The organism is Rhodococcus sp. NPDC003382 (genome assembly GCF_053589135.1).
Window position 1 is genome coordinate 57,672 of the sequence record NZ_JBSFRH010000004.1, and the last position, 57,479, is coordinate 115,150.

Consider the following 57,479-nt stretch of genomic DNA (forward strand, 5'->3'; position numbering starts at 1 on the left):
GTAGCGCGCGTGCGCTGAAAGACGACGCGCTCCGTGTGCAGCGGATACAGCAAGCGAAAGAGGCGCCGTCCGTTGTAGAGCTGAATCGATTGGTGTGGCGCATCAGCCAACGCGAGCACCGCACCGATCGTCTTCCTTACCTCGATCCGACTTACGGCGGTGTGGATGCGGATGTCATCCTGTTGCTCAAGGCTCCACAGGCGGATGCAGATCCGAATCGAGGCCCTTCCCGATTGATCTCGCTGGACAACGACGACAGGGTGGCCGCCACGTTGTTCGATCTGTTCCGTGAACTGGAGATCGACCGGCGTCGGTGTGTGGCTTGGAACATCTGCCCGTTCCAGATCCGCCGATTCGATCCGGACGACGATGAGCTCGCTAGAGGACGAGAATACTTCCGGGCCTTCGTCGAGCTGATTCACCATCCGAAGTCCGTTCTTGTGCTGGGTGCGAAGGTTCAAGACGGCTGGAGAGCCCACTCGTTCGGTGCTGTCACGCCGGCGACACGGGTTGTCTTCGGACCCTCGCCGTCGCCGCCAGGCATCGACCGGCCCGGCCGCCGCGATGAACTCCGTGCCGCGTTGATAGACGCGTTCGAGTTGACCACTCGATGATTACTGCAGCCACGTCTCAGCTCTGAGTAGATCCGACGAATTGATTTCGCTCATTGGCTCTCTGTCATTCCGTCCGGGCATCACGCCAGCGCACGCGCCAGCAAACATCCGAGGTGAAGTTGCCTCGTCTTCCCGGACCACGAATGATCGACGGGTGCCCGACCACAACGCGACCGAACGGCTCGATTCGTGACCGACGACGCCTTCGCTCTCCTGCATCCGGGAGTTCAGTACCACCTCGCGAACACCCTGCGCTGGAACGGGCTCCGACCAACCCAGGCAGCCGCGGTCGCGCCGATCCTTGCGGGCGAGGACGCGCTCGTGCTCGCTCCGACCGCCGGCGGCAAAACCGAAGCCGCCGCATTCCCGCTGCTGTCGGCGATGGCCGAGCAGGACTGGCAGGGCGTGTCCGTCCTGTACGTGTGCCCACTGCGCGCGCTACTGAACAACCTGCAGCCACGCCTGCACGACTACGCCCAATGGCTCGGCCGCACCGCGGCGGTGTGGCACGGCGATGTCGGACAATCCGCGCGGCAGAAGATCCTGCGGGAGCGCCCTGACATTCTGCTCACCACCCCCGAATCGCTCGAAGCAATGCTGGTGTCCACCAAGGTGGATCCGCGGGTCTTGTTCTCCGGTCTGCGCGCCGTCGTCGTCGATGAGGTGCACGCGTTCGCCGGCGACGATCGTGGCTGGCACCTGCTCGCGGTCCTCGAACGGCTGGCGCGCGTCGCAGGGCGAGACATTCAGCGCATCGGGCTGTCCGCCACCGTCGGCAACCCGGACGAGTTGTTGTCCTGGCTGCAAGGTGGATTCAGCAGGCGCGCCAAGCGGGTTGTTGCACCCGTCGTCGACGGTCCCGCGGCCGCGCCGGACATCACCGTCGACTACGTCGGATCCGTCGCCAATGCTGCGACCGTCATCGCGTCCCTACACCAGGGGGAGAAACGCCTGGTATTCGTCGACTCCCGTCGCCGCGCCGAGGAACTCGGCGCAGCGCTCCGCGAACGCGGCGTGACGACCTTCCTCTCGCACTCGTCGCTGTCCGCAGCCGAACGCCGTCAGTCCGAAGCCGCATTCGCCGAAGCGCGTGACACCGTCATCGTCGCCACCTCCACCCTCGAACTCGGCATCGACGTCGGCGACCTCGACCGCGTCATCCAGATCGGGGCGCCCCGCGCCGTCGCGTCCTTCCTGCAACGACTCGGCCGCACCGGTCGCCGCGCGGGCACGACCCGCAACTGCCTTTTCCTGTGCCTCGACGACGAACAGGAACTGCTCGCGCTCGGCATGTTGGATCGCTGGGCGCGCGGCTGGGTCGAGCCGATCGTTCCGCCTCCTTCGCCGCGGCACATTGTCGCGCAACAGTTGATGGCGCTGTGTCTGCAGGAACACCGGATCGGTGTCGCGACGTGGCGCGACTGGTGGGGGAGTCTGCCGATCTTCGACGACACCGCCGACGATATCCTGCAGTTCCTCTGTGCCGAAGGCTATTTCGAACGCGACAGTGGATTTCTGCACATCGGGCCGGAAGCCGAGCGGCGATTCGGACGGCGCTACTTCTCCGACCTGACCGCTGTGTTCAGCGCGCCACCGGAATTCACGGTGCTCGCCGGGCGTAACGAGGTCGGCACCATCGGTACCGACCTGTTGGTGGAGGAGGTCGACGGTCCGCGTGTGCTCCTGCTCGGTGGTCGATCGTGGAAGGTCACGCACGTGGACTGGCCACGGCGGCGCTGCTTCGTCGAACCTGTCGACTCCGGTGGGAAAGCGAAGTGGTCGGGGCTCGGCGGTGGCGTGTCCTACGCGATCGCGCAGGGCATGCGGTGTGTGCTGCTCGGTGAGACGCCGCCGGGCGTCACCCTGACCCGCCGCGCGCAGGCCACTCTCGTGGAGCTGCGGGCCGGGTACACACCCGCGATCGATCCGGATGCGGCCGTGGTCGCGTTGCCGTCCGAAGGCACCGGACGGTGGTGGACCTGGGCCGGCACCGCCGCGAATCGAACGTTGCAGGCGTCCCTGCCGACGCTGGTCGATCCTCGGCAGCGCATCGACGAGAAGTCGCTGCGTCTGCTGCCGGGCATCGGTCCGCGTGACGTGGCTGCGGCGGTCGCGAACGTCGCCTGGCGGGCGCCCGAGGTTGCGGCGAGCGCGGTGTCGGGCCTGAAGTTCTCCGCGGCGCTGCCGCCGGGTCTGGCGCAGCACACCCTTGCCGAGCGACTCGGCGACGAAGCCGGTGCCCGCGCCGCCGCCGAGGAGCCGAGGCGGATCCACCGGTAGTGAGCGTCGATGCAGCAGCGAATTCGCTGATGGGGTTGTCGACTGTGCACATCTTGTCGCGGCACGGCAGCAGGGCGCGACGACACGATGTGCACACCCATCGGAGGGTGTCACCGCGTTCGTGACGTCGGCCGGGCTGCGTCCGCGAGCGCGGGCTGCGTCTGTAAGGGGGACACGCGGTCACGAGCGTCCGACGGGGACGACCCGGGCCGGTGTCCGAATCCGGAGAAGTGACGACAATGTCTACCATCCGAGTTCAGCTTGCGCTCAACGTCGAAGGACGTGGCAACGGCGATCGCGTTCTACTCGACTCTGTTCGGGGTGCCGCCGCACAAGCAGCCCGCCGGATACGCCAACTTCGTGGTCGACGACCCGCCATTGAAGACGGTGCTGGTCGGAAAACCGTGTACGAGAGTACTTGAACCATTTCGGGGTCGAGGTGCAGACATCCGGGGACGTCTCTGCAGCGTTCGCGCGGTTCCGGGGTGCCGGCCTGACTACGACGGCGGACGAGAAGGATCTGCGCAGCGGTGTGGGGCGCCGCGATGGACAGCGCGCTACACCGGCGTGGATCGGGTGACGACGGTACTGCCCCACAGCCACATCCGGGCCCGGTCAGCGCTACGGCAGCGGGACCACCGAGGTGGGAGCGGCGAGAGCCGCCAGGGCGAGCACACCGACCGGTTCGGTGGGCAGATGCGGCGCGGCCGGCCTCGGCCGATCGATACGCGAGACCTGGAGGTGTTCGACGCCGCCCTGCAGGACGAGCTACCCGGCGCCGTCCGCGAGTTTGGTCAGCGCGGAACCCTTGTGGGCGGCGACGTGATCGGTCTTGTCGCTGGCGATCTCGTATTGGGGCTCGTCCTCGGTGGCGTGACGGGTGTGCCCCTTGTACTCGAAGTCCTTCGTGTGAACCTTCGTGATCGTGCCGGAGACCCGGCCCGCCTCGGAATTCCAGCCGACGTGGTCGCCGACCGCGAACTTCTCGCTCATGCGGTGTCTCCTGTCGTCTGCGGGTAGGTCACGACGCCGTCGGGACTCACCGACGGTGCCGCACCCCACTGTCCCAGCTCGTGCCGCCTCGGAGCGGCGTCGGTCATCAGGTGTACGACCGTCCATCCCCGCGCCGTCAGGACGTTCGCGATCAGCAGGCGGTGACAGCGCCAGGGCATCGGCTCGCCGCACATGATCGCGACGTGCCGGTCCGAGGCGAGGCCGGTGAGCCGCGCGAGCCCGGCCTCGAAGGCGGGCGTGAGCGTGTAGTCCGCGTAGTTCTTGAAAGCGGCGTTCCGCCACCCGGCGTTGAGGGCAGGGTCGACGTCCCTCTGCTTCGGGCGCCGGCCGCCGAGCTCGGCCAGGTGCAGGTATCCGATGCCGGCGCCGTCGAGCCAGGCCGGCATCGCGTCGGCGTCGAACTGCGGGCTCCGGCGCGAGCCCGGCATCTTGCGCACGTCGACAAGTAATTCGATATCCGCCGAGGTGAGCGTGTCGAGCACGACGGCGGGCGGGCAGGTCCAATGGCCGATCGTCCACAACGTGCCGGGACCAGCGCTCATGCTGTGCGTCCTTCTCTCCGAACGGTCGCGTACCTCGACCGTATCCGGCGCCCTTGCGAAGCTTCAGCGAACGGGCGCACCCTCAACGGATGGCACTCGCACCGGGCATCGGGATCGCGGGAGCGGCAGCGGCCGCCATCTACGCCGGCGTGATACGTCCTCGACTCGTGCGATGGGGAGCCACCGAGGACGAGATCACCGGACCGTTCCCCGGCGCCGAGCTGGTTCCCGACGGCGAGCGATCGGGAGCCATGGCCATCACCATCGACGCCCCGCCCGAACAGGTGTGGCCGTGGCTGGTGCAGATGGGCTGGGACCGGGGCGGCTGGTACTCGTGGGATCACCTGGACAACGCGGGCCGTCCGAGCGCGAGCCGGGTTCATCCGGAGTGGCAGGACCTCCGGTGCGGAGACACCCTCCGATACTGGGCGCCCGGCGCGGGTCCCGGAGACGCATACACCGTCGCGACGATGGAGGAGAACCGGTTCCTCGGTCTCCACGGGCTGAGCGATCTACGCGGCCGAACTCTCGACCCTCGTCAACCCCGCCCCGCCACCTACATCGAAGGATCGTGGGGCTTTCTGCTGAAGGACCTTCCCGGTCGGCGCACACGCCTGCTGATCAGCGGATATCAGGCGGGCCGTCCGCGCTGGGTCGCCCGTTTCGTGTATTTCTGGGTCTTCCCGCCGATGGTGTGGATCATGCAGGCCCGCATGTTGCGCGTTCTGAAACGCAACATCGAACGTGCCGCCCGGACATCGGAGCCTCCGACGGACGCGGTTGCGCCCCGCGGAGATCTCCTTCGTCCACGCGGGTGGGCCGGGCTGCGCCGCGTTCGGCCCGGCCGTATCCTGATTCGGGACACCCACCTGTATGTCGACGTCGTCGGGCAGGGCCCTCCGCTGCTGATCATGCATGGTGGCCCGTCCGCGGATCTGTGGACGATGCAGTCGCTGCGGGCGTGCGCGGATCGGTTCACGCTCGTGTTCTACGACCATCGCTGCAACGGTCGCTCGGTCGGTGCGCCCGTCGAATCGATGACCTGGGAGAACCTGACCGCGGACGCCGACGGCCTGCGTGAGCACCTCGGATTCGAGCGGTGGGCGGTGCTCGGACACTCGTTCGGCGGGCAGGTCGCGCTCGAATACGCGCTGCGCTACCCCGACCGCGTCTCGCAGCTCGTCCTGCTCGACACCAGCGCCGACAGCCGGTGGGAACGGCAGAACGCCGCCGAGGTCGTGCTCGAACGCGGCTACAGTCGCGCGGACGCCGACTTGGTGCGGCGCTGGTTCACGGGCGAGTTCACCCCGCGTGAGTACTACCCGATCTTCGCGCGGATCGGGCGTGCGTACTTCCACCACTACAGTCTCGGCGTCCTGGCTCGCGAACTCGCCGCCGGAGCGTGGCGCTCGCGACCCCGGCCCGAGCCGCTCATCTTCGCCGGTCGCCACCTGCTGAAGGGGTGGTCGGTCCTCGACCGGCTCGGCGAGATCAGGGTCCCCACCTTGGTTCTCGGCGGCCGCGACGACTTCGTCTTCCCACCGGCATGCCAACACGAGCTCGCGACCGGCATCCCCGGCTCGACGCTGCGGATCATCGAGCACGCCGGGCACAATCCCCACGACGAACAGCCGGCGCAGGTTGTGCAGGCGATCGACGACTTCCTCGGTGCACATGCACCGACCTGACGGTCGTGCGCGCGGCGCACCGCACGGCGGGGTGGCTAGGCTCGGGGGATGGCGACGATCCCGGATTTCCCGACAGGCACGAGCACCGCGGTGTCCGGCCTCGAGAGCACGTTCGTCGACGAGATGGGCGGGTTGGCAGTGCCGTGGCAGGGCGCCGAGGTACCAGACCCGAAGCTGCTCGTGCTCAACGAGGACCTCGCGGCGTCGCTGGGGTTGGACGCGGCCTCCCTGCGAACCGACGACGGTGTCGCCGTGCTGGCCGGCTCCGCGGTGCCGGTCGGGGCGAAGCCGGTCGCGATGGCCTATGCCGGTCACCAGTTCGGTGGGTACGCCCCGCTCCTCGGGGACGGACGGGCGTTGCTGCTCGGCGAACTCGTCGACGCTGACGGTCGGCGCGCGGATCTGCATCTGAAGGGTTCGGGGCCCACGCCGTTCTCCCGCGGCGGCGACGGCTTCGCGGTGGTCGGGCCGATGCTGCGCGAGTACCTGGTGAGCGAGGCGATGTATGCGCTCGGGATCCCCACCACCCGGTCGCTGTCGGTGGTGGCGACCGGCCGGCCGGTCTACCGTGACGGCGTCGAACCCGGTGCCGTGCTCGCGCGCGTCGCGTCCAGTCACCTGAGGGTGGGTACCTTCGAGTTCGCGGTCCGTCAGCGCGAGGTCGTGCAGTCGCTCGCCGACTACGCGATCGCCCGCCACTATCCGGAGCTCACCTCCCTGCCGGAGCAGGGGGAGGACGGTCGGTACCTGGCCTTCTTCCAGGCGGTGGTCGAGGCGCAGGCGTCGCTGGTGGCGCGGTGGATGCTGGTGGGCTTCGTACACGGGGTGATGAACACCGACAACACGACCATCTCCGGCGAGACCATCGACTACGGTCCGTGCGCCTTCCTCGACGGGTTCGACCCGGCGGCGGTGTTCAGTTCCATCGACCACACCGGTCGCTACGCGTTCGGGAACCAGCCGCGCGTCCTGAAGTGGAATCTGGCGCGCCTCGCGGAAACCTTGCTGACACTGGTCGATTCCGAGCCGAACGACGCGATCGCCGCGATCACCGCCGTCCTCGACACCTTCGACGAACGGTACGAGAACCACTACACGGCGGGGATGGCCGCGAAACTCGGCTTCACGGGCGGGTCCGTGGATCGGGCGCTCATCGACGACCTGCTGACCCTGCTGGCCGGCCACGGCGCCGACTGGACGGGCACCTTCCGCGCTCTCGCGGACGAACTGCGTGGGGATCCGGCGCCGCTCGACCGACTCGTACCGCGCGAGCACATCGGGCCGTGGCTGGAACGCTGGCGAAATGCCTTGCAGCAGCAGGGCCGTGGACCGTCGGAGGCGGCGGACGCGATGGACCGCGTGAACCCGCTCTACATCCCGCGCAACCATCGGCTCGACGCAGCCCTGCGAGCCGCGACCGGCGGCGACCTCGCGCCCTTCGAGAAGCTGCTCGAGGTCGTGACGCATCCGTTCGACCGCCGTGACGAGTGGTCCGAGTACACCGAGCCTGCCCCGCAATCGTTCACCGAGAGCTTCCGGACATTCTGCGGCACGTGATCCGGGACGCGAGGCAGCGGCACAGGCTTTCGAGTGTGCACATCTTGTCGCGAAACGCCGCTTGGATTCAGGTAGCCAACGCAACACCCCTGGATGAAGGGGTGCAGACGTGGCAAGAAGGATTCCGTGGGAGACCCGAGCCGAAGCGTACCGAGGACTGGTCCGTGGAAGCTCCACCGTGACGTTGGGTGACACTCTGGGGGTGTCGAGGATGACGGTGGACAGGTGGGCGGCGAGCGCAGGTCTGGATCTGAACATGGGGGCGGTGGGCGGGGTGACCCCGCTTCCGGTCGACGCCGAACCCCCGCAGACGCCTGGTAGGTCATATCGACGATTGACCTTGGCGGATCGATCGTTCATCCAGGCCGCGTTGACGCTGCCGGAACCGTTGTCGATGCGCCGGATCGCTGCCGAACTCGGGGTGTCGGTATCGACCGTCTCGAGGGAGGTGCGGGCGCACAGTGTCACGGACTGGGGTGAACAACGCTACAGCGCCGATATCGCCCACTACCGGGCGTTGCGTGACCGACCGCGCTCCCGGACACGCAAGCTCGACGACCTGGAATTGCGCGGTCACGTAATCGATCTGTTGAACTTGAAGTACTCGCCCGAGCAGGTCGCGGCGGAGCTGAAGATCATGTTCCCGGATCGGAAGGAGATGCACATCTCGCACGAGTCGATCTACCAGGAACTCTATGTTCAGGGACGAGGTGCGCTGCGGCACGAGTTGACCGTGGTCAAGGCGCTGCGGACCGGGCGGAGCAAGCGGATGCCGCGATCGAAACTGCCGGCGCGCAACACCAGGCCGTGGCTGGACGGGGCTCGGCTCAGCGATCGTCCCGCGGAGGTGACCGACCGTGCGGTGCCGGGGCATTGGGAATCTCAATGCTGTTGTCAAGCAGCTTGAGCGAGGTTGACCGGGTCCGGCTCCTGGTAGTGGGTGCGGTCGCGCAGCATCGCCCACAAGGTAGCGATTCGTCGGCGTGCAAGCGCGATCAATGCCTGCTTGTGACTCTTACCCTCGGAACGTTTGCGGTCGTAGAACCTGCGTGAGGACGGACTGCTCTTCAGACTCGACAGCGCGGCGAGGTAGCAGGTGCGCATCAAACGCCGATTGAAGCGACGGGGCCGGTGGTGGTTGCCGCTGATCCTGCCCGAGTCGCGGGGAGCAGGAGCCACCCCGGCCACCGAGGCGAGCCGGTCGGCGGTTCCGAATGCGCTCAGATCACCGCCGGTGTTGGCCAGGAAGGTCGCCGCCAGCACGGTGCCGAAGCCGGGCATGCTGGTCAAGATCTCGGCGTCACGGTGCGCGGCGAACCGTTCGGTGATCGTTGCATCGATCTCGGCGATCTCCAGGTCGAGTGCCGTGATCTTGGCTGCCATGCGTGCTACGAGCGCTGCACCCGTCGGCTGGGTGCGCAACGTGGTGTCCTGGGCGTGCGCGGCGGCGACCGCCTTGGCCGCCATCTGAGAACTGTTGCGGCAGCCGCGTTTGCGCAGCCACGTCGCGAGCCGGCTTTCGCCCATGCGTCGGATGGCCTCTGCTGTCTGGAATCCACTCAACAGGACCAACGGCGCCTTCTTGGAGTAGTCGAAGGCCGCTTCGAGAGCGGGAAAGTACTCCAGCAGCAGTGCCCGCAGGCGATTGATCATCCGGACCCGGTCGTAGATCAAGTCCGTGCGATGCGAGGTGAGCAGTCGCAGATCGGTGCTGATCTGGTCGGCGGCTCGGACAGGCCCAAGATCCCTGCGCATGCGGGCCTGGTCGGCGATGATCCGTGCGTCCTTCGCGTCGGTCTTGCCGTCCCCGCGATAGGTCGCTGCGGCGTGGTGCACGATCCGCCCGGGAATGTAGAGCACCTGCTGGCCGTGTGCTTCGAGCAAGGCGAGCAACAGCGCCGGCCCACCGGTGTTCAGGTCGGTGGCCCAGACCACGGGATCGCCGTTCGCCGTGGCGAGCACTGCCGCGATCAGGTCGAGGAGGGCACTTTCGTCGTTGACGATCCTCTTGGACAACACCACGGATCCTGCTGCGTCGATCGCGACGCAGTGATGGGCGCGTTTCCCGGCGTCGATGCCTACCCATAGTTCGCTCACGAAGTCCCTCCCCATCGTCGTCCCTACTGGGCGTCTCCTTGCCTGACAGCCGCGCCGGCACGTCCTTACCCAACGATCGGTGCGCGAGTCTCAATGAGCGGTCGAGCTGGCAGTAGGACAGCGGGTGGCCATTCCCAGTGAGCCGTCGTTGCGGCAGGGCGATCTCAGCCATACCCGCTGTCCCAAGGAGAGCGATCAGGACCTTATGTCCGGACCCTGATGTCGCCCACCGCTACAACGTAAGGAAGGTGATCTCGTTGTGGGGCCAGATAATTCGGGCTTGGTTACGTTGGTGGAGCGGTCGAGTCGGTATGTGTTGATCGGGCATCTGCCCGGACGGCGGGACAGTGCCACGGTGATCGATGTGCTTGCCCGGATGATCGCGGGATTGCCGGAGGATCTGGTGCGCACGATCACCTGGGACCAGGGGCAGGAGATGGCGCAGCATGCGATGTTCACTGTGGCGACGGGCTGCCGGGTCTTCTTCTGCGATCCGCACTCTCCGTGGCGGCGGGGGACCAATGAGAACACTGTGAGTATTTGAGGTGGCCCAGTCGGGCTGATCGGTCAAGCTGGTATTAGCGATCTGGGGTGACTCCCGAGAATACTGGCCACGTCTGCGTGTGCCCTGCGTTTGACATGTCCCTTCGGATTGCCGACACCGGCTTGGCCCACTTGTCTTGGCTTGATCAGGAGCTTGTCCGCCGATGAGGCGTGACCCCTCACAGTGCTGCCGCGACACGTGACTTCTTCCCAGGCCGGTGCCGACCACGATCGCCGACGAAATGGAAGGCAACCGTAATGACCATGCTCGCAGAAGAATACGATTTCGTCATCGGAGGAGACCCCGACCGCGACACTATCGACCTCGCTGTACTCGACACCGCCACCGGCGGCGTCCACGCGCACCTTGTGGAATCTGCGGATGGCGCCGGCTACGCCCGCATACTGGACTGGGCACGCCAGCGCGCACCTGGTCGACGGATCTGGGCGCTCGAAGGGACCGGGAGCTTCGCCGCCGGACTGTCCGACGTATTGGCGCAGGCCGGTGAGGATGTCACCGAAGTCGGCAGCCTCAAAAGAGCTCGCGGCGCGAAGAATGATCGCCTCGACGCGATCCGCGCGGCACACAGTGCGCTGGCGCGTGAGCACCAGGGCAGTCCCCGAGCACGCGGACTTCGGGAAGCGATCCGCACCCTGACTGCCACCCGCGAAGGGGTTCTCGTCAGTCGAACCAAGGCCATCAACGAGCTCAAAAGTCTGATCGTCGCCGCCCCCGAACACCTACGCGCCACTCTGCGCGGACTTTCGCTGACCAAACAACTATCCCGCATCGAATCGTCGACCACGACGACAACGGCCACCGTCGAACACCGCGTCACGGTACTGACGTTGCAGTCGATCACAGCCCGTATCCGTTTTCTCACAGGTCAACTCGACGAACTCGATCCGGAGCTGGGCCGTCTGCTGCAGCAGCATCCTGCGGGGCCGGCGTTGCTTGCGCAACCGGGCGTCGGCCCCGTGGTAGCTGCTCGACTGTTGCTCAGTTGGTCCCATCCGGGGCGGGTCCGCAACGAGGCAGCGTTCGCCTCGCTCGCCGGTGTCGCCCCACTCGAGGCCAGTAGTGGGCAGCGAAGTCGGCACCGACTCAACCGAGGCGGCGACCGTGCTCTGAACCGGGCACTGCACACCGTCGCGATCACCCGGTTGCGATGTCACCCGCAGAGTCGTGCCTACGAAGCTCGCCGAACCCTGGAAGGTAAGACACACCGCGACATTCGACGCTGCCTCAAACGAACCCTCGCAAGAAAGCTCTACCGCGTGATGGAGTCCGCTACCAGAGATGCCAACAACCACATCTCTGGTTGACAAACATAGGAGCGTCGAACGGGTTGATTCGTGACTTCTATCCCAAGGGCACGAACTTCGGTGAGATCGCCGAGGAGGATCTCACCGAAGTTCAGCGGCTGCTCAATATCCGTCCGCGGAAGACACTCGGGTGGAAGAAGCCCTGTAATGTGCTTTCGGATTTGATCGCGGGTGTTGCGTTGGCCTCCTGAATCCGCCCCGAGGCGGAGCGACAAGATGTGCACACCCACCTCGGGTCAGAGTAGGGAACGGACCGAGCCCGGCAGTGGCACAGCGGAATCGGTGAGCGGCGACCGCTCCGGCGCACCCGCGACCGTGTGCAGCGGGACGACCCCGGCCCACACGCTGTGGTCCTCACCGTCGTCGGCGGACTCGCCGGGCCCGGCGGCGCGGACCTTCACGCTCACCTCGTCCAACGGAAGTTCGAGCACCGTCGTCGCCGCGAGTTCCTTCGCGGTCGGGGGACGGACCTCGTCCCACCTGCCCGGCATGAGATGTTCGGTGACCGCCCGCAACGCGACTTCCTTCTCGTCGCCGGGGACCGGGGTCGCGACCCCGAAGACGACGGCGCTGCGGTAGTTCATGCTGCTGTCGAACGTCGAGCGCGCGAACACCAGACCGTCGAGGTGGGTGACGGCGACCGAGACCTCGAGGCCGCTGCGCGCGGCGAGGAACGCGCCGGCACCGGTCGACCCGTGCAGGAACAGACGGTTGCCGTCCCGGCCGAACGCCATCGGCAGCACCACCGGATATCCGTGACGGACGAACCCGACGTGCGCGACCCGCGCGTCGTCGAGCAGCCTGTGCAGGACCGCCCGATCGTCGGTGCCGCGGTCCGGTTTGCGGGTGATCCGGGTGCGTTCGCTCATGACCCGATCCAAGCAGCGCCACTGCCGCCGGACAATCGAATATCGGCCCGGACGACCCGGTTCCGGGAAAGACACACGACCACACCGGCGGCGATGCTAGCTTAGCCTCACTTGTTTCGAGCCCGTCCGGTCCGGCACTTCCGAGGAGGAACCGATGGGACGGATACCTCGAATTCTCGCGGCCGCAGGTGCCGCCGGCGCTCTGGCCCTGGCGGGCTGCAGCGACAGCGACAGCAGCGCCGCCGACTCCACCACCACCGCCACCACGACGGAAGCGGCCGACGCCGCGGCCCCGGCCGGTGTCGTCGAGCAGTACACCACCGTGGAAGAGGAAATCTCCGCCGAGGGTGGGGAGACCACCTCGGGTCCGTGGCGAGTGGGCTACATCGTCGAGGCCGCCGAACCGTGGTACGAACCGGCCGGCGCCGAGCAGCAGTTCCGGGAACCCGCGCCGGGGGAGAACTACCACATCGAGATCATCCCGTTCGAGGCATCCACCGGGCGGATCGTGCCCGACGTGCCGATCACCCTCGAGGTCGTCGGCGGCGACGGTCAGGTGGTCGATTCGAAGCAGCTGAACTTCTACTACTCCACGTTCTTCCACTACGCCAACAACTTCGTGGTGCCCGATCCCGGCACCTACACGCTGCGGGCCACGCTCGGCGCGCCCACGTTCTTCCGGCACGGCGAGGCCGGTGAGACCCCGCCGCTGACCGAGGGCGCGACCGTCGAGTTCACCGACGTCGAACTCGCGCCGCCGAACTGAACCACGCTCACGGCGCCGCACCCCACCGGATCGCCGCGGCGGCGGCGTAGTCGCCGGCGTGCGCGAATCCGGCGAGCAGCACCAGCGATCCGTTCGGGATCCGGCCGGCCCGGTTTTCGGCGTCGAGGGTGACCGGGATGGCCGCGCCGAACAGGTTGCCGCACTCGTCGAAGGTGTCGGGATGCCGCTCGGGGGCCAGTTCGAGGGCCTCGCGCCAGTTGCGCAGGAACAACCGGTTGGGTTGGTTGGTGACGAAAGTATCGACCTGGGTGGACTTCACGCCGATCCGATCGCACACCGCCAGCGCCGTCTCCGGGACCAGCCGGTTGCCGCGCGCGAAGACGGCGGTGATCTTCGCGTCGGTGAAGGCGATGTGCAGTTGCCCGGTGCCGGGGGCCCAGTACTTGCGGGGCGGGTCGATCTCGGCGGTCATGTCCCCGGCGTACTCGGGATGATGCCGGCTCTCGATGCCGAGGATCGGCGCGCGCTCCGAGACCCCCAGCAGCGCGGCGCCGCAACCGTCCCCGGGGACCGCGGCCTGCGCGAGCGACCGCACCTCGGGCTGGGTGAAGATCTGACCGGCGCTGTTCTGCACCGCGACGATCAGCGCCGTGCCGGCCCCGGTGCCGGTCAGCAGGGTCCGGGCGAGTTCGATCATGTGCACGAACGCCGCGCAGCCCCCGTTGTGCACGTCGAGGATGCACCGCGGCGTCATGCCCAGCCGGCGTGCCAGCTCCGCACCGCACCCGAGTACGGGCAGGTCCGGCAGCTGGGTGTGCGTGAGCAGCACATCGACGCCGGTGACCGCCGCGCGGCCGTGGCGTTCGATCAGCGGGGCGACGGCGCGTTCGGCCATGTCGACGGCGGATTCCCCGTCGGCCACGTGATGGCGGTGGGTGGGGGCGCGGAACATGACGTTGCGGGCCATCCGGTCCGACCGCGCGAACCGGGTGAAGAACTCCGTGCCGATCGGCGGGCCGGGCAGGTAGCTCGCGACGTCGAGCAGGCTGACCGTGACCATGCCGGGCTCACCTCATCCAGGCGGGGGTGATCGGCAGGCCGCGGCGGGCCCGGTATTCGCACAGGGCGGTGAGATTGTCCAGTTCCAGGCGGTGCCCGGCGGCGAACATGTCCCAGAAGTCCCCGACCCAGACCTTGCGGCCCGCCGGCGCGGTCTCCGGATACGGGTTGCGGTCGTAGAACGGGTGGTGGCAGTTCGTCCACAGCACCACCGATCCGGGCTTGTCGAACACCGTCTGCGCGTCGACCACCCGCAGCAGGTAGATCATCCACAGGTGCCGGGCCTGGTCCCAGGCGCAGTGGTAGTCGACGGTCATCGCGTCCGGGTTCGCCACGGTGCGGGTGTAGATGGTGGTGTCGGTGCCGAGCCGGTCGTGCGCCGACCACAGCCCGGGCGTTTCGGTGGGTGTGAAGTCGCGCAGACTGTACGTCCATTCCTCGAGGCTGCGGGTGTCCGACAGGTACCGGTACACCTCCCGCGGGGGTGCCGCGATGTAGCCGTGGACGGTGCAGTAGTCGCCGAAGATCCGGTCGTGCGGATACACCGACCGCAGCATGTCCAGGATGATCGGGGTCGTCGACTCGCGGTCGGAGGTTTCGATCCGCAGCACCCCGGGAAGCAAGCCGCCGGGGATGTCCGCGAGAGCGGGAAGCGGGACGGTCACGGTGGTCCTCCTCGCTGGGTTCATTGCAGGAAGGGCAGGAACGGGGGGATCTCGTCGGGGTCGCAGTCCACGGCGATGAACGACGGACCGCTCGCCGAGGTCGCGAGTTCGAGGGCGTCGAAGAGCTGGTCGACGGTCCCGGCCGGGTACGCGGGCATCGACGGGAACATCGCCGCGACCCCCTCGGCGATCCGGGACGGCCGGAACCGGTTGAAGCTGTACCGATTCCCGTAGAACAGCTGCTCGCGCGTCACGCACATGGCGTGGGCGTTATTGTTGAACACCACGAAGGTGACCGGCAGCCGATATTCGAGCGCCGTGTGGATTTCCATCCCGTGCATGAAGAAGGCGCCGTCGCCGGCGATGACGAAGGTCCGCCGCTGCCGGGCGAACGCGGAGCCGATCGCCGCGCCGAAGCTGTAGCCCATCCCGCCCATCCCGAGCGCGACGACGAACCGGCCACCCCGCGACACCGGAAGATGGTGCACCACCGACGCTCCCGTGTTGCCGGCGTCGGCGAACACATCGGCGCCGGCCGGCATCATCACCGCGAGCGCCTCGACGGCCTCCCGGTACCGCAGCCCCGGTCCGTCGCGCAGCGGGACCGGCAACGGCGCCGACATCCAGGGCGCGACGGCCCCGGCCGGCCGCGCCGGCGACAGCTCCTCGGCGAGGGCACCCAACCCGGCACGCAGGTCGAGGACGGTGGCGTGCTCGGCGGGCAGATAGGGGGGCTCGGCACCGATGCCGGCGACCGGGACCGTGTCGAGGGCCGCCTCCAGACCGGTGCGGGCCAGGGCCGGCATCCGGGTCCCGATCAGCAGGCACAACGCGCAGTGCCGCACCGCCTCGACCAGTTCGGCGTGCCCCATGCAGCCGGCCACCCCGCTGAAGCCCGGCTCGTCGGCGGGATAGACGTCCTTGGCGTCCGGGACGACCCCGACCGCGGCATCCGTCGCGGCGGCGAGGGCGCGCAGCTGCTCGCGGGCGTCGTCCCGCGCCACCTGATCCCCGGCGACGAACACGATCTTCCCGGTCCGGCGGGCCGCGGCGAGCAGGTCCCGGATCCGGGCGAGACCACGCGGATCGTGGCCGGAGCGGCGGGCCGGCGGTGCGAACGCGAATCCGCGGTCGACGGCGGCCTGCTGCACGTCCTTCGGCAGCAACAGCACCGCGGGCCCACCGGACCACGCCGCGGCGACCGCCCGGTCGAGGTGCCGGGGCAACTCGTCCGGACCCTCGACCCGCGCGCAGTACCGGGAGATCTCGGTGAACAGCCGGACCGCGTGGATCGTGCCGGCCTTACCGCTCGAGTCCTGGAACGCGCCGGCGCCCTCGAGCCTGGTCGGTGGCTGCCCGACCAGCGCCAGCACCGGGACCCGGGACGCGAAGGACTCGGCGAGCCCGGCCACCAGATTCATCGCCCCGCCGCCGGAGGTCGCGGCCACCACCCCGAGCCCGCCGGTGGTGCGGGCATAGCCGTCGGCCATCGTGGCGGCGGCGAACTCGTGCTTGGCCACCACCCCCTGGACGGGCCGGTCGGTGGCGAACAACGCGTCGTAGACATCTTCGATGTTGGCGCCGTCCACCCCGAAGACGTGACTCACCCCCAGGTCGGCGACCGCGTCGACCACGGCGTCGACGACACGCCGGACGGGCGGATCGGGGTGCGGGGCTTCGGTATCCATGGGGTGCTCCTGAACCGGGGATCGAACACGTCGGATCAGGCGGAGCGGGCTGCGTGCCCGAGCCGGCCGCGGACGCACCGCGCGTACAGCCCGGCGGCGGGGGAGCCGGATTCCTCCGACCCCGGCCGCACCGCGGTGCGCCCACGACGCAGGACCCTGTCCCGCCCGAGCCCGCGCACATTGGTCATGCACAGCAGCACGTCGCCCGGACCCCGGAACACCTGGACCGGGCGATCGCCGGCATGCTCTCCGACGGTGGTCATGACGAACCTCCTGCACCGACACGGCAGCCCGGATTCCACGACCGGCGCACACATCGAAATACGTTCTGCCGGAAAGGCTTTCCGCTACGTTTCGCGTGACCGGGCGGTACTGCCGATACCGTCAGTGTGAGCCCGCGGCCGCGCCGGTGACCATCCCCCGCACGGGGGATATCGGGCGACGGCGGGGAGCAGGCACCCCGCCGGCCGGGTCGCTAGGCGAACTCGAGCGCCCCCTCGACCGGCGCGAGCACCCGCCGCGTTCCCGGCGAACCCAGCGCCGCGGTCAGCTCCGACCCGTCGTGCTCGGCGAGCAGATCCCCGCTCGACCACACCAGCAGCGTCGCCGCGACCGTGTGCTCGGCCACCGAATGCGCCAGGTCGTAGTGCGCACACGCCGGCACGCCGGCGTAGGTGATCCACAGGTCGAACCCGGTCATGAACAGATCCAGGTCGAACTGCACACACAGGCTCAGCAGCTCGCTGCGGCCGGTGTCGTCGACACCGGCGAACGCCTCGTCCAGCGCCAGCAGCCGCGGCGCGTGCGGATCCGCCGAATCGAGCATCACGTGCGCCGCCGCGAACAACGGCAGATGCAGCGACACCGACTGCTCACCACCGGACAGCGCCGAATGCCGCGCCACCGTCAACCGGTCCTCGGTGCCGTCCGCGGAGATCAGGCTGAACGAGAACACCCGCCACCGCCGGTAGTCCAGCGTCGAGGCCAGGATCTCCGGGTACGACCGCTCCGGGTGCGTCGCCCGCTCGGCGCGGATCTGCGCCGCGAAATGCGCGCGCACCTCGGACAATTCGTCCGCGCCCAACGCCGACGCGTCGCGGTCCAGCAGTCGGCACACGGCCCGCGACCGGTCGTCGAGATGATCGGCCAACGCCCAGTGCACGCCGATCGTGTTGCCCGAGGACATGTGCCGCTTGCGCATCTCGGCGCCCATCCGGGCGATCAGCGCGCGGGCGTCGACGGTGCGCTCGTGGATCTGCTGCGCCAGCCCGGTCAGCAACGCGTCCTCGAGGATGCGGCGCTCGGCGTCGGTGAGCAGCAGTTCCTGATCGCGGCGCGCGGCGGCGATCCGCGTCGCGAACTGCCCGACGGACGAGAACCCCTGCTCGTCCTGCACCCGCACCACGGTCACCCCGTCCGGGGCGTCCCAGTGCAGCCGATAGTCCTGACCCGCCGCCGCCAGCTGCGCATCGAACTCCTGCAACGCGGACGTCAGCGCCGTGCGCGTCGACTTGCGGGCCGACTCCGACACCGTCACCGACTCGGTCGCCGCCAGCAGCGACGCGAACAGCGCCGACACCTCCGCCGGCAGCACCGGAACCTCCTCGCCGGTGTCACGCTGGATCCGATACACCAGCTGATCGGCGTCGAGCCATGCCGCCGGACCCGCCGGCCACGCGTGCGGCTGCTCGATCCCCAACAGCCCCAACAACTCCGGGCGCGCATAGGGGGCCAGGTGCTCGGCGTCGGCGAGCGCCTCCACCAGCGCCGACCGCAGTGTCTGCTCGGCCGCGGTGTGCGCCGCCTCGGCCTTGCCGATCCGTTCGATCGCCGCGTCGTAGGCCTTGCGGGCGGTGCGCTGCGCCGCCTTCGCCGCCTCGATCCGCGCACGGGCCTGCTCGAGTTGCTCGTCGATCTGTTCCGCGGAGGCACCGAGCGCGTCCCGCAGCGTCTCGAGCCGCTGCTGCTGCGCCGTCAACGACTCCTCGGCGACCGCCGCCTGCTCCGCCGACTCCTCGGCGGCCCGCCGCGCCTCGTCGAGCCGCGCCGCCGCATCCCGCGACCGCTCGAGCTCGGCGGTGTGCTCGCGCCGGGCCCGCAGCAGTGCCTGACCCTGCGTCTGGAAGTGCCGGATCGCCGCCGCGACCGCGTCGAGCTCGCGCGCGGTGTGCGGGGCGCGATGCGCGGCCGCCGCGGCCCGCACCTGCTGCTCCCGCGCCGCATGCTCGGCCAGGGCCTGATCGAAGTCGCGGTCCGCCGCCGCGGCCGATTCCGTCGCGGTCCGCAGCGCGCCGGCGCACTCGGTGACCTTCCGCAACGCCGCCGACACGGTGCCGGTGCGCGGCAACGCCGACGCGGCCCGCTCGAGCCGGGTCAGCTGCTCCCCGAGCCGGCGCCGGTCCGCGCCCAGCGCCTCCACCGCGGCCCGCGCCTCGGCGATCATCGTGTCCAGATCCGCGATCCGGCTTTGCCGGCGCCGCGCCCGCGCGGTCGCCCCGATGAACTCCGCGTGGTCCTTGCCGTGGCGCCCGACCTGCACGCCCTGCCGGAACCGGCCGCTCTCGTCGACGGCCACGGCGACCGACTCGTCCGCCGGGGTCAACGCGATCGACGCGAGCAGATCCCGCACCCGCTGCTCCGGAACACCGGCATCGGGCTCGGCGACCAGCACGTCGGCCAGGGTGCGCCCGGCCGGACGCTGCGCCGCCGGCAGCGGCTCCAGGAACTGCTCGGATTCGGTGTCGGCGCCCGGCACCGACTCGTCGGACACCCAGCCGTCCAGCAGATTCGCCGCCTCCAACGCGGCCTCGATCCCGGCCGCTGCCTCCGGCGTGACCTCGTCGGCGAAGCGCACCAGCCGCCACAACGGCGCACCCGGCAAACCCTCCCGGTCGCCGCGCCGGGCCGGGAACGGCGGGGGAGCGTCGTCGTGTTCGGCCGCGATCGCCGCCCGCTCGGACTCGAGTTCCCCGATCCGCGCCTCGAGCGCCTCCGCGTCCGCCGCGCACGACCGCCGCCGGAACTTCAGTTCCTCTACCGCGGACGCGGTGTGCGCCGCCAGCACCGCCGCCGGGGCGGGCGCGTCGTCGTCGCCGGCGCGGGCGATCGCGTCGTCGAGGGCGTCGAGCAGGCCGGTCGCGACCCCTGCCGCCGCGAACTCGTCGCCGTGCTCACCCCACCAGGTGCGCAGCTGATTCGCCGTCTCGGCGCGGGCGAGCTCGACCATCGTCTCCGCCGCCTCGACCGCGGCCCGCGCGGTGTCCAGTTGCGCGCGGCCCCGCTGCGCCGACGCCTCCGCGCGCGTCCGCGCCGAGGCGGCCCCCTCGACGCGCGAGAGCGCCGACCGCACCGCCTGCACATCGGCTTCGCGTTCGGCCACGTGCCCGTCGATCGCGGCCGCCAGCTGTTCGGCGCGTACCTCGGGTTGCGGTGCGGCCCAGACGATTCCCGCGTCTTCCGCCGCCGCGGCCAGCGCCGCCTCGCCCCGCGCGAGCGCCGTCACCGCCGCCGTCACCGCGGCGGCCGCGCGTTCGGTCTCCTCGGTGCGCTGCGCGAGCGTGGCCTGCGCCCGCCGGGCCTGCTCGCCCTGCGCGATGGTGGTGCGTTCCAGATTCGCGACGGCCTGCGCCAGGTCGTCGAGCTGCTGTTTGCCCTCGTACGCGCTCGAGCGTTGCAGTGCCTCGAGATTCGCGCGGGCCTGCTCGAGTTCCCGCTCGGTCTCGGCGAGCTGCTGCTCGACGGTCGCACGTTCGGTCCCGGACCGCAGCCGGTCCGCCGCCGCGCCGTGCAGCGTCTCGATCCCGGCGTCGACCGCCGCCAGCCGAGCCGCGACCTGCTCGACGTCCGCCCGCGCCTGCTGCCGCAGATACCTCCCGTACACCGTGACGAACCGCTGCGCCGCCTCGTCCGCCGCCGACAGCGACTCGAGCACCCGCGCGACCTCCTCCATGTCGGAGAACGAGCGGGCCGCCTCGAGCACCAGCCGGTCGTCCAGCGGCCGCAGACCGTCGGTCAACGCCTGCGACAACCCCTTCGGGTCGAGATTCTTCGCCAGCTGCGGCCGCCGCAGCGTGAGGATCAGATTGATCAGCTGCTCGTAGCGCTGTGCGCCGAGCCCGAACAGCCGCGCGTCGATCGCCGCCCGGTAGTCCACCGGCCGATCCGACACCGCGTCCGCGCCGACCTCGTCGATCAGCTGCTTGCGGGTCAGCGGCCGATCCTCGGCGTCGAGCAGCGAGAAGTCCACCCCGACCCGGCCGTCGACGACGAAATACCAGCGGGTGACCTTGTCGTTGCCGCGGGTGGCGCGCATCCCGATGCCGACCGTCACGGCCTCCGGATCGTCGCGGTCGCCGCGGCAGAACTCCATCCACACATACGAATACGCGCTGTCCTGCCCGCGGTAGAGCAGGTTCGACCGCATCGTGCGTTCCTCACCGGCGAACGGGTTCAAACGGCGCGGTTCGATCCGGCCGTCGAACACGAACGGGAACAGCACCTCGAGGGCCTTGGTCTTGCCCGACCCGTTCGGGCCGCGCAGCACCAGGCGCCCGTCGGCGAACGAGAACTCCTGGTCCCGGTAGTCCCACAGGTTGATGATCCCGGCCCGTGTCGGCCGGAAACGGGCACTGCTCATGACAACTCCGCCTCGCTCGAGTCTCCCGGATACAGATCGATCTGCGGGTCCCGCTCCCGGACGGTGACCGTGACCCCGCGGTAGCGCGCCAGCGCCGGCAACGCCAGCACCCCACCGGGCACCCGCACCACCAGCCGCAGCTTCTCCAGCAGATCCAGCGCCGCCGCGGCCAACCCGGCCGGATCGGCCTGCCACTGCGCCGCGAACGTGCGCCCGTAGGCGTCGACGAGCTGCCCGACCGTCGAAGCCAGCCACCCGTCCTCGATGAGCGGATGCAGCGCGGCCGGCCGCTCCTCGGCCGGCTCCGGCTCCGGCTCCGGCGCCGGGTCGGACCCAGACTCTGCGCCGTCCTCCACGGCGAGCGCCGCGAACACCCCCGCCGCGGGGATTGCCGCATCCACCGCCGCCACCAGCGCCTCGTGACCGTCCGCGGGCAACGGCATGCGCAGCAGCCCGGCGTCCTCGTCCTCGGGCACCCCCGCGTCGAGCACCCGGGCGCTGATTTCCCCGGCCAGCAGCAACGCCAGCTGCGCCACCGACCCGGTCCCGGGAAACCGCAGATCCGACAGCCGGCCCGACGAATCCACCAGCGCCACGCCCTCGGCGCGGCGCTCGGCGACCAGACCGGTCAGCAACTCCACGTCCGCCGCGGTCCGCGGCAACGCCAACTGCAACGCCTCCGCATCGTCGAGCTCCTCCGCGTACAACACCGGCCGCTGCACCAGCGCCCGCCGCACCCGCCGCGCGACCTCCGCCGCCGCGACCGGACGCTCCGGATCGGCCGGGATGCCCCCGTCGGCCAGCAGCCCGCGCACCGACCGCAGATGCTGCAACACCCGCGGCGGCCGGAACAACGCCGTCACCACCGCCCGGTCGATGTCGTACAAGGCCTCACCGACCTCCGGATCCGACGCCCACCGGCCGGCATCCCCGTCGGCCAGGGTGATCGCACCCCGCGTGCACAACCACGCCACCGCATCGACGAACGCATCCCGGTCCGCGGCCCGATCCGCCGCCAGCTCCACCCCGTCGACCTGCGACGCCTCCGCCGCCACGTGCTCGGCCAGCTCGGACAGGCTGATCTGATTGCCGGCCCGCCCCAACGCCGCCAACGCCAACGCCAGATACGCGTAGCGCCGCCGATCGAACGGCCGATCCGACACCGTCGAGGTGCCCGCTCCCGGATCGAGCCGATCCGCGACCGTGAACAACCGGGCCGTCGTCTCGGTCACCTCGAGCCGATACCCGAACGCCTCGAGCAGATCCGCGCGCAACTCCGTCGCCCACCGCCGCACCAGCGGCAGCGCATTCGGATCCGGATACGACACCGTCACCAGATGGTGAGTGAGAATCAACCGCACCGCCCGCTGGAACGAATCCAGCTCGAGCGACGGAATGCTCCGCGCCTTCACCGCACGTCCACCGACAGGCCGTCCAGATGCAACCGGCCCCGCGCCGTGTGCACCACCATCGACTCCGCGCTCGGCGTCAACGTCAACGTCACCCCGTTCCCCGAACCCGTCGCCGCATCCCCCACGCGGGCACTGATCGGCACCCGCGCCGACAACGCCGCATCCAGCAGACCCAACAGCACCTCGGTCTCGGCCTCCGACAACTCCCGCTCCCGCACACCCCCGGTGGCCAGCGACGCCGCGGCCGCCGCGCGGCGACGCTGCGCCGCGAGCTGCACCTCCCGCAGCCGCCGGATCCCGGACTCGTTCCGCACCACCTTGCCCGGCGCCCCCGCCGACGGGGTGCGGCCCGTCTCGGCGAGTGTCCGGGAGATCTCCACCGGCGGCGCCTCCCACCACGACATCCCGATCGGCACCGCCTCCGCATCCGCGTGCGGCATCGCGAAATGCCGCGGCCGGCCCAGATCGAACACCACCCCGAACAGGGCGTGCGCCGCCTCCTCGCTCGGCGCGGCCGCGAACCAGCCCGCCAGGTGCCGCAACTGCGACTCCCGGCTCACCCCGCCCTTGCGGGTCTCGGTGACACGCCGCAGCAACGCCAGCACCGCGGCGATCGCGCTCATCGTGCCCTCCCGCAGCCGATCGGCCTCGCTCGGCGCCGACCCCACCCCGGCGAACCAGTGCTCGATGCCGCGCCACCGCGACCGCCAGTCCGCCTCCCGCTCCTCGACCGGCAACAACACCCGTTCGTCGTGGGCCGCAGCCCGCGCCAACAACTGCTCGACGCCGGTCGCCTGCACCCGCTCGAGCGCGGCGGTCAGCTTCGGCGCGAACCGCGCCAGATCCGAACTGAACTCGCGCATGTGCATCAGCAACGCGTCCTTGTGCGCGAGGAACACCTCCGGTGTGATCTCCGTGGTCCGCACCATGTCACCGAGCACGAGATAGAACCGGGCCGCCCGTTCGGCCATGTCCGACAACGTCGCATCGAGCCGCATCAGCTTGCGGATGACCAGCTCCCCGTCACCCGCCTCGTTCGCCGCCGCGAGATCGGTCAGATCCGCCAGCAGATCCGCCAGCGCCAGCCGCGACAGCGACGCATCCTCCCCGCGGCCGCTCAGCACGTCCTCCACCGCCCGGAACGCGTGATAACCGGGCCGGGTGAACTGATACACGAAATGCCGATTGCGGTACTCGGCGAGTGTCGCCGCCCGCGTCCCGTCGTAGCTGCGCTCGAGCAGACCCCACGCGTGCAGCTGCTCGAGCAGCGGCGTGACGTCCTGCGCCGACAACGCCGCCGCCGGATCGTCCCCGCCGATCCGCCCGAGGATCGACGCGACCTCCCCGGCATGCAGCAACACCACATAGTTGGCGCGGGCATGGTCGAACGCCCGCAACACCCACAGATATTCGGTGCGCTTCTCCGCTGTCGCGAACGAGAACAGCCGCAGCCGCTCACCCCGCGCGATCGGGTCCTCGACCCCGCCGGGATGGGACTGCACTGTTTCACTCACCGTGACAGGGTAGGCGGACCGGGCCGCCGCACCCGCATCACCCGCCGACCGTGTCGGACTACGGCACGACGAACCACTTCCCGAACGGCACGATCTGCCAGGGCACCGGTTCGGCAGAGTCGCCACCGCACGGTGCTCCGACCCGGAACATCACGACGACAGGCAAGCACGCCCGCATCCCGATCCGGCGGTCGCTCCGATCGACGACCGTCCGTTCCGTGGATCAGTCCCGGCGTTCGAACGTGATCAACAGGCCCTCCACGCCACCCGGTCCGACGCGTCCCTTGATGTCGGCGGAAGTGATCGCCTTGAGCTGCCAGCCGTCTCGCGCGTGCTCGTTGAGAACCTTCTCGAGCTTCTCACCGGAGAGTTTTCCGCCGAGCATCTTCTCCCGGAGCTCGACCACCTTGTAGGAATACACGTTCCGAGTCCTTCCGTCCGGGACACCGCTGACGGCGAGCGTACCCCGCAGCACTCAGCGTCGAACTGCCTTCGCGATGGTCACGAACCGCGTCACGCGATCGCGTTGCTCCCCGGTGAGAGGACCCCGAGCCCCGTCGAGCGTCCACCGCGCGTTGATCACCGACCGCACCACCACCCAACCGCGCGCCCGTTCCTCGTCGAGCTCCCCGGCATCGACCACCGCCTCGAACCGGCGCAACAACCCGCCGCGGACATCGCCGGCCAGCTCGTCCCACCGGTTCCACAACAGCGGCGCCGGCTCGAAGTTCCGGTCGCCGGCCAACGGTTTCGGGTCGATCGCGAGCCACGGCCGACGCTCCCCGGCGAGAACATTCCCGTAGTGCAGATCGCCGTGCAGCATCACCGACGACGCGCCCTCGTCGGCCGTCAGCTCCCGCACCAGCGCCACGGCCTGCTCGACCAGCCGGTGGGGGATCGGACTGTCGCGGGGCAGCCGCGCCAGAATGTCGGCCTCCCGGCTCACATACCCCGACAACCGGCGCAGCCGCGGAACCGCCGGGCGATGCAACCGCAGCATCAGCTCCCCGGCGATCCCGCATGCCTCCACGTCCCACAACCCGGTCAGATCCTCGGAACCGAGCCGTTCGAGCAGCAGCGCGCGGCGCGCGGGATCGGCCCGGACGAGCTGCGCCGCGCCGTCACCGTGCCAGTGCCGCAGCGCCAGGTGCTCGTGTGCGGACTCCTCGTCGGGGAAGCCGACCTTCAGTACGGCCGGATCACCGGAGGCGTCGCGCACCGGCAGGACCAGCGACCGGTGCCCGTGGATCGCGGCGCCGTCCGGTCTCAGCCGCCACTCGTCGACGACCTGGGACAGCAGACGCGGCGATCCGTCGATCCAGGCGGCCCACTCGGTGCCACCGTCCACGGCTTCGCGCGGGTCCGGCCTCAACCCGCGTGCGCGGGCACCGGTTCGGCCACCACCTGCACGGTCCGGTGCTCGGGGTTCGGCGCACGGAAGGGGACGGCGGGGTCGACGGTGAACGCGGCCGGCCGGGGCTCGAGACCGTGGGCGCGTTCGAGGGCGACGAGGGCATCGTCGAGGCGGTCGAGCAGCGGTTGCAGATGCGGCAGGCTCCGGCTGCACGAGGTCAGACCGAAGGCGATGGAGTCGTCGGTGCTCGTGCAGGTGATGTTCAGGGCCTGGCCGTCGACCGGAACCGAGAGCGGATACACCGCGTCCACGCGCGCGCCGTTCCAGTACAGCGGGTGCGCCGGGCCGGGCACGTTGGAGACGATCACGTTGAAGGGCGGTCGCGGCAGCGCCCGGTTCCTGGTGAGCATGCCGACCGCCAGCGGAGCGACGCCGAGTGCGCTGGTGGCGAGCCGGGACAGCGGGGACATCCCGTGCATCGCGTCCTTGCCCTGTCCCATCGACGCGGACACCGCCGCGAGCCGCTCGGCGGGATCCGCGACGTCGGTGGCCAGATTGCACATCAGGACGCCGACTTCGTTGCCCGAGCAACCCTTGTCGGGCCGAAGGCACACCGGCACCATCGCCACGAGCGGCTTGTCGGGCAGCTCGCCGTGATCGCCGAGGAACGCGCGCAGGGCCCCCGACGACATGGCGAGCACGACATCGTTGACGGTCGCGTCGGCGGCTTTCGCCACCGCGCGCAGCCGCTCGAGCGGCCACGACCGGGCCGCGAACCGGCGGGTTCCGGAGATGGGCACGTTGATCATGGTGTTCGGTGCGGCGAGCGAGAGGGAGCCACCGCGGCCGTGCAGCGCCCGATCGACCGTGCCGACGAGTGCCGGGACGAGACCGATCGCCTCCCCGGCGGCGGCCCGGATCGTCTGCATCGCGGCCTCGGGCAGACCGAGTGCGGTCCCGCCGGTGTGGGTGCGGCTCGGCGGCTCGATCGGTTCCCACGGCGCGGGCATACCGGTGCGGTCCGGATCCGGGCTCAGGGCCCGGCGCAGCAGCTTCATCGCGCCGACCCCGTCGGCGAGCGCGTGATGGATCTTGGTGTAGACCGCGAGGCGGCCGTCGGCGAGGCCCTCGATGAGGTGTACCTCCCACAGGGGCCGGTGCCGATCGAGCAGCGTGCTGTGGAGCCGCGAGACGAGATCCCACAGCTCGTCGAGGCCGCCGGGCCGCGGCAGCGCGTTGCGCCGGACGTGGTACGACAGCGAGAACTCGCGGTCTTCCTCCCAGGCCCACTGACCGAGCGTGCCGAGCGACCGCACCGCGCGTTTGCGCCACAGCGGATCGACGTGGTCGTCGCGGACCGAGTCGGTGAACCGGGCGCTCAGGTCGGCGGCGGTCGTGCCGTCGCGAGGCTGCAACAGGATCAGGCCGCCCACGTGCATGGGGCGATCCCGGGTCTCGCCGAGAAGGAACATCGAATCGGTCGGCGACATCGGTAAACGCATATGGATGTGTTTCCTCCGCTCGGGTTGCGAGCAGGTCGTGGCGGGTTCCCCTGCGACCCCGCCGGAATGTGCCTCGAGCCATGATTCACATCACAGCTGTGTGACACGACACAATTTGTACGGCATCCGAGCGGGTTCCGCCAAACCGTAGGGTCCGATTTCGGAGCAGTGGGGGTTTTCGTCCGAATTCGAATGCGTGAAGGTCGGCTCAGTGGGTCGTGGAGGCGTGCCGAGTGGCGGGCTGGAACAGCTCGATGAGGTTGCCCGCGGGATCGGCGAGCAGGATCTGGCGGCCACCCGGCCCGGTCACTACCTCGCTGCGGAACTCGACGCCGTCCCCGCGCAGGCGGGCGATCTCGGCGTCGAGGTCGCCGACGACGAGATGGATCCGGTTGCGGCCCGGACCCGCGAACTCCGTCGGCGTGGCGCGAGCCCCCGAACTGGCCGGGCCGGACAGCAGCAGGCGCAACGAACCCCGGATCACGTCGGCGAAGGCGGGGGCGGGGTTGGTGAGCACGGTGAAGCCGAGACGGCGGGTGTAGAAGTCGATCGCCGCGGGCACGTCGTCGACGAGGTAACGGACACTGACGTAGTCGTCGGAGGTGGTCATCGGATACTCCCTGTCATGGTGGGGTGGTGAGAGTCGGTCATGGTGGGGTGGTGAGAGTCGCGATCAGGTACCCGATGCGGGTGTCGATCTCGGTGGCGGTGGCCCGGAAGGCCGGATAGGTGTCCTCGTCGGCACCGCCGGCCGCTGCCGGATCGGGGATGCTCCAGTGGATCCGGCGGGTGTCGTCGTCGCCGAACTCGGGACAGACCTCGCGGGCCTTGTCGCACAAGGTCACGACCGTGCCGAACCGACGGCCGGCGAGGGTGTCGAGATGACGGGGGCGTCGATCGCCGAGGTCGATCCCGAACTCCTCGCGCAGCACCCGCACCGTGTCGGGGTGCATGTCCGGTTTGGGTCGGGTCCCGGCGCTGATCGCCTCGACGACGCCGTCGGTGCGCCACCGCAGCAGCGCCTCCGCGATCGCCGAGCGGGCACTGTTGCCGGTGCACACGAACAACACCGGTGCGGGTGCTGGGCCGGGCGCAGGGGGTGCGAGGGTGCGGCCGAGCGCCGGATGCAGGGCGGCGCCGGCGCCGGCCAGCATCTCGGTGCACCGGTCCAGGTCCAGGTGGTAGTAGCTGTCGCGGCCGTCGAAGCTGCTGCGGGTGGCCCGCACCAGGCCGCCGTCGCGGAGCAGCCGCAGGTGGTAGGAGATCAGGTTCTGCGGCTCCCCGATCAGGGACACCATCTCCCGGACCCGGTGGTCGCTGCCGGACAGCGTCGTGAGCAGCTGCCACCGGACCGGATGCGCGGCCAGCTGCACGAAGGACGGAACGGATCGACGTGCCGACGCCATAACCCCAGGATATCACCGATACATCAAATCGATTTGATGTACTTTCCCGTGCGTCAGGACGGGGCCGCGCCCGTGGACCCGCGCACGACCAGCTGGGTCGGCAGCACGCTCGCGGCCGGTTCCACCACCCCCTCGTAGGTCTGCCGCCCGAGCATCTCGATCGCGCGGGACCCCGCATCCTCGGTGCGCTCGGCGAGCGTGGTCAGGGTCGGGGTGCACAGGTCGGAGCCGAAGATGTTGTCGAATCCGACGACGCTGATGTCCTCCGGGACCACGACCCTGCGTTCGTGCAGTCGGCGCAGCACGCCGAGCGCGAGCATGTCGTTGTGGCACACGACCGCCGTGGCGCCGGCGGCCACCGCCGCGTCCGCCGCCGCGGCGCCACCGCCCAGCGTGGGGGAGTAGGGGCCGAACCGGCGCACCTCCATGTCGCGTTCCTGCGCCGCCGCGCGGAGACCGAGCCAGCGCCGGGCGCCCGACCACGATTCGGGAGGGCCGCCCAGAAAGATCAGGGACCGGTGTCCGAACGACGCGAGATGATCGACGATCTGGCGGGTACCGGAATCGTAATCGGCCACGACGCAGGAGAATCCGCGCACCGCCCGATTGACCAGCGTGATGGTGTTCAGTTCGGCGGCGCGCCGGAGGTCGTCGTCGGGCATGCGGGAGGCGCTGAGAACGAAACCGTCCACGGCCGGCCCGAGACGTTGGAGCAGCCGCGCCTCGGTCGCCGCGCTCTCCTGCGTGTCCCCGAGCACCAGGGTGCGCCCCGCCGCGGCCGCCGCGCGTTCGGCGCCCTTGATCACCCCGGCGAAATAGGGATTCGTGATGTCCGGCACGAGCAGGGCGAGGGTGTTGGTGCGCCCCGACTCGAGCGCGCGGGCCATCGGATTCGGGGAGTAGCCGAGCTCGGCGGCGACCTCGAGCACGTGCTCGCGCGTGCTCGAGTTGACCCGGTCCGGGTTCGTGAACGAGCGGGAAACGGTCGATGCGGCGACCCCGGCGGCCCGGGCGACATCGGTGATGGTGGCGCGCTTGCGCGGGGGCCGAGCGGCCGGTTCGGAAGCCATGGCGCAAGTATGGCAAAGAATGGCAAACGATTGCCGTGTGACCTCGGCCACCCCTAGCGTCGGAATCGACCGACAATGACCATGCGACCGACGGAAGCAGTCTCATGACCCAAACAACGACCGTGCAGCGGACGCCGCGCAAAGCGGCGCTCGCCGCCTGGAGCGGCAGCGCCCTCGAGTACTACGACCTCGCGATCTACGGCACCGCCGCCGCGCTCGTGTTCCCCACGATCTTCTTCCCCGAGGGAAACCGCGCCGCCGCCACCGTCGCCTCCCTCGCGACCTTCGGCGTCGCCTACATCGCCCGGCCGTTCGGCTCCTTCCTGATGGGACACGTCGGAGACCGCTACGGCCGCAAGAAGATCCTCATCGGCACCCTCCTGCTGATGGGCATCTCCACCTTCCTCGTCGGATGCCTGCCCACCTACGGTCAGGTCGGCCTGCTCGCCCCGGCGATGCTCGTCGTCCTCCGGCTCCTCCAGGGAATCTCGGCCGCCGGCGAACAGGCCGGCGCCAACTCGATGTCCTTCGAGCACGCCCCCGACCACCGGCGGGGCTTCTTCACCAGCTGGACGCTCAGCGGCACCCAGGGCGGCCAGGTGCTCGCACCGGCGGTGTTCCTCCCGCTCGCCGCGCTGCTGTCGGACGAACAGCTGCACGCCTGGGGCTGGCGGATCCCGTTCTGGCTCAGCGCCGTCGTCGTCCTCGTCGGATTCCTCATCCGGCGCACCCTCGACGAGACACCCGAATTCCACGCCGAACAGGAACACGCCGAGGTCCCGCGCGCACCGCTGTCCCTCCTGCTACGCGACCACTGGCGCGGCGTCCTGCGCGTCTTCTTCGCGTCCTTCATCGCGATGGTCAACACCGCCTTCCAGGTCTTCGCCCTCAACTTCGCGACCGACGACGAATACAGCATCGGCATCGACTCCAGCACGATGCTGTGGCTCGCGATCATCGCCAACGTCATCGCCGTCGGCACGATCCCGCTGTGGGCCATGCTCTCGGACCGGATCGGCCGCAAACCGGTGTTCCTGACGGGCCTGATCGGCAGCGCCGTCCTCGTCGCGGCATTCCTGTGGTCGATCTCCCGCGGCGACGTCCCCCTCGTCCTGATCACCGGAATCCTGCTCGCCGGCGTCGTCTACAGCATGCCCAACGCCTGCTGGCCCGCGACCTACGCCGAATACTTCCCGACGAGCGTCCGCCTGTCCGGAATGGCGATCGGCACCCAGTTCGGTTTCGCCCTCGCCGGTTTCACCCCGGCCATCGCCGGCTCGCTCATGAACGGTGACGCGGGCAACTGGTATCGCGTGGCCCTGTTCGCCGCCGGAGCCGTCGTCATCGCCGCCGTCGCGGTCGCCACCGGACCGAACGGAACCCACAAGATCGCGACCCCCGACCTCGGCTCGACACCCGAGACGCACACCTCGCCGGTCCCGGTCGGAGCGCCGCGATGACCACCCGCCCCACCATCGCGGTTCTCAACGGACCCAACCTCAACCTGCTCGGCCGGCGCGAACCCGCCCTCTACGGCACCGCGACCCTGGACGACATCGAGAAACTCTGCGAACGGGCCGCGGCCGACCTCGGCTACGACCTCGACTTCCGCCAGACCAACCACGAGGGCACCCTCGTCGACCACATCCACGACGTCCGCGAACGGGTCCGCGGCCTCGTGATCAACGCGGCGGCCTACACCCACACCTCGGTCGCCGTGCGCGACGCGCTCGCGACCGTCGCCGCACCCGTGATCGAGGTGCACCTGACCAACGTCCACACGCGAGAGCCGTTCCGGCACCTGTCCTACATCGCGCCCGTCGCGACCGGCGTCATCGCCGGGTTCGGACCCGCCGGCTACGAATACGCCGTCCGGCACGTCGCGGCACTGAACAGCCCGGCCGCCCTGGACAACCACATCGAGGAACGACACGATGCCCACCACTGACCACCCCACCTTCGTCCTCGGCCTTGTCGGCGCCGGCATCGGCGGCTCCCTGACCCCCGCCATGCAGGAACGAGAAGGACACGAATCCGGCCTCGGCCTCGCCTACCGGCTGATCGACGCCGAACGGCTCGGCTTCGGCCCGGACGAACTGCCGCAGGTCCTCGACTGGGCCCGTCGCCTCGGCTTCGACGGACTCAACATCACGCACCCGTTCAAGCAGCGCGTGATCGACCTGCTCGACGAACTCACCGAGGACGCCGAGGACCTGGGCGCGGTCAACACCGTGGTCTTCCGGGACGGTCGCGCACTCGGCCGCAACACCGACTGGTCCGGCTGGGGCCGCGCGTTCCGGCGCGTGCTGCCCGACGCGGTGTCGGACCGGGCCGTGCTCGTCGGCGCCGGCGGCGCCGGATCCGCCGTCGCCTACGCGCTGCTCGACCAGGGCGCGGCACACGTGTCGATCGTCGACGTCGACACCGAGAAGGCCCAGCACTGCGCGACCCGCCTCGCCAAACGATTCGGCGACGACCGCATCACCGCCACCACCGATCTCGCCGGCGCGCTGGCCGGCGCGCAGGGACTGATCAACGCGACCCCGACCGGCATGACCGGCCATCCCGGGCTGCCCGTGCCCGCCGACCTCGTCCGCGGCGACCTGTGGGTCTCCGACGTCGTCTACTTCCCGCTGGAAACCGAATTCGTCCGGCTCGCCCGCTCCCGCGGGTGCCGCGTCGTGCCCGGAGGCGGCATGGCGGTCTTCCAGGCGGTCGGCGCGTTCGAATATTTCACCGGCCGCAAACCCGACGCGGACCGGATGCTGCGCCATTTCGAGGAGCTGACCAGCTGATGCACCGTGGAATCGCGACCGTGTCCCTGTCCGGGATTCTCGAGGAGAAACTCGAGGCGATCGCCGCCGCCGGGTTCGACGGCGTCGAGATCTTCGACAACGATCTCGTCGCGTCCCCGCTCCCGCCGCAGGAGATCGCCCGCCGGTGCGCCGACCTGGGCCTGACGGTCGACCTGTTCCAGCCGATCCGCGACGTCGAAGGCGTCGACCCCGCACGATTCCCCGCCGTCCTGCACCGCGTGCGCCGCAAGCTCGAGGTCGCGTCCGCGCTCGGCGCCGGCACGGTACTCGCGTGTTCCAACACGCTGCCGGACGCCGTCGACGACCCGGACCTGTCGGCCGAGCAACTGCACGCGGTCGGGGAACTCGCCGCGTCCTTCGGAATCACCGTCGCGTACGAAGCCCTGGCCTGGGGACGGCACGTCGATCGCGTCGGCCGGGCGTGGGCCGCGGTGCTCCGCGCCGACCACCCCGCGATCACCCTCGCGGTGGACACCTTCCACATGCTCGCGCGCGGCGACGACGGCTCGGCCCTCGCCGGGATCCCCGGTGACCGCATCGGGTTCCTCCAGGTGGCCGACGCACCCCTGCTCGACATGAACGTGCTCGAGTGGAGCCGGCACTTCCGGTGCTTCCCCGGCCAGGGCACGCTCGACGTCGCCGGGGTCGTCGCGGCCGTGCTCGAGGCGGGCTACCGCGGACCGCTGTCCCTCGAGATCTTCAGCGACGTCGTGCGCGAGGCCGATCCGTTCGTCACCGCCCGCGACGGAATGCGATCGCTGGTGTTCCTCGAGGATCAGCTCGGCACCCGCTTGTCCGGACCCGCCCGGGAACAGATCTCCGTCGCACCCCCGGCCCCGCGCCGCACCGACGTCGCGTTCGTCGAGCTGTCCGACCCCACCGGATCGGTATATCCCGGCCTGTTGTCCGGACTGGGCTTTCACGTCGCGGGTCGGCATCGCACCAAACCCGTCGTGTGGTGGCGCAACGGCGGCGCGCACGTGGTGGTCAACGAAGCAGCACCGGGCCCCGCCGCGACCGCGTTCGGGCTGGTCGCACCGCCGGTCGCGGACGTCGCCGAGCGCGCCACGGCACTGTTGTGGCCCGCCGTCGACAAGACGCGAGGTGAGGGCGAGGCCGACCTGCCGGGGATCACGTCGCCGTCCGGTCTGCACGTGTTCGTCAGCGCCGAACCCGGCGAGACCGACGACTGGCGCACCGACTTCGTCGCCGACGACGAGCGCGCACCGGACGACGGGTGGCTCGGGCTCGACCACCTCGACGTCGCCGTCTCCGCCGATCAGCTCAACGAAGAGCTCTCGTTCTTCCGCACCTTGTTCGGCCTGCACCCGGTGAGTTCCGAGGAATACATCCAGCCGGAGGGACGGCTGCGCATTCGCGCGCTGCGCGCGGAGAAGGGCGATCTGCGTGTCGCTCTCACCGTTTCCGACAGCGGCGCCGGAGCACAGCAGCACGGCATCACCCAGATGGCGTTCGCGACACCCGATGTCGTCGACGCAGTGCGGCGCATCCGTTCCCGCGGCGTCGAACTGCTCAGCCCACCCGACAACTACTACGCCGATCTCGACGCTCGCTTCGCCCTCGATCCCGATCTGCTCGTCCTGCTCCGTAAGCACGATCTGCTCTACGACCGGAACGCCACGGGAGAGTTGCTGCACGCCTACACCGTCCCGGGGGAGGGCGGTTTCCAGGTCGAGATTCTGGAACGTCGCGGCGGGTACGACGGATACGGATCGGCCAACACCCACGTCCGGCTCGCGGCCGCTCGACGTAGCTGACGTACCGGGTGGCGTCCGCGCATCGGCCGCCGGATCCCCCGCCGACGCAGTACGCTCGTTCATCGGAAGTTCTCCGGAAACGAGGAAGATGACCGGTCGCGAAGTACATGCCCAGGCTCGTGGCGGTGCCGACTCCGGTGCTGTTGCCCGCGCCTTGGTGGCCGAGGTCGCCGAACTCTCGGTCACGCGGCAAGGCGAGATCGCGCAAGCCATGATCGACCGGCTCACCTCGGAAATCGGCGCGATGTCCGCGGATCGTCCGACCCGGGGCGCACTCGACCGGGCCGCGTGGGACGGCGTCGCCGTCATCACCCGGTTCCTGCGCGACGACCTCGACGAGATCGAGATCCCCGACGCGTCGTACGGTCTCGTCCGGACGCTCGCCCGGCAGGGACTACCGGTCACGGTCGTGGATCGGAGCAATCGCCTCGCACAGGACTGCATCCTCCGGTGGTGCCTCGAGGTGCTCGCGGGCCTCGGCAACGACACGGAGGCGGTCATGCAGGCGGGCGTGATGATCCTGACGAAACTGTCCGCCGGCATCGACGGGGTGTCCCAGCGCCTGCTCGGGGTGTACGAGGCCGAGCGCGACATGTGGCTGTTCAACCGCAACGCGTCCCGTTCCGCGCGGATTCACGACATCCTCGCGGGCCGCCCGATCGAGGTCACGGACGCCGAAGCCACCCTCGGCTACCGTCTCGGCCAGCACCACCTGGGCGTGATGGTCTGGACCGACGACACCGAGACCGCCGACAACGAGCTGACCGAACTCGAACAGGCGGTGACCACGCTCGCGGACTATTTCGGGGCGGGAAGCCGGGCGCTGTTCGAACCGTTCGACGAACACACGGGCTGGGCGTGGATTCCGCTCGGTGGGGTCTCGCAGGTCGAATTCACGGAGCTGACCCCGATCGTCGCAGGCTGGGAGCGCCCGTTCATCGTTTCCTTCGGAGACCCGCAGGACGGAGTCGACGGGTTCGTCCGCACCCATCGGCAGGCCGCTCAGGCCAGATCGGTGGCGCAGGCCTCGCAGCTGCCGGGACCGCGATTCGTTCCGATCAGCGCGGTCGGGGCGGTGGCGTTGATGTGCCACGACCTCGACGCGGCCCGGTCGTGGGTCGGTGAGGTCCTGGGGCCGCTCGCCGCAGACGATCTCGGCGCCGAGCAGCTGCGTCGTACCCTGTTCGAGTTCCTCTCCAGCGGAGGCAGTTACATCGCCGCGGCGACCCAGTTGCACATGCACCGCAACTCCGTCGCGTATCGGATCAACAAGGCCGAAGAACTGCTCGGCCGGAGCGTGCGGGAGTCCCGGCTCGACCTCGAGAACGCCCTGGCTCTGTGCCATTGGCTCGGCTCGGCCGTGCTCACCGCGCCGACCGCGACTCCCGCATCGGCCAGGTGAACGAAGATCCCCCGGCCGCCGACACCCCGCCTAACCGGCGGCCGCCATGCGGCTCGGAACGGTGGCCCGGATGAACTCTCCGATCTCGCCGATCGCCTGCAGCGATTCGGGCAGCAGGTCGGCCGCGGCCTGGAAGACGTGCACCTGCCGGTCCCAGACCTGCAGTTCGCATCGGGTGCCGGACCAGGCGAGGCGATCGGCGATCAGCTCGGCGTCGACCAGGAGCAACTCGTGTGAGCCGACCTGGATGAGGACGGGCGGCATGCCCGACAGATCCGCGTCCACCGGGCACACCCGGCCGGGCCTGTCGGACCCGGCACGCACGCGGGCGTCGCGACGGTAGGACAGACCGGCCAGCCCCTCGAACGCATTCCCCGGCAACAGCGCACAGCGTTCCGCGTTCGAATGTCCCAGCTTGCGGCTGGGATCCAGCTCCGTCAGCGGCGAGAGCGCCACGATGGCCCCGGGCGCCGGCAAGCCCCGGTCCCGCAGAGCCAGCGGGATCATGAATGCCAGGTAACCGCCGGCGGAGTCTCCCGCCACGACGATCTGATCGGGCCGGTAACCCCGGGACAGCAACCACTCGTAGGCATCCACCCCGTCGTCGACCGCATCTCCGATGGAGTGGGCGGGCAGCATCCGGTAGTCGACCGCCAGCACCGCTGCCTCGGCCTCCGCGGAGATCCGGGAGACGAGGCGCTGGTGGCTCTTCAGGCCACCGCACAGGAAGGCGCCACCGTGCATGTACAGAACGACGCGCTCGTCCCCGGCCCCGGGCGCCTCGACCCAGGACCCGCCACAGTTCGTCAGGACGACCGGACGACACCGGGTTCCCTCGATGGGCGGTAGCAGGGTTCCGGCGAGGTCGAGCAACCCGGTGGGCCACGGCAGTCCGGGGGCGCGGCCCCACAGTCCGAGCAGTGGTCGCAGCGTCATCCGCATCGACCGTGCCAGAAGCCGCGCCTGCAGGCTGGCACCGCGGAACTCCCGGCGCAGAACGGCGGTGGGTTCGTGAAGGCCATGGTGCATGCGGTACGTTCGGGGCCCCTCGAGCAGGTGCGACGGCGCGTGCAGGTGAGGTCCGGTGGTCATGTGAATGAACTCCTTACGGGGGAACTCGTGCCCACTCGATCGATCCGCAGGAGAAGCGACAGGGGCCGAGTGCGACCCGTCCACCGGGTTGCACCTTCCTGTTCGACGGTAGGAGTGTCCTAGGGAGGATTCACCGGTCTGCGTGCACACTGAATGTTGCGACGCTTGGGCGGAGCGCACAGTGTCGTCGTCGGTCCGAACGCGGTCGACGGCGTGACGGTCCTCACCCGAGACCTCGTGCGGGACGAACCTCACATCGCAGCGCTGGACGGGGCCGATGTTCTTGTGCGGACAGCCCAGCGCGCCACCGGCTCTGTGTGCCGGCAGCCCGAAGGAATCCGGACGGAAGCGACCTACCGTCGAATGAGGATGACGACGGGAGTCCCGCCGTCACCCTCGATGGGGACAAAACACAGCCGACGCGGTGCTCCGGCTGTGTCTTGCAGACGATCCCTATCGCGGAAAGGACCTCGATGGCCGCCGACCTCGACCCCGTTCGCCCGGGCTCCACGACGCGCAACGCCCTGACCATCCTGCGGTGCGACGACTGCGACACCCACTTCGCACCCCAGACGCCGAAGTGCTCCTCGTGCGGAAGCGCGGAACTTCAGTCGGTGTGTTGTTCCGGTGCCGGCTCGATCGTGTCGTGGAAAGTGCTGCACCACGCGTCGCACGGACGGCACCGCGACCAGAAGCCGTTCACGATCGCGATCGTCGAACTCGACGACGGACCATGGGTCTACTCGAAGATCGAAGGTTCGTTCCCCGATGGCGCCGACGCGCCGGTGCGGGTGGAATTGCGGTCCGCCCGCCCCGCCGACCGGTTCCCCGTGTTCGGGGTCTGCGCGGCCTGATTCCCTGCGTCGGCCGCTCGCAGGCGGTACCGGTCGCTACGCCGGGGGACGCTTCTCCTTCGCGGTGTCTTGGATCTTGGTGTCTTCGGCGACGTTCTCGGTGCTTTCGGTAGCGCGGCGAGCACGGGCGGCCGTGAGTTCGGTTCGCAGTTCGGCGATTTCGGCACGTAGTTCGTCCCCGCGCTCGCGCGCGGCGGCCTCGGTCGCCGCCGACGACGCGGCCGTGACGCGTGCCTGCTCGAGGTGATCGCGCAGGTCCGCGCTGCGTGTGCGCTCGGCGCCCAGCTCCGATTCGACGCGTTCGAGCGCGGCGGACTCCCGTTCGAGCGAAGCGCGGGCGCGCGTGAGTTCGGCGCGCGTGTCCTGCAGGTCGGCGGCCAGGCGATCGCGCTCTTCGGCGGCCCGCTCGAGGAGGTCCCGGGTTTCGGTGATCTTCGCTGTCAGCTCGGAGACGGTGCTCCGCAGTTCCGCGGTGATCTGCTCGTGCTCCTCCTGCGTATCGGCGAGCTGTTCCTGCCAGCGGTGCAACGTCGCGGCGTGCTCGTCGGCCATCCGCGCGAGTTCGGCGTGATGCGTTTCCCGAAGCTCCCGGAGCTGCTCGGCGTGGGCGGCGCGGGCGTCGGCGAGTTCGGCGTCGACGGCACTCACCGCAGCATCGGCGTTCTCGCGATCCTCGGTCGCCTGCGCCAGCTGCTCGCGCAGGCGGACGATCTTCGCGTCCGCATCGGCCTTCACCTTGGCAAGTTCGGTCGAGGCCCGGTTCAGCTGCGCTTCGAGCGCCGCGGGATCGGTGAGCTTGTCGACGGCGGCCGTGATCTGCGCCGCGACGGCGTTGTACTGCTCGAGGCTCGCCGCGGTCAACGCGCGCAGTGACGACACCGCCGCCGCGAGGTTGCTCGCGCCTTCGGCCGGATCCGCAGGGGAGGTGAGTTCTGCGAGCTGGGCCGCTTCCTTCCGCTGTCGTTCCCGTTCGCGGTGTGCGCGCACCCGATCGGCGGGGGAGGCGTACTTGCGCGGCCTGCCGACGCGCGGCTTCGACTCCTCGACAGCTTCGTTCTCGCCCATTTTCGGCCCCTTCAGCGCCTTGAACAGCATTTATAACATAACAATACACGAAACGTTACTTGAAACGAAACGAAAGAGAATGCCAAGTGTCGCCAAAACTGCAGGTAGCGACGGGTGTGCTTTGCAGGATGGGTGGTTGTTTTGTCTTGGGTTTCGGAAATCATGTTCTAAGAATGCGTACATGCATATGTCAGCATGTATTCCTTTTGATCGTCATAATCCCCACTTATGACGATCAAGGTCGCGCGGGGATCGAAAAACTGGGTAGGGGTGGGGCACGCCCGGCACCGCAGTGCCGGGCGCCCCTGGAGTGCCGGCGAAAATGCCCCTCGAACAGGGGAAATGGGCTACGAGCGTCAGTCGATGCGCACATCCGGCCACGGCGGCCGGCGGAGAATGGCGAGGGTGGCGATCGTGGCGGCGACCAACCCGATCAGCTCACCCATCAGCGCGATCCGCGTCCCGTCGACCGCCGCTTCCCAGCGGACCTCACCGTCGTGAACGACGAAGACACCCAATGGCTTCGGAACCGGCGTCGCATCGGTGCGCCGGAACCAGGGGCGCCGGAGGTCCGTCACGGTGATGATGGTGGTGCCGTCCGCCGTCTCGTGCGGTTCTCCGTAGACGCGGGCGCCGGCGGTTGGCAGAGGATCGGCGATGGCGTGGATGTTCATGGCCCTCCCTCGAGAGGTGGTGGGTTGTCCGGTCGACACGCCGATCCATCGTCGCATCGGGCGGTGCTCCACCGCGGTGGATACGGTGCGTTGAGTCGGATGGGGCCGGGACGAAGGGGAGTGTCACAGTGACGAAAGATGTCGGTGGCGCGGAACTGGTGTCCTCCGGCGCGTTCGCGCCTCCCGAACCGGCCGGGGCGCCACCGAATCTCCCGGCCGGCGCCGAGGATGCGATGCGCCGGCTGCGCGAGAAGGCGTCCTCCGACAACACCCGTGCCGCGCACACCGCCGACTGGGACAAGTTCGTCCGCTGGTGTGAGGGATCCGGGAACACCCCGCTGCCCGCGTCGCCGGAACTGCTCGGCTGGTATCTCACCGAGAAGTCCGGCGAACTCCGGCCCGACGGCCGGTGGGCATATGCGCCGTCCACGCTGGCGCGGTGGGTCGCGACGATCAACAAGGTGCACGCTCTCGCCGGCCTGCCGGTCCCGGGGCGGAGCGAGACCGTGCGCGACCTGCTGCGGGGAATCCGGCGCAGTCGCGCGACCCCAGCCGCTCGGCGCACGCCGCTGCTCACCGAGGACGTGCGTGCCATCGTGGGGACCATGCGTGCGGCCGCGACCGGGTTCGCGGACCGGGTCGCCGAACGTCGCGATTCGGCGTTGCTGCTCATGGGGCTCGCCGGTGCGCTGCGACGCTCGGAACTGTGCGGCATCGCGGTATCCGACGTGGTCGCGCACCGCTCGGACGGCCTCTACGTCACCATCCGTCGTTCCAAGACCGACCGCGACGCCCACGGCCGCGTCGTCACGCTGCCGTACGGCCGCGATGCGCAGACCTGCCCGGTGTGCGCGTACCGGCGGTGGCGCGAGGTGCTCGACGTGTGGGACGACGGTGGTCGTGCGGCCGCGGTGTCATTGCTCGAGGATGCGGTGGACGAGCTCGGCGACCACCACTGCCGCGGCCTGGCGTCGAAGACGGCCGGCCCGGACCGTGCACTGTTCCGGCCCGTCCATCGCACCGGTTCGATCGGTTCGGGAGTGCTCACCGGCCAGTCGGTGCACTCGATGATCCAGCGACGGGCCCGCCAGGCCGGGTTCAGCCCGGAACTCGTGGCCACGCTCGGCGGGCACAGCCTGCGTGCCGGATTCGTCACCCAGGCGGTGCGCAACGGCGCCACGACGCAGACGATCATGACGCAGACCGGGCACGCCGACGAACGGATGGTCGCGCTCTACAGCCGCCACCACGCGGGCCTCGTCGGCAATGCCGTCACCGAACTCGGGCTCTGAGCGGAACCGTCACAGACCCCGTCCGACCGGCCGCCGCCACCACGACTCGTCCGCCTCCATACGGGACCTCAGATGGTCGGCCGCGTCCGGATTGCGGAACGGTCCGGCCAGCAGATCCGCGTAGACGTGCGCGGGTGCGACGAACCGCAACCCCTCCCGCCGCTCCATCCGGTCGAAGACCACCGGCGTCCACGGGATCGCCACCACGACGTCCGCGGCGCGGTCCACCGGGCGCAGCCCGAGGGCGGCGGCGAACTCGTCCGGATCGTCGGCGTACACCTCGAGCAGATCCGTGGATGCGTAGTCCGTCGCACCCACGCCGGTCAGGGCATACCCGAGGTCGATACGCTCGGCGAGCTGGGTCCGCACCGCATCCAGCCCGTCGGGTGCGGCGAAACTGCGAGTGGCACAGGGCTTCCGATCCGCCGCCCACGCACGCAGCATCGGTTCCCACCGCACGGAGGTGACAGGGCCGCGGGGGATCCGGCGGATCAGCTCACGTTCAGTGAGGACCTCGACCACCCGGTACGCGGCGCCGGTGGATGCACCGGACAGCTTGATCAGCTCGGGAACCGACATGTCGCCGACGTGGTCGGCGAGCGCCCGCACGACCCGCTCGGACGGTTCGCCGGTCAGCACGCCCGAGGGCCGGCCGGGCCCGCGCCACGGATCCGCGTCGGCACCGCGGTTGCGCACCCAGATCGCGGGCCGGGCGGCGACGAGTGTGAGATTGCCGGTGGCGTCGGCGTAGGAGATGCCGTGCTGGTCCAGCTGGCGGCGCACCGGATCGGACAGGTAGTGCGCGCACACGAATCCGCGGTCGGATTCGGTGAGTTCAGCCGAGATGCGCGCGATGTCGCCGCTGAGGACGCCACGCGACGTGATGACGGAATAGGAGACGGAGTCTCCGTCGGGTGCGGTGACGAGAATGCGTTTGGGTGCTTCGGGGGAGCGGGCGCGGTCGGCGGTCACAGACCAGCCGAGGGGCAGGCAGGCCTCGACGCTCGCCACCGCGCGGCGGTAGATGTCGATGTGGCGTTCGGGACGAGGACCGACGACCTCGACCGACCCGCTGGAATCATCCGCAACAGTCACACCCACCACACTACTCACTCTGTCTGCAACGGAAAAGCACAAATTTCGGAATGGGTGTCCGTTGCGGGCCGTTGGTCACAACGTCGGTCCCCGGGAAGCCGCTGCGCCTGTCGGCACGGGGAGGGGAGCGTGATGCGATAGTTTCAACGCATGAGTGACAGTCTCGGCCGCTACGCCTTCATCCAGGCCACATGGCATCGCAGCATCGTCGACCAGGCCCGTGAGGGCTTCACCGACGAGATGGTGGCCCTGGGGCATTCCAAGGACACCCTGGAGTTCTACGAGGTGCCGGGAGCTTTCGAGATCCCCCTGCACGCCCGCCGGCTCGCGCAGACCGGGCGGTACGACGGCATCGTCGCTGCGGGACTGGTCGTGGACGGCGGTATCTACCGGCACGATTTCGTCGCGACCGCGGTGATCGACGGCCTGATGCGCGTCCAACTGGACACGGATGTCCCGGTCTTCTCCGTGGTGCTCACCCCGCACAACTTCCACGAGCACGACGAGCACGTCGAGTACTTCACGCGGCACTTCGTGAAGAAGGGCGCCGAGGCGGCGCGGGCCGTCGATACGACGGTGAAATCGCTGCGTTCGCTGCCGACGGAGTAGTACTTCTCCACTCCCTGTCCGTCTCGCCCGGGGCATTAATCCGGGCAAGACGGAAACTTGAAATATCGCAAACTGATCACCCCCTCGGCGTGCCGCCCGTCCGAAACTTCCGCCGTCCTGAAGCGTGTGGCACATGCACTACCGCAGTTTCCAGCTGTGCCTCGCCGTGGGAGCGTTCGCCGCGGGATCGGCCCTGGCGTCGACCACCACCGACTCGTTCGCGTTCGTCACCGGTGGCAGCAGGGTCGGCCTGCTGTTCTCGGGCGGCGCCGTCGGCGTGACCCTGGGCGCATTCATCGCGGCGGTGGTCGCCTGGGGAATGCAGGTACGGTCGCACCGGGCGCTTGCGGCCGCGGTCGGCCTCGTGCTGATCGGTCTCTCGGCGGCACCGTGGGGAGGCGAGTACGGAGTGTTCGCCGCGGCGTCCGGGGCGGGCCTGCTCCTCGGTGCCCTGGCCGCGACCGTTCCGTCACTCGGCGCTGGGCGCGGTCAGGTCTCCGTCGCAGCAGGAGGACTCGCGGGGATCCTGTGTGCCGAACCTCTTGCGCGGCTGGGACGCGAGTCGTCTCCGCGCCGGTATGCCGACTATCTTCCGGCGTCGTCCGAGCCCGACGTGGTTCTTCTGGTACTCGTCGCAGCGGCAGTGCTCGCCGTGTTCGTGCTGATGTGGCAGGCGGACACCGGGACCGTCACCACGGAAGACGTCCGGTTGCGGGGAAGGGGAGTGCTCGTCGGGATAGTTCTTCCCGCAGTCTGGCTGATCCTGCACTGGCGTTTCGTCGGGGCGGTGAGCGGCCTGCACGGAACCACGGTGTTCTCGGGCTGGTGGTGGGGTGGGCTCGCTCTGATTCCGGTCACACTCGCTGCGGCCGCATGGATTCCGGGTCCGGCGGGCGCTGTGCTTCTCGCCGGGACAGCGGTGGCGTTCGTCGGTCCGAGCGAACTCGCGTGGTACACGGAGCAGTGGTGGACGCTGCTGATTCCGGTGGCGCTGGCCGCGCTCGGGTCGGTGGTGGGAATCCGGGTGCGCCGCCCGTGGTGCGGCATCGTCGGACTCGTTGTCGTGGCACTGACCGGCCTCGTGGAGAGCCCGCCGTGGGACAACACCCACCTGGTCGCCGTTCTCGTTGTCTTTCCCCTCGCGGCCGCATTTCTCGTCGCCTCCTGCCTGCCGTCGGCGCCGACGGTCGTGATGACGGCGCTCGCGGCCCCGGCTGCGATTCTCGTGCCCCTGTCTGCGAGATACGGGTGGACCGCGTACGCGCCGCTGCAGGGGGAGGGGATCGGAACGAGCGGTAGTGGACACCGGATTTCTGCAGTGGTGGTGGGAGTCTCGATCGTGGCGTTGGGCATCGGAATCGGTTGGTTGCGGCGACGCCCGGACGATGACGCGAATCACGCGGGTATCGATGGGACCGCCGAGAACTGACGACACGGACGAGGGAGTCCCGTCATGGTGCCGAGTCCCGAGAACGCCGGGTGATCTCGGCTGCGGTCACGTCGACGAGTCGTCGGGCGGTGTCGAAATGCGGGGTGAGGCGGGTCTTGGTCATGGCGAAAGCTGTGCCGGTGGCGGTGTCGGCACAGACGTAGCTGCCGCCGCCCCCGACCCAGCCGAACGTGGTGGGTGTCTCGTCAGGGGAAGCGCCGAGGCGGCCGAGCGGATAGCCCAGGGCCAGTCGCACCTGGCTGCCGACGACCCGGTCGGTGCCCTCGAACGCGAGCGCTGTCATCTCCTCGAGTTGGTGTGTATCGATGAGCCGGCCCTCGAGTACCGCGCCGTGCACGGCGGCGATTCCCCGGGCGGTGAAGGTGCCGACCGACGGGATGTCCGCCTCCAGGAACGCGGGACTGTTCCCCAGGGCCGCGGTGGGATGCAATTCCCACGGCGCGAGAATGCCGTCGTCCGGGGGGAGTTGTTGCGGTGCGGCGTCTTCGAGCCGTGCCAGTCTCTCCAGGTCGGTTCGCGGCACACCGAAGTACAGCTCGCGGTCGAGACCGAGCGGCGCGGCGATCCAGTCGTGGAGGAGTTGCCGCATCGGCTTGCCGGTGGTGCGGCGTGCGATCTCGCCGACGAGGAAGCCGAAGGTGTACGAGTGGTATCCCGTCTCCGTCCCGGGACGCCAGAGTGGTTCGGCTGCGGCGATGGCGGTGCAGACCCGCGGCCAGTCGGTCAGGTCGGCGGGGCCGATGTCACGAGGCATGGCCGGTACCCCCACGGAGTGGGTCAGCACATGATGAAGAGTCGCGCCCTCCTTGCCGTGGACACCGAACTCCGGCCACAGGTCGACCAGCGGTGTGTCGTAGTCGAGGGCGTCGGTCCGCACGAGCAGATGGGCGATCAGCGACGTCATGGTTTTGCCGGCGGAGAAGCTGAAGAACGGGGTTTCGGAGGCTACTGCGCGCCCGGTTCGGCTGTCGGCGATGCCCGCGACGGCGTCGACGACCGGCGCACCGCGGTGGTACACGGCAACCTGCAAGCCGGTTTCGGCTCCGGTGCCGACGAATTCGTCGAGCAGACTTCGGATCCGGTGCTGCAGCGCGGACATCGCCGTCACCGGTTCGGCCACGTGTAGCGGGTCTGACTGGATGTGGGCAGCTTGCCGAAAGCGAAGCCGACCGTCGGCGCAACTCGATAGAGCCGGATGTCACCGGCAATGACGGCTTCGCCCAATCGATTCCAGGCACCGTCGCGGCCGGTCAGGTGGGGGCCGTACTTCCGCTCGAAGTCTGCGAGGGCCTGTGCACGTTCGGTGCGCTCACTCACTGCCGTTGCGACGCCTTCGATGACGACGTCCACACCGGTCAGAGAATTCGTGCCGGTCGTGAGCGCACAGTGCGAATTGTGTTCGAGGTTGAGCGCTTTGCGCTCCTGGGCACCGGTCGTGAAGCACAGACCGCCCAAACTCCATGCCGCCAGCAACGGCGTCACGTGTGGACGCCCGTCCGGGCGCACGGTGGAAAGCCAGAACACCTCTGCCGCATCGATAACCGTCAGCGCGGACGCCCACGGCGTTGCTTGCGCATCCGGAGAGGAGAAGGGCCCCAGTACGACATCCGGTTCGTTTTCCGACATGTGAATGTCCCTACGTCGGTGGGATCGATCTGTCGACCGGCTGAAAGAGCAGCGACAGCAAGCGTATCCCCGCAACCGGAGCGTCGGGGGAGCACTTCAGCGCGAGCAAGATTTCTGGAAAGCACGGAACGCAAAGAAATACAGAACTCTCGCGGATGCCTACCTCGATCCACCACTGCCTGTCTTTCACCGGAAGTGCCGATATTCCGAGTCCGGATCCGATCGGGGGAGCGGACGCCGGTTCGATCGGGTGCAGGCAGGAAGGCAAGCGTCGCCGACCATGTGGAATCCACAGGGGGAGAGGCGTCTACCAGCCTGCGAGTCTGTCGAGGGGCGGGGAGTCGCTGTCGGCGCCGGGCGGGGAGCGACGAAACGGGGAGTGTGGCCGACCGCGAAAATCCGGAAGCCCAGAATTCTTCGGCGTGGGTCTTCGGGCAGCTGTCGAAACGTGAGGAATTATTCCGGACATGACGGAACAAATAGAAAAACAGAATCTCACTCCAAACCCATCACCAAACCACCCATCTCGCCTCCATCAGAACTCACCAACCTCTAAGGTTGGGTACCGAACCCGCGAAATGGAGTGCAAGGCGTCGATGTCGGTGCTCGAAGAGTCTTGTGATGATCTGTCGGGCCAGCTCGTCGCCGTAGGGGAGTCGTGCGAGAGGAGCACGAAGTTCCATGGTGAGCCGGTCGTGCACGCGGGTACGACCGGCTCCGGCGGCGGTGAGTGTGCGTTCGTGCTCCCAACGCCGCATCGTTGCCATCGTGGACTTCTCGTGGAAGCGCCGGCCCGGTTCCAGCTCCACGATCGTGAGCGCGTCGTATTCAATAGGAAGCACGCCGAACAGAAGAAGTGGCGCCGTCCCGAGCGGTACACCGACGGGAACCCGGTCGACACCGATGCCGCGCACTCCTCGCGGCATCCGCATTGCGAGCAGGGGTGCAAGTTCGTCGTTGATGCCGGCGGGGTCCGTCACCCGGGCCCACACCGCGGGCGCATCCGCAGCGACGATCGATTCGTGTTCGACGATGACGGGGTGGCTCATCGGAGGATCCCTTCGGCGGCTTCGCCTACGGTAGCCAGCCCGGCGACCGCACGGGTGCTATCCCACGGTCAAGAGGATCCGTCCGTCGACCACGTGCGCCGGATAGGTTTGGACGGAACCGATTCCGGGGGTGGTGCAGGCGCCGGTGTCGAAGGAGAAGGCGTACTGGTGCAGCGGGCACACGACGACCGCGTCGTCGATCTGGCCGTCGGTGAGCGGACCGGCCTTGTGCGGGCACATCGCGTCCGTCGCGCGGACGGTGCCGTCGGACAGCAGGTACACGGCGATCTGCCGGCCGTCGACGGCGTAGGTGCGGCCTTCGCCTGCGGTGAGGTCGGTGATCGCTCCGACGTCGACGGTCACTCCGTCGTGCAGGGCGGTCATCGGACGGGAACCTGGGGGAGCGGGAGCAGCGGCAGCGACGGGGCGAACTGCGCCGGGGATTTCGGTGTGGTGCGTTCGAGCCACGGGTCGCGGTAGCCGGCGACCGCGGCCGCGATCCGTTCGTCCAATCCGGTCACGATGTCCTCCTCGTCGTCGAGCAGCAATACCTGCAGGCGGTCGATGCCCAGGCGTGGTACGAAGTCGTAGGTGCGTTCGAGCCATCGGGCGTTCTCGCGGTAGTACTGGATGAACCGTCCCGCGATGGTCAGGACCTCGTCACCGGAGTCGACGGTGGCGAGCAGGTCACCCTTGCGGATGTGCGCGCCGGCGGCCCCGCCGACGTAGATCTCCCAGCGGCCGTCGCCGACCGCGACGACGCCGAAGTCCTTGCACAGTGCCTCGGAGCAGTTGCGGGGGCAGCCCGCGACCGCGAACTTCAGCTTCGCCGGAGTTTCGAGGCCCTGGAAGCGGTCCTCGATGGCGATGCCGAGCGAGGTGGAGTCGCCGAGACCGAACCGGCAGTAGTCGCTGCCGACGCAGGTCTTCACGGTGCGCACGGACTTGCCGTAGGCGTATCCGGACGGCATGCCGAGGTCGGCCCACACGTTCGGAAGGTCTTCCTTGCGGATGCCGAGCAGGTCGATGCGCTGGCCGCCGGTGACCTTGACCATCGGCACCGAGTAGCGGTCGGCGACGTCGGCGATGCGGCGCAGCTGGTCGGGGGTGGTGACGCCGCCCTTCATCTGGGGGACGACCGAGAAGGTGCCGTCGCGCTGGATGTTGGCGTGCACGCGGTCGTTGATGAACAGGGCGCCGCGTTCGTCGATCCAGTCGGGTCCCCACACCACGCGCAGCAGCGACGCGAGCGGCATCTTCGCGGTCGCGTCCTCCCCGGCGGGGGCGAGCGCGGCGAACACCTGGGACACCGAGCGCAGGCCCTGGGCACGGATCGCGGCGATCAGGTCGGGTTTGCTGAGCGGGATGCACGGGACGTACCAGTTCGCGGCAGGGTCGTCGGCGAGTTCACCGCCGGCCGCGCAGGCCACGATGTCGGCGACCAGGCCCTTGCAGGAGCCGCAGCCCTTGCCGGCGCGGGTCTTCGCGCACACCTCGGTGAGGGTGGCGGCGCCGCTGTGGACGCAGGCGACGAGGTCGCCCTTGGTGACACCGTTGCAGTTGCACACCTGGGTGTCGTCGGGCAGGTCCGCGGCCACGTCGGGGCCCTGGGGTTCGCCGATGTCGAACAGAAGCGCCGCGCGGTCCTCGGGGAGGTCGATCTTGCCGTCGAATGCCTGCGCGAGCATCGAGGCCTTGCCGATGTCGCCGAGCAGCATCGCCCCGATCAGGGTGCCGTCGCGGACGACGACGGCCTTGTAGACGCCGCTGCGCGGATCGTAGAACTGGACGAACTCGTCGTCTTCGCGTTCGGGGCCCTTGACGCCCATCGCGGCGACGTCGATCCCGGCGACCTTCAGCTTGGTGGTGGTGCGGGAACCGGTGTAGGCGGCGTCGGGGTTGGTGCCGGTCAGGTGTTCGGCGAGGACGACGGCCTGTTCCCACACGGGTGCGACGAGGCCGTACACCTCGCCGCGGTGCTGGGCGCATTCGCCGACGGCGTAGACGCTGGATTCGTCCTCGCAGCGCATCTGGTCGTCGACGAGGATGCCGCGTTCGACGACGAGGCCGCCGTTGCGGGCGAATTCGGTGTTGGGTCGGATGCCGGCGGCGACGACGACCATGTCGGTGGCGACGGTGTCGCCGTCGGCGAAGCGCACGCCGGTCACGGCGCCGCGGTCGTCGCGCAGGATCGCGGTGGTGCGGGTGCCGGTGAGGACGGTGATGCCGCGCTTCTCGATCTCGGTGCGCAGCACGCGCCCGCCGCGCTCGTCGAGCTGCTGGTTCATCAGGTGCCCGGGCGAGTGCACGACGGTGACGGCGAGTCCCTGGGTGCGCAGACCGTAGGCGGCCTCGAGACCGAGGAGGCCGCCACCGATGACGACGGCGGACACGTCGTCGTGGGCCTCGGCCATCTGCAGCATGCCGTTGGTGTCGGCGATGGTGCGGAATCCGAAGACGCCACGGCCGAGGCGGCCGTCGGTTTCGCGGAGGCCGTCCATGTTCGGGAAGAAGGTGTTGGAACCGGTCGCGACGATCAGCAGGTCGTAGTCGACCTTGCGGCCGGATTCGCAGGTGACGGTCTTGGCGAACCGGTCGAGTTCGATCGCACGGTCGCCGGCGTAGAGGGTGACGCCGTTCTCGCGGTACCAGCTCATGGGGTTGAGCACGAGCTCGTCGTCGTCGACGCCGGCCTCACCGGCGAGCACGTGCGAGAGCATGATGCGGTTGTAGTTGCCGTACGGCTCGTCGCCGATCATGGTGATGTCGAACTGCTCGCGACCGCCGCGCGCAAGGATTTCCTCGACGGTGCGTGCGCCGGCCATGCCGTTTCCGACGACGAGCAGCCGCCGGCGCGGGGTCTCCGGGTTGGGCGGTGTCGGTGTCATGCGTCGAGGGTCGGACGCAGCGGTGACGGTTCGGCGGCACGCGGGTTAAGCGGCGATCAGGAAGACCTCACAGCGGCGGGTCCGGTGCTGTCAGGTGCCTCGCTCGTGTTCAGGACCGTCGCGCGTTGAGGAGCAGGGCCATCGCGGTGACGAGTGCGGTGGCGATCGAGAATTCGATCACGGCGGTGGTGGCGCTCTGATGGTTCATGAGCAGTCCCACTGCCAGGGAGGACAGGGCCATTCCGGTGTAGGCGCAGGTGAAGAAGGCGGCGAGGACGGCGCCGCCGGTGTCGCGGGCGTCGGTGGCGATCGCGGCGCTCACCCGTTGCATGCCGCTGGCGAAGGTGAGGCCGTGTCCGATGCCGACGCAGGCGGTGACGGCGAGCAGCAGGCCCAGGCTCGAGGCTGCGCCGACGAAGGCCAGGCCGATCACGCCGACGAGGTTGCAGGCGAGACCGGTGCGCTGGGCGGTGAGCGGATCCGTTCCGCGCATGGACAGTTGGGTCGTCACGGAGCAGAGCAGCATCAGGGACGCCGCGATCGCTCCGACCAGCAGGTTCGACGTGCCGAGCAGATCGGTGGTCCAGGACGGGACGACGGACAGGAACAGTCCGGCGACGGCCCACGAGGCCGCGACCGGAAGCGCCGCGTGCAGGAAGACCGACCGGATCGCTGCGGGTACGCGGGGCAGTTCGAGGAGGCGGGCGCGGGTGCGGGTGGTCGTGGTGTCGGGCAGGGCCAACAGGGCGAGGAGGGCGGGAACGAGCGCGAGCACGAACACGACGTAGGGGGTGACCAGCGGCAACGGGAGGTATTCGGCGGCCAGTCCCGCCCAGATCGGTCCGAGTGCGCATCCGGCCGCTCCGGTGACGGTCGCGGCTCGAGCCGCGCGCCGGGGGTTGCCGGCCGGGACGTGTTCGAGGAGGGCGGCGGCTCCGGCGGCGGAGCAGGCGCCGATGGACAGGCCTTGCAGGAGGCGTCCGGCGAAGAGCCATCCGGTGGTGGGTGCGCCGGCCAGGACGACGGCGCCGAGGACTCCGGTGAGGAGACCGGCGAGGAGGACGGGGCGGCGGCCGGTGCGGTCGGAGAGGGGGCCGAGCAGGAACAGTGCCGGGACGAGGGTGGCGACGTAGGCGGCGAAGATCGCGGTCTGGGTGAGGGGGCTGAAGCCGAGGTCGGCTCGGTACAGCCCGTAGAGGGCGGTGGGGATGTTCGATCCGAGGGTGAGGATCGTGAGGGCGTAGCCGAGGCCGTAGTAGTGCCGGGCGGAGCGTCGTGGCGGGGTTTCGTCGGTGGGGCGGGCCGTGGGGATCACCGTGTTCGTCGACGAGATTGCTGAAGCCACGTCGGACATCCTACATCCCATGTCCGATCGTAGGATGCGTTGTGCGTCGTCGTGGGAGGATCTGGAAATGGTGGTCGTGAGACCGGAATCTGTGTACCAGCAGGCGCTGGAGTGGATGCGGACCCGCATCGAATCGGGTGACTGGCCCGTCGGCGACCGGATCCCCACGGAGGCGGAACTGGTGTCGATCCTCGGGGTCGGACGCAACACCGTCCGCGAAGCGGTCAAGTACCTCACCTCCGCCGGCATGCTCGAGATCCGCCGCGGGTTCGGTACCTACGTGCGGGCCCGCAGCGAACTCGGGGGACTGCTGAACCGCCGCGTCGAGGTCGCGGAGATCCTGCACGCCTTCGAGGTCCGCCGCGCACTCGAGCTCGAGGCGGTGCGGTTGGCGTGCGAGCGCCGCACCGACGAGGACATCGCGCAGCTGCGGGAGGCGCTGGCCGCCCGCGCCCGTTTCTGCGACGGCGCCGACGAGGCCGGATACGCCTCGACGGACATCGCCTTCCACTCCGCGGTGGTCCGGGCCGCGCACAACTCTGTGCTCGAGGACCTGTTCGCTCGACTGTCCGAGCTGATCCGCGCGACCTACGAGTTCACCCACGGCGCGTTCGATCCGGCGTCGAGCACCGTTGTGCACGAGCAGGTCGTCGACGCGATCGAGGCCCGCGACGAGGTGCGGGCGCAGGCCGCGGCCCGCGGTTACCTGGATCCGATCGTCGGGGCCGTGCACGATTCCGCCGCGAGCGGGCACCGAGGCCGAGCCGACGATGGGTACCGAGGCCGAGCCGACGATGAGTACCGAGGCGGGACGGACTAGGCCGGGTCCTCCTCCCGGGGACTCCCGGTGTCCTCGACCCTCGCGGTGTCCTCGGGCATTTCGGTGTCCTTCGGTGGCGCGGCGTCCTTGGGCATCGCGATCGGCGCGACGATCGCCAGCAGCAGCGCGGGCAGCACGAAGCTTGCCACCGGGGCCGCCGCGTACAGCGGGGTCAGCGCCATCGGGGTCGCGGCGCCGCCGCCGAACCGGAATGCCTGCACGACCGAGACGGCGCCGCCGCGGTTGCGTTCTTCTCCGCCGAGCACCGCGGCGTTGACGCCGACCAGCACGCACTGGGAGGCGATGCCGGCGACGAACCAGGCGGCCGCGACCAGCCACAGCGTGGGTGCGAGACCGACGACGATCACGAGCGCCGCTCCGGCGATCGAGCCGATCAGGACGGTGGTGGTCGCGCCGATGCGGTCGACGAGGACGCCGACGCGCCGCGCGCTGAGGATCCCGGCAATGCCGAATCCGGTGAGCAGGGCGCCGCGCGGGGCGGGGTCGAGGCCGAAGATGTCCTCGGCGCGGAAGGCCAGCAGGAAGCTCAGTCCGCCGAGGGCGCCCCAGCCGAGCAGCGCGACGACCCCGATGCGCAGCACGCGTGGTCGCAGGGCGTCGCGGAGCCGGGCGGGGGCGGCGTCGGGTGGGCGGCCGACACCGCTGGGCAGGCCGATCACGGCGAGCACGAGGGCGGCCGCGGCGAGCACCACGAAGGCACATCGCCAGCCGACTTCCGCGGCAAGGCCGCCGACGAGTGGTGCGATGGTCTGACCGGCGGCCTGCATGGCGCCGAACAGGCCGAGGGCGCGTCCGAGCTGGTCTTTCGGGGTGATCATCGCGAGCGCGGCGAGCAGCAGTGGGGTGGTGAAGGCGTTGGCGACGCCTTGCAGGACCCGGGTGCCGAGCAGCAGCGTCATGGTGGGCGCGAGCGCCGACGCGAGTGCCGCGAGGGCGTACACGGCGTAGGCGGTGCGCACGGTCCGAACGCGGCCCCAGCGGGCGCCGAGGGTGCCGGAGACGAGCATCGCGAGGGCGAACGGGCCCAGGTAGGCGGTGATGGTGAGGGCGGCGTCGCCGGTGCTCACGCCGGTGTCGGCGCCGATCTCGGGCAGCATCGAGATGACGACCCCGCCGCCGAAGGGTCCGAGGAACCCCCCGACGTACAGTGCGGCGCGCTGCAGGGTGGTGCGGGCGCTGCTCACTGGGACAGGCCGCCCGGTCCCCTCCGGCGCAGGTACTTCTCGAATTCGGCGGCGATGGCGTCGCCGTCGATGGTGGAGATGCTGTCGTCGAGGTCGGTTTCGGCGTCGCCGCGTTCTTCGAGGGTGCGGACGTATTCGGTGATGTCCTCGTCGTCCTCGGTCATCTCGGTGACGGTCTGTTCCCATTCCTCGGCGAGGGTGGGCAGTTCGCCGAGGGGGACTTCGATGTCGAGGACGTCCTCGACGCGGCGCAGCAGCGCGACGGTGGCCTTGGGGTTCGGGGGCGAGGACACGTAGTGCGGGACCGCCGCCCAGAACGAGATGGCGGGGATGCCGCGGCGGACGCAGGCGTCCTGCAGGACCCCGGTGATGCCGGTGGGGCCTTCGTAGCGGGATTTCTCGAGGTTGAACTTCTTGGCAGCTTCACTGCTGTAGGCGGTGCCGGTGACCGGGACGGGCCGGGTGTGCGGGGTGTCGGCGAGCAGGGCGCCGAGGATGACGACGGTGTGGGCGCCGATTTCCTCGACGAGTTCGAGGATCGCGTCGCAGAAGCTGCGCCAGCGCATGTTGGGTTCGATGCCGCGCAGGAGCACGACGTCGCGGTCGCTGCCGGGCGGCGAGCACACGGACAGGCGGGTGGCCGGCCAGTCGATCTCGCGGGTGACGCCGTCGACGAGGCGCACCTGCGGCCGGTTGACCTGGTAGTCGTAGAACTCTTCGGAGTCGAGTTCGGCGAACGGTTCGGCGTCCCAGATCAGCTCGAGGTGTTCGACGGCGCCGCTGGCGGCGTCGCCGGCATCGTTCCACCCTTCGAACGCGGCGATGAGCACCGGGTTGCGCAGGACGGGGACGTCCGTTTCCGTGCCGTCGGCGGATTCACTTTCGCTCACCTGTCCAGCCTACGGCCAGCGGCCGATGGGGCGCCCACTAGTCTGGTGGCCATGTCCACCCCATTGCACTCTGCCTTGCTCGATGCGCTGTTGCGGCGCGTTGTCGTCGGAGACGGGGCGATGGGCACCATGTTGCAGGCCGCGGATCTGTCGCTGGACGACTTCCGTGGCCTCGAGGGGTGCAACGAGATTCTCAACGACTCCCGGCCGGATGTGATCCGCGGTATCCACCGCGCGTACTTCGAGGCCGGCGCGGATGCCGTCTCCACGAACACCTTCGGTTGCAACCTGCCCAATCTCGCCGACTACGACATCGCCGACCGTATCCGTGACCTGTCCGAACGCGGGACCCGCCTGGCCCGGGAGGTGGCCGACGAGATGGGTCCGGGCCCCGACGGCATGGGCCGGTTCGTGCTCGGGTCGATGGGTCCGGGCACCAAGCTGCCGACCTTGGGGCATGCGCCGTTCGACGCGTTGCGCGATGCCTATCTGGAGGCCGCGCTCGGCATGATCGACGGTGGTGCGGACGCGATCCTCGTCGAGACCTGCCAGGATCTGTTGCAGGCGAAGGCGGCGATCATCGGCAGTCGCCGCGCGATGGAGCGTGCCGGGCGGCGGGTGCCGATCATCACGCACGTGACGATGGAGACGACCGGCACGATGCTGCTGGGGTCGGAGATCGGGGCGGCTCTGAACGCGCTCGCGCCGCTGGGTATCGACCTGATCGGGTTGAACTGTGCGACGGGTCCGGCGGAGATGACCGAGCACCTGCGGTATCTGTCGCAGCATTCCGAGGTGCCGGTGTCGGTGATGCCCAATGCCGGTCTGCCGGTGCTGGGCGCCAACGGTGCCGAGTACCCGTTGTCGCCGGAGGAGCTGGCCGAGGCGTTGACCGGGTTCGTCTCCGACTACGGGTTGTCGCTGGTCGGCGGCTGCTGCGGGACGACGCCCGAGCACATCCGGCAGGTCGCGGAGGCGGTGCGGGAGCTGGCACCGGCCGAGCGTCGGCCGGTGTCCGAGCCGGGGGTGTCGTCGCTGTATGCGGCGGTGCCGTTCGAGCAGGACGCGTCGATCCTGATGGTCGGTGAGCGCACCAACACGAACGGGTCGAAGGCGTTCCGGGAGGCGATGCTGGCGGCCGACTACGACAAGTGTCTGGAGATCGCGAAGGATCAGATCCGCGACGGCGCGCACATGCTGGACCTGAACGTCGACTACGTCGGCCGGGACGGGGCGGCGGACATGGCGCAGTTGGCGTCGCGGTTCGCGACGGCGTCGACGCTGCCGATCATGATCGACTCGACGGAGCCGGACGTGATCCGGGCCGGTCTCGAGCATCTGGGTGGCCGCTGCGCGGTGAACTCGGTGAACTACGAGGACGGGGACGGTCCCGGGTCGCGGTTCCAGCGGATCATGGAGCACGTCGTCGAGCACGGTGCCGCGGTGGTGGCGCTGACCATCGACGAGGAGGGGCAGGCGCGCACCGCCGAGCACAAGGTGCGGATCGCCGAGCGGTTGATCACCGATCTGACGGAGAACTGGGGGCTGGCGCAGGAGGACATCATCGTCGATGCGCTGACGTTCCCGATCTCGACGGGTCAGGAGGAGGTGCGCCGCGACGGCGTCGAGACGATCGAGGCGATCCGGGAGATCCACCGCCGCTACCCGCAGGTGCATTTCACGCTGGGCATCTCGAACGTGTCGTTCGGGTTGAATCCGGCGGCGCGGCAGGTGCTGAACTCGGTGTTCCTGCACGAGTGCACCGAGGCGGGGTTGGACACCGCGATCGTGCACGCGTCGAAGATCCTGCCGATGGCGCGGATCCCGGAGGAGCAGCGGCAGGTCGCGCTGGATCTGGTGTACGACCGGCGCAGCGAGGGCTACGACCCGCTGCAGAAGCTGATGGAGCTGTTCGAGGGGGTGTCGGCGGCGTCGGCGCGGGAGTCCCGCGCGCAGGAGCTGGCGGCGCTGCCGTTGTTCGAGCGGCTCGAGCGGCGCATCGTCGACGGCGAACGCAACGGTCTCGAGGCGGATCTGGATGCGGCGATGACGGAGGTGCCGCCGCTGGCGATCATCAACGACACGCTGCTGGCGGGGATGAAGACGGTCGGTGAGCTGTTCGGGTCCGGGCAGATGCAGTTGCCGTTCGTGCTGCAGTCGGCCGAGGTGATGAAGGCGGCGGTGGCGTATCTCGAGCCGCACATGGAGTCGACCGGCGACGACGGCAAGGGCCGGATCGTGCTGGCGACCGTGAAGGGCGATGTGCACGACATCGGCAAGAACCTGGTGGACATCATCCTGTCCAACAACGGCTACGAGGTCGTCAACCTCGGCATCAAGCAGCCGATCGCGACGATCCTCGACGCCGCGATCGACAAGCGCGCCGATGTGATCGGCATGTCGGGTCTGCTGGTGAAGTCGACCGTGGTGATGAAGGAGAACCTCGAGGAACTCAACGCCCGCGGGGTGGCGGAGCAGTTCCCGGTGCTGCTCGGCGGTGCCGCCCTGACCCGTGGCTACGTCGAGGACGATCTGGCGGAGATCTACGAGGGCGAGGTGTCGTACGCGCGGGACGCGTTCGAGGGGCTGGCGTTGATGGACCGCATCATGGCCGTCAAGCGTGGCGAGGGTCCGGCGCCGGACAGCCCGGAGGCGATCGCCGCGCGGGAGAAGGCCGCCGAACGCAAGGCCCGGCACGAACGCAGCAAGCGGATCGCGGAGAAGCGCAAGGCCGCGGAGACCCCGGCGGAGATCCCCGCGCGCAGCGATGTGGCGGCGGATCTGCCGGTGCCGACGCCGCCGTTCTGGGGCAGCCGCGTCGTCAAGGGCATCGCGGTCGCCGACTATGCGGGTCTGATCGACGAGCGGGCGTTGTTCCTGGGCCAGTGGGGGCTGCGCGGGCAGCGCGGCGGTGACGGCCCGACCTACGAGGAACTGGTCGAGACCGACGGCCGGCCGCGGTTGCGGTACTGGCTGGACCGGTTGTCGACCGAGGGCATCCTGGCGCACGCCGCGGTGGTGTACGGGTATTTCCCGGCGGTGTCCGAGGGCGACGACGTGGTGGTGCTGACCGAGCCGCGGCCGGACGCGCCGGAGCGGTTCCGGTTCACGTTCCCGCGGCAGCAGCGGCCCCGGTTCCTGTGCATCGCCGATTTCGTGCGGTCGCGGGAGGAGGCGCAGCGCACCGGGCAGGTCGATGTGTGGCCGTTCCAGCTGGTGACGATGGGGCAGCCGATCGCGGATTTCGCGAACGAGTTGTTCGCCGCGAACGCCTACCGCGACTACCTGGAGGTGCACGGCCTGGGGGTGCAGTTGACCGAGGCGCTGGCCGAGTACTGGCACCGGCGGGTGCGGCAGGAGCTGGCGTTCGCCGGGGGCGGGACCGCCGCCGACGACGATCCGGCCGAGGTGGCGGACTACTTCAAGCTGGCCTACCGGGGGGCGCGGTTCGCGTTCGGGTACGGGGCGTGCCCGAACCTGGAGGACCGCATCAAGCTGGTCGAGCTGCTCGAACCGGAGCGGATCGGGGTGGAGCTGTCCGAGGAGCTGCAGTTGCATCCCGAGCAGTCCACCGACGCGTTCGTCCTGCACCACCCGGAGGCCAAGTACTTCAATGTCTGAGCTGATCGATTCCGTCCTCGACGCGGCGGCCCTCGGCACATCGGCACAGCCCGTTGCGCTGCGGGCGGTGCTGTGGGACATGGACGGCACGCTGCTCGAGTCGGAACAGTTGTGGGACATCGGGATGCGGGAGTTGTCGCTGCATCTCGGGGGCCCGATGTCGGAGGAGACCCGGATCGCGACGATCGGCGGGCCGCTGGATCTGTCGGTGTGGCGCACCTTCGACGGTCTCGGGCTCGCCCCGACTCCGGACGAGCAGACCGCCGCGGAGGATTGGCTCAACGCGTTCATGGCGGAGCTGTTCGCGCAGGGGCTGCCGTGGCGGCCCGGGGCGCGGGCCGCGCT

The 57,479-nt window shown here is 69.5% G+C and carries 48 protein-coding genes and 1 pseudogene (2 of these 49 cut by a window edge); 20 read left to right on the forward strand and 29 right to left on the reverse strand.

Translation table 11 applies throughout. The annotated features are described in order from the left end of the window. A protein-coding gene (locus tag ACWDUD_RS04625; protein ID WP_450108480.1) for a hypothetical protein crosses the window boundary here: on the forward strand, window positions 1-614 show its 3' portion. It extends 22 nt beyond the left edge of the window; 614 of the gene's 636 nt are visible here — the last part of the coding sequence; the start codon falls outside the window, past its left edge; its stop codon occupies window positions 612-614. A 189-nt stretch (window positions 615-803) separates the two neighbouring features. Next, window positions 804-2,894, forward strand: a complete 2,091-nt coding sequence (locus tag ACWDUD_RS04630; protein ID WP_450108481.1) for a DEAD/DEAH box helicase — start codon at window positions 804-806, stop codon at window positions 2,892-2,894. A gap of 768 nt (window positions 2,895-3,662) precedes the next feature. On the opposite strand, the gene ACWDUD_RS04635 is transcribed toward ACWDUD_RS04630, so the two are convergent. Then, complete coding sequence (locus ACWDUD_RS04635; RefSeq protein WP_450108482.1) at window positions 3,663-3,887, reverse strand: DUF2945 domain-containing protein; 225 nt, start codon at window positions 3,885-3,887, stop codon at window positions 3,663-3,665. Then, window positions 3,884-4,450, reverse strand: a complete 567-nt coding sequence (locus ACWDUD_RS04640) for a DUF488 domain-containing protein (RefSeq protein WP_450108483.1) — start codon at window positions 4,448-4,450, stop codon at window positions 3,884-3,886. The genes ACWDUD_RS04635 and ACWDUD_RS04640 overlap by 4 nt, the downstream gene beginning before the upstream one ends. An 89-nt stretch (window positions 4,451-4,539) precedes the next feature. Here ACWDUD_RS04640 and ACWDUD_RS04645 point away from each other — a divergent pair, with 89 nt between their 5' ends. The 3 genes from ACWDUD_RS04645 to ACWDUD_RS04655 all read left to right on the forward strand — a co-directional run bounded on the left by ACWDUD_RS04645 (window position 4,540) and on the right by ACWDUD_RS04655 (window position 8,602). Beyond that, window positions 4,540-6,138 (forward strand): alpha/beta fold hydrolase, encoded by a 1,599-nt coding sequence (locus ACWDUD_RS04645; RefSeq protein ID WP_450108484.1) that lies wholly within the window; start codon window positions 4,540-4,542, stop codon window positions 6,136-6,138. A 48-nt stretch (window positions 6,139-6,186) separates the two neighbouring features. Then, window positions 6,187-7,695 carry a protein adenylyltransferase SelO gene (locus ACWDUD_RS04650; RefSeq protein ID WP_450108485.1) on the forward strand — a complete coding sequence of 503 codons (1,509 nt, stop codon included), beginning with the start codon at window positions 6,187-6,189 and terminating at the stop codon, window positions 7,693-7,695. Between the two features lie 211 nt (window positions 7,696-7,906). Beyond that, the gene (locus ACWDUD_RS04655; RefSeq protein WP_450108486.1) at window positions 7,907-8,602 is read left to right on the forward strand and encodes an IS30 family transposase; all 696 of its coding nucleotides are present in this window, start codon (window positions 7,907-7,909) and stop codon (window positions 8,600-8,602) included. Here ACWDUD_RS04655 and ACWDUD_RS04660 read toward each other — a convergent pair. Continuing rightward, window positions 8,590-9,807 carry an IS110 family RNA-guided transposase gene (locus ACWDUD_RS04660; protein ID WP_248676135.1) on the reverse strand — a complete coding sequence of 406 codons (1,218 nt, stop codon included), beginning with the start codon at window positions 9,805-9,807 and terminating at the stop codon, window positions 8,590-8,592. The two genes, ACWDUD_RS04655 and ACWDUD_RS04660, sit on opposite strands and share 13 nt — an antisense overlap. Window positions 9,808-10,033: 226 nt before the next feature. Between ACWDUD_RS04660 and ACWDUD_RS04665 the strand changes: the two are divergent. Both ACWDUD_RS04665 and ACWDUD_RS04670 read left to right on the forward strand, forming a co-directional pair. After that, window positions 10,034-10,324: pseudogene (locus tag ACWDUD_RS04665) on the forward strand (IS30 family transposase); the annotation flags it as partial. A 269-nt stretch (window positions 10,325-10,593) separates the two neighbouring features. Continuing rightward, a complete protein-coding gene (locus ACWDUD_RS04670; RefSeq protein ID WP_420754051.1) occupies window positions 10,594-11,661 on the forward strand; it encodes an IS110 family RNA-guided transposase in 1,068 nt (355 codons plus the stop codon). 236 nt (window positions 11,662-11,897) lie between these two features. Here ACWDUD_RS04670 and ACWDUD_RS04675 read toward each other — a convergent pair whose 3' ends face one another. Next, window positions 11,898-12,530, reverse strand: a complete 633-nt coding sequence (locus ACWDUD_RS04675; RefSeq protein ID WP_450108487.1) for a pyridoxamine 5'-phosphate oxidase family protein — start codon at window positions 12,528-12,530, stop codon at window positions 11,898-11,900. Between the two features lie 154 nt (window positions 12,531-12,684). On the opposite strand from ACWDUD_RS04675, the gene ACWDUD_RS04680 reads away from it, so the two are divergent. Next, complete coding sequence (locus ACWDUD_RS04680; RefSeq protein WP_420751996.1) at window positions 12,685-13,296, forward strand: hypothetical protein; 612 nt, start codon at window positions 12,685-12,687, stop codon at window positions 13,294-13,296. Window positions 13,297-13,303: 7 nt separating this feature from the next. Here ACWDUD_RS04680 and ACWDUD_RS04685 read toward each other — a convergent pair whose 3' ends face one another. The 13 genes from ACWDUD_RS04685 to ACWDUD_RS04745 form a co-directional block, all read right to left on the reverse strand. Further along, window positions 13,304-14,317 carry a 3-oxoacyl-ACP synthase III family protein gene (locus ACWDUD_RS04685; protein ID WP_450108488.1) on the reverse strand — a complete coding sequence of 338 codons (1,014 nt, stop codon included), beginning with the start codon at window positions 14,315-14,317 and terminating at the stop codon, window positions 13,304-13,306. A gap of 7 nt (window positions 14,318-14,324) precedes the next feature. Beyond that, entirely contained in the window at window positions 14,325-14,981 is a 657-nt protein-coding gene (locus ACWDUD_RS04690) for an SRPBCC family protein (protein ID WP_420751998.1), read from the reverse strand. Window positions 14,982-15,001: 20 nt separating this feature from the next. Beyond that, window positions 15,002-16,669 (reverse strand): thiamine pyrophosphate-binding protein, encoded by a 1,668-nt coding sequence (locus ACWDUD_RS04695; RefSeq protein ID WP_450108489.1) that lies wholly within the window; start codon window positions 16,667-16,669, stop codon window positions 15,002-15,004. A gap of 35 nt (window positions 16,670-16,704) precedes the next feature. Further along, a complete protein-coding gene (locus ACWDUD_RS04700; protein WP_450108490.1) occupies window positions 16,705-16,932 on the reverse strand; it encodes a hypothetical protein in 228 nt (75 codons plus the stop codon). Between the two features lie 212 nt (window positions 16,933-17,144). Then, window positions 17,145-21,305, reverse strand: a complete 4,161-nt coding sequence (locus tag ACWDUD_RS04705) for a TIGR02680 family protein (protein ID WP_450108491.1) — start codon at window positions 21,303-21,305, stop codon at window positions 17,145-17,147. After that, entirely contained in the window at window positions 21,302-22,717 is a 1,416-nt protein-coding gene (locus ACWDUD_RS04710; protein ID WP_450108492.1) for a TIGR02678 family protein, read from the reverse strand. Before ACWDUD_RS04710 ends, ACWDUD_RS04705 begins: the two co-directional genes overlap by 4 nt. After that, window positions 22,714-24,168, reverse strand: a complete 1,455-nt coding sequence (locus ACWDUD_RS04715) for a TIGR02677 family protein (RefSeq protein ID WP_450108571.1) — start codon at window positions 24,166-24,168, stop codon at window positions 22,714-22,716. Before ACWDUD_RS04715 ends, ACWDUD_RS04710 begins: the two co-directional genes overlap by 4 nt. A 286-nt stretch (window positions 24,169-24,454) precedes the next feature. Next, on the reverse strand, window positions 24,455-24,652 hold the full coding sequence (locus tag ACWDUD_RS04720) for a DUF4177 domain-containing protein (RefSeq protein WP_197250494.1): 198 nt from the start codon (window positions 24,650-24,652) through the stop codon (window positions 24,455-24,457). 54 nt (window positions 24,653-24,706) lie between these two features. Then, window positions 24,707-25,579: an aminoglycoside phosphotransferase family protein gene (locus ACWDUD_RS04725; RefSeq protein WP_450108493.1), complete on the reverse strand. Its 873-nt coding sequence runs from the start codon at window positions 25,577-25,579 to the stop codon at window positions 24,707-24,709. Window positions 25,580-25,599: 20 nt separating this feature from the next. Continuing rightward, the gene (locus ACWDUD_RS04730) at window positions 25,600-27,075 is read right to left on the reverse strand and encodes a WS/DGAT/MGAT family O-acyltransferase (protein WP_450108494.1); all 1,476 of its coding nucleotides are present in this window, start codon (window positions 27,073-27,075) and stop codon (window positions 25,600-25,602) included. A gap of 220 nt (window positions 27,076-27,295) precedes the next feature. Further along, a complete protein-coding gene (locus ACWDUD_RS04735; protein WP_450108495.1) occupies window positions 27,296-27,697 on the reverse strand; it encodes a VOC family protein in 402 nt (133 codons plus the stop codon). A gap of 37 nt (window positions 27,698-27,734) precedes the next feature. Continuing rightward, the gene (locus ACWDUD_RS04740) at window positions 27,735-28,493 is read right to left on the reverse strand and encodes an arsenate reductase/protein-tyrosine-phosphatase family protein (RefSeq protein ID WP_450108496.1); all 759 of its coding nucleotides are present in this window, start codon (window positions 28,491-28,493) and stop codon (window positions 27,735-27,737) included. A 53-nt stretch (window positions 28,494-28,546) separates the two neighbouring features. Beyond that, entirely contained in the window at window positions 28,547-29,563 is a 1,017-nt protein-coding gene (locus ACWDUD_RS04745) for a LacI family DNA-binding transcriptional regulator (protein ID WP_450108497.1), read from the reverse strand. Between the two features lie 104 nt (window positions 29,564-29,667). Here ACWDUD_RS04745 and ACWDUD_RS04750 point away from each other — a divergent pair, with 104 nt between their 5' ends. The 5 genes from ACWDUD_RS04750 (at window position 29,668) to ACWDUD_RS04770 (ending at window position 35,559) form a co-directional block, all read left to right on the forward strand. Continuing rightward, window positions 29,668-31,023 (forward strand): MFS transporter, encoded by a 1,356-nt coding sequence (locus ACWDUD_RS04750; protein WP_450108498.1) that lies wholly within the window; start codon window positions 29,668-29,670, stop codon window positions 31,021-31,023. Further along, window positions 31,020-31,511, forward strand: a complete 492-nt coding sequence (aroQ, locus tag ACWDUD_RS04755) for a type II 3-dehydroquinate dehydratase (RefSeq protein WP_450108499.1) — start codon at window positions 31,020-31,022, stop codon at window positions 31,509-31,511. The genes ACWDUD_RS04750 and aroQ overlap by 4 nt, the downstream gene beginning before the upstream one ends. Further along, window positions 31,498-32,358, forward strand: coding sequence for a shikimate dehydrogenase (locus ACWDUD_RS04760; RefSeq protein WP_450108500.1), 861 nt, complete (start codon window positions 31,498-31,500; stop codon window positions 32,356-32,358). Before aroQ ends, ACWDUD_RS04760 begins: the two co-directional genes overlap by 14 nt. Next, a complete protein-coding gene (locus tag ACWDUD_RS04765) occupies window positions 32,358-34,157 on the forward strand; it encodes a TIM barrel protein (RefSeq protein ID WP_450108501.1) in 1,800 nt (599 codons plus the stop codon). The genes ACWDUD_RS04760 and ACWDUD_RS04765 overlap by 1 nt, the downstream gene beginning before the upstream one ends. Window positions 34,158-34,245: 88 nt before the next feature. Continuing rightward, window positions 34,246-35,559, forward strand: coding sequence for a PucR family transcriptional regulator (locus tag ACWDUD_RS04770; protein ID WP_197250485.1), 1,314 nt, complete (start codon window positions 34,246-34,248; stop codon window positions 35,557-35,559). A gap of 30 nt (window positions 35,560-35,589) precedes the next feature. Here ACWDUD_RS04770 and ACWDUD_RS04775 read toward each other — a convergent pair whose 3' ends face one another. Next, a complete protein-coding gene (locus tag ACWDUD_RS04775; protein ID WP_231609872.1) occupies window positions 35,590-36,651 on the reverse strand; it encodes an alpha/beta hydrolase in 1,062 nt (353 codons plus the stop codon). Window positions 36,652-37,124: 473 nt separating this feature from the next. Between ACWDUD_RS04775 and ACWDUD_RS04780 the strand changes: the two genes are divergently transcribed. Continuing rightward, window positions 37,125-37,505 (forward strand): Zn-ribbon domain-containing OB-fold protein, encoded by a 381-nt coding sequence (locus ACWDUD_RS04780; protein ID WP_450108502.1) that lies wholly within the window; start codon window positions 37,125-37,127, stop codon window positions 37,503-37,505. 36 nt (window positions 37,506-37,541) lie between these two features. Here ACWDUD_RS04780 and ACWDUD_RS04785 read toward each other — a convergent pair whose 3' ends face one another. Together ACWDUD_RS04785 and ACWDUD_RS04790 are read right to left on the reverse strand one after the other, a co-directional pair. Next, window positions 37,542-38,570 carry a hypothetical protein gene (locus ACWDUD_RS04785; protein WP_450108503.1) on the reverse strand — a complete coding sequence of 343 codons (1,029 nt, stop codon included), beginning with the start codon at window positions 38,568-38,570 and terminating at the stop codon, window positions 37,542-37,544. Between the two features lie 356 nt (window positions 38,571-38,926). Continuing rightward, a complete protein-coding gene (locus tag ACWDUD_RS04790; RefSeq protein WP_450108504.1) occupies window positions 38,927-39,244 on the reverse strand; it encodes a hypothetical protein in 318 nt (105 codons plus the stop codon). Window positions 39,245-39,477: 233 nt separating this feature from the next. Between ACWDUD_RS04790 and ACWDUD_RS04795 the strand changes: the two genes are divergently transcribed. After that, a complete protein-coding gene (locus ACWDUD_RS04795; RefSeq protein ID WP_450108572.1) occupies window positions 39,478-40,536 on the forward strand; it encodes a tyrosine-type recombinase/integrase in 1,059 nt (352 codons plus the stop codon). A 9-nt stretch (window positions 40,537-40,545) separates the two neighbouring features. Here ACWDUD_RS04795 and ACWDUD_RS04800 read toward each other — a convergent pair whose 3' ends face one another. After that, the gene (locus tag ACWDUD_RS04800) at window positions 40,546-41,631 is read right to left on the reverse strand and encodes a helix-turn-helix domain-containing protein (protein WP_450108505.1); all 1,086 of its coding nucleotides are present in this window, start codon (window positions 41,629-41,631) and stop codon (window positions 40,546-40,548) included. 150 nt (window positions 41,632-41,781) lie between these two features. Between ACWDUD_RS04800 and ACWDUD_RS04805 the strand changes: the two genes are divergently transcribed. Next, entirely contained in the window at window positions 41,782-42,240 is a 459-nt protein-coding gene (locus ACWDUD_RS04805; protein ID WP_450108506.1) for a 6,7-dimethyl-8-ribityllumazine synthase, read from the forward strand. A gap of 133 nt (window positions 42,241-42,373) precedes the next feature. Next, on the forward strand, window positions 42,374-43,669 hold the full coding sequence (locus ACWDUD_RS04810; RefSeq protein ID WP_450108507.1) for a hypothetical protein: 1,296 nt from the start codon (window positions 42,374-42,376) through the stop codon (window positions 43,667-43,669). A 22-nt stretch (window positions 43,670-43,691) separates the two neighbouring features. Here the strand turns inward: ACWDUD_RS04810 and ACWDUD_RS04815 are convergent, their stop codons facing one another. From ACWDUD_RS04815 to ACWDUD_RS04840, 6 genes are all read right to left on the reverse strand, one after another. Next, window positions 43,692-44,810, reverse strand: coding sequence for a serine hydrolase domain-containing protein (locus ACWDUD_RS04815; RefSeq protein ID WP_450108508.1), 1,119 nt, complete (start codon window positions 44,808-44,810; stop codon window positions 43,692-43,694). Further along, a complete protein-coding gene (locus ACWDUD_RS04820) occupies window positions 44,795-45,316 on the reverse strand; it encodes a pyridoxamine 5'-phosphate oxidase family protein (RefSeq protein ID WP_450108509.1) in 522 nt (173 codons plus the stop codon). The genes ACWDUD_RS04815 and ACWDUD_RS04820 overlap by 16 nt, the downstream gene beginning before the upstream one ends. A gap of 542 nt (window positions 45,317-45,858) precedes the next feature. Next, the gene (locus tag ACWDUD_RS04825; protein ID WP_450108510.1) at window positions 45,859-46,365 is read right to left on the reverse strand and encodes a hypothetical protein; all 507 of its coding nucleotides are present in this window, start codon (window positions 46,363-46,365) and stop codon (window positions 45,859-45,861) included. A gap of 57 nt (window positions 46,366-46,422) precedes the next feature. Further along, entirely contained in the window at window positions 46,423-46,749 is a 327-nt protein-coding gene (locus tag ACWDUD_RS04830; RefSeq protein ID WP_450108511.1) for a Rieske (2Fe-2S) protein, read from the reverse strand. Next, on the reverse strand, window positions 46,746-49,253 hold the full coding sequence (nirB, locus tag ACWDUD_RS04835; RefSeq protein ID WP_450108512.1) for a nitrite reductase large subunit NirB: 2,508 nt from the start codon (window positions 49,251-49,253) through the stop codon (window positions 46,746-46,748). The genes ACWDUD_RS04830 and nirB overlap by 4 nt, the downstream gene beginning before the upstream one ends. 109 nt (window positions 49,254-49,362) lie before the next feature. Next, window positions 49,363-50,598, reverse strand: a complete 1,236-nt coding sequence (locus ACWDUD_RS04840) for an MFS transporter (protein WP_450108513.1) — start codon at window positions 50,596-50,598, stop codon at window positions 49,363-49,365. A gap of 67 nt (window positions 50,599-50,665) precedes the next feature. On the opposite strand from ACWDUD_RS04840, the gene ACWDUD_RS04845 reads away from it, so the two are divergent. Beyond that, window positions 50,666-51,418, forward strand: coding sequence for a FadR/GntR family transcriptional regulator (locus tag ACWDUD_RS04845; protein ID WP_450108573.1), 753 nt, complete (start codon window positions 50,666-50,668; stop codon window positions 51,416-51,418). On the opposite strand, the gene ACWDUD_RS04850 is transcribed toward ACWDUD_RS04845, so the two are convergent. After that, on the reverse strand, window positions 51,415-52,623 hold the full coding sequence (locus ACWDUD_RS04850) for an MFS transporter (protein WP_450108514.1): 1,209 nt from the start codon (window positions 52,621-52,623) through the stop codon (window positions 51,415-51,417). The two genes, ACWDUD_RS04845 and ACWDUD_RS04850, sit on opposite strands and share 4 nt — an antisense overlap. Beyond that, complete coding sequence (locus tag ACWDUD_RS04855) at window positions 52,620-53,513, reverse strand: PAC2 family protein (protein WP_197250472.1); 894 nt, start codon at window positions 53,511-53,513, stop codon at window positions 52,620-52,622. The genes ACWDUD_RS04850 and ACWDUD_RS04855 overlap by 4 nt, the downstream gene beginning before the upstream one ends. Window positions 53,514-53,564: 51 nt before the next feature. Here ACWDUD_RS04855 and metH point away from each other — a divergent pair, with 51 nt between their 5' ends. Both metH and ACWDUD_RS04865 read left to right on the forward strand, forming a co-directional pair. Continuing rightward, a complete protein-coding gene (gene metH / locus ACWDUD_RS04860) occupies window positions 53,565-57,134 on the forward strand; it encodes a methionine synthase (protein WP_450108515.1) in 3,570 nt (1,189 codons plus the stop codon). Then, window positions 57,127-57,479, forward strand: partial view of an HAD family hydrolase gene (locus tag ACWDUD_RS04865; protein ID WP_450108516.1) — the 5' portion only. Its footprint extends 376 nt past the window's final position; 353 of the gene's 729 nt are visible here — the first part of the coding sequence; its start codon is at window positions 57,127-57,129; its stop codon lies off the right edge, out of view. Before metH ends, ACWDUD_RS04865 begins: the two co-directional genes overlap by 8 nt.

Bases quoted from the DNA above. Each gene is read 5' to 3' on its own strand.
- ACWDUD_RS04635 (WP_450108482.1), bottom strand. From the start codon at position 3,887: ATGAGCGAGAAGTTCGCGGTCGGCGACCACGTCGGCTGGAATTCCGAG.
- ACWDUD_RS04640 (WP_450108483.1), bottom strand. From the start codon at position 4,450: ATGAGCGCTGGTCCCGGCACGTTGTGGACGATCGGCCATTGGACCTGC.
- ACWDUD_RS04645 (WP_450108484.1), top strand. From the start codon at position 4,540: ATGGCACTCGCACCGGGCATCGGGATCGCGGGAGCGGCAGCGGCCGCC.
- ACWDUD_RS04650 (WP_450108485.1), top strand. From the start codon at position 6,187: ATGGCGACGATCCCGGATTTCCCGACAGGCACGAGCACCGCGGTGTCC.
- ACWDUD_RS04655 (WP_450108486.1), top strand. From the start codon at position 7,907: ATGACGGTGGACAGGTGGGCGGCGAGCGCAGGTCTGGATCTGAACATG.
- ACWDUD_RS04660 (WP_248676135.1), bottom strand. From the start codon at position 9,807: ATGGGGAGGGACTTCGTGAGCGAACTATGGGTAGGCATCGACGCCGGG.
- ACWDUD_RS04670 (WP_420754051.1), top strand. From the start codon at position 10,594: ATGACCATGCTCGCAGAAGAATACGATTTCGTCATCGGAGGAGACCCC.
- ACWDUD_RS04675 (WP_450108487.1), bottom strand. From the start codon at position 12,530: ATGAGCGAACGCACCCGGATCACCCGCAAACCGGACCGCGGCACCGAC.
- ACWDUD_RS04680 (WP_420751996.1), top strand. From the start codon at position 12,685: ATGGGACGGATACCTCGAATTCTCGCGGCCGCAGGTGCCGCCGGCGCT.
- ACWDUD_RS04685 (WP_450108488.1), bottom strand. From the start codon at position 14,317: ATGGTCACGGTCAGCCTGCTCGACGTCGCGAGCTACCTGCCCGGCCCG.
- ACWDUD_RS04695 (WP_450108489.1), bottom strand. From the start codon at position 16,669: ATGGATACCGAAGCCCCGCACCCCGATCCGCCCGTCCGGCGTGTCGTC.
- ACWDUD_RS04700 (WP_450108490.1), bottom strand. From the start codon at position 16,932: ATGACCACCGTCGGAGAGCATGCCGGCGATCGCCCGGTCCAGGTGTTC.
- ACWDUD_RS04705 (WP_450108491.1), bottom strand. From the start codon at position 21,305: ATGAGCAGTGCCCGTTTCCGGCCGACACGGGCCGGGATCATCAACCTG.
- ACWDUD_RS04730 (WP_450108494.1), bottom strand. From the start codon at position 27,075: ATGTCGCCGACCGATTCGATGTTCCTTCTCGGCGAGACCCGGGATCGC.
- ACWDUD_RS04735 (WP_450108495.1), bottom strand. From the start codon at position 27,697: ATGACCACCTCCGACGACTACGTCAGTGTCCGTTACCTCGTCGACGAC.
- ACWDUD_RS04740 (WP_450108496.1), bottom strand. From the start codon at position 28,493: ATGGCGTCGGCACGTCGATCCGTTCCGTCCTTCGTGCAGCTGGCCGCG.
- ACWDUD_RS04745 (WP_450108497.1), bottom strand. From the start codon at position 29,563: ATGGCTTCCGAACCGGCCGCTCGGCCCCCGCGCAAGCGCGCCACCATC.
- ACWDUD_RS04750 (WP_450108498.1), top strand. From the start codon at position 29,668: ATGACCCAAACAACGACCGTGCAGCGGACGCCGCGCAAAGCGGCGCTC.
- aroQ (WP_450108499.1), top strand. From the start codon at position 31,020: ATGACCACCCGCCCCACCATCGCGGTTCTCAACGGACCCAACCTCAAC.
- ACWDUD_RS04760 (WP_450108500.1), top strand. From the start codon at position 31,498: ATGCCCACCACTGACCACCCCACCTTCGTCCTCGGCCTTGTCGGCGCC.
- ACWDUD_RS04765 (WP_450108501.1), top strand. From the start codon at position 32,358: ATGCACCGTGGAATCGCGACCGTGTCCCTGTCCGGGATTCTCGAGGAG.
- ACWDUD_RS04770 (WP_197250485.1), top strand. From the start codon at position 34,246: ATGACCGGTCGCGAAGTACATGCCCAGGCTCGTGGCGGTGCCGACTCC.
- ACWDUD_RS04775 (WP_231609872.1), bottom strand. From the start codon at position 36,651: ATGACCACCGGACCTCACCTGCACGCGCCGTCGCACCTGCTCGAGGGG.
- ACWDUD_RS04780 (WP_450108502.1), top strand. From the start codon at position 37,125: ATGGCCGCCGACCTCGACCCCGTTCGCCCGGGCTCCACGACGCGCAAC.
- ACWDUD_RS04785 (WP_450108503.1), bottom strand. From the start codon at position 38,570: ATGGGCGAGAACGAAGCTGTCGAGGAGTCGAAGCCGCGCGTCGGCAGG.
- ACWDUD_RS04790 (WP_450108504.1), bottom strand. From the start codon at position 39,244: ATGAACATCCACGCCATCGCCGATCCTCTGCCAACCGCCGGCGCCCGC.
- ACWDUD_RS04795 (WP_450108572.1), top strand. From the start codon at position 39,478: ATGCGCCGGCTGCGCGAGAAGGCGTCCTCCGACAACACCCGTGCCGCG.
- ACWDUD_RS04805 (WP_450108506.1), top strand. From the start codon at position 41,782: ATGAGTGACAGTCTCGGCCGCTACGCCTTCATCCAGGCCACATGGCAT.
- ACWDUD_RS04810 (WP_450108507.1), top strand. From the start codon at position 42,374: ATGCACTACCGCAGTTTCCAGCTGTGCCTCGCCGTGGGAGCGTTCGCC.
- ACWDUD_RS04820 (WP_450108509.1), bottom strand. From the start codon at position 45,316: ATGTCGGAAAACGAACCGGATGTCGTACTGGGGCCCTTCTCCTCTCCG.
- ACWDUD_RS04825 (WP_450108510.1), bottom strand. From the start codon at position 46,365: ATGAGCCACCCCGTCATCGTCGAACACGAATCGATCGTCGCTGCGGAT.
- ACWDUD_RS04830 (WP_450108511.1), bottom strand. From the start codon at position 46,749: ATGACCGCCCTGCACGACGGAGTGACCGTCGACGTCGGAGCGATCACC.
- nirB (WP_450108512.1), bottom strand. From the start codon at position 49,253: ATGACACCGACACCGCCCAACCCGGAGACCCCGCGCCGGCGGCTGCTC.
- ACWDUD_RS04845 (WP_450108573.1), top strand. From the start codon at position 50,666: ATGGTGGTCGTGAGACCGGAATCTGTGTACCAGCAGGCGCTGGAGTGG.
- metH (WP_450108515.1), top strand. From the start codon at position 53,565: ATGTCCACCCCATTGCACTCTGCCTTGCTCGATGCGCTGTTGCGGCGC.